The following is a 55,678-nucleotide window of genomic DNA, read 5'->3' as shown; positions in this document are numbered from 1 at the left end:
GTGCGCGTGCGCAGATTGACCGCCAGCGGCTTGTCGCAGTTCAGGATCGAGCCCTTCGGCGCATCGATGGAGAAGGCGCGATAGCAGCCGGCATTGCCGCGGACATTGGGCGTCAGCATGCATTTCAGCGGATAGGTCGCATGCGCCATCGTATAGTTCAGCGTGCAGTTCAGCCCGCCTTGCGGCAATTGCGCCGGCGCGCCGGCGAAGTCGAGATGGATCGCGTCGCCCTTGACGGTCAGCGCCAGCGGATAGGTCATTGGCGTGCCGAGCGGATTGTTCGAGACGGTTCCGTGGTAGATTCCATCCGGCAGCGCGGCGATGGCCTCGCGCATCGCCTTCTCGGAACGGTCCTGCACCACCGAGGCGAGCGCGCGCAGATCCTGCATGCCATAGTCGCTCAGGAAGGACGCCAGGCGTTCGGCGCCGATCGCATTGGCGGCGACGAAGGAATGCAGATCGCCCAGAACCTGTTCGGAATTGCGGACGTTCTCGCCGAGCAGGCGGATCAGCGTTTCGTTGACGCGGCCGGCTTCGTAGAGCTTCATCGGCGGGATCTGGAAGCCTTCCTCGTAGATCTCGCGCGCCCTGAGGCTGTCCTTGGTGCCGCCGATATCGGAGACATGGCCGACGGTGCCCATCAGGCCGACGACGCGATCGCCGAGAAAGACCGGGGTCACGACGGCGATGTCGAAGAGATGGCCGGCGCAAAGCCAGGGATCATTGGTGATCAGCACGTCGCCAGGCTTCAGCGCATTGGCGGGATAGCGCTCGAGCAGCGCCTTGACCGCGCGCGGCAGGGTCAGATTGAACACCGGCATCGCGCGCGGCGAATGCGCCAGCGTCTCGCCCTCGGGATCGAGCAGTTCGCAGGCGAAATCCTGCGCTTCCGAGATCACCAGCGAGAAGGCCGTGCGGCAGACGGTCAGCCACATCTCCTCGACGACATTGACGAGGCGGCTCCACATGATCTCCAGCGAGATCGGATCGGCCTCGATCCGGCGCACAGCCTCGGCCAGCGGCATGTCGGCGCTGATCGTGGTTTCGGCGGCGCTGGCCTGCCGGACGCTGATCAGCAGGTTGAGAACCGCGTCGATGGTGACAGTATCGCCCGGGGGCACGATGGTGGTGGCCTCGCGTTCCTCGATGATCGCGGGCCCGCTGATCGTATCGCCGGCGCGCAGGGCGTAGCGATCATAGACGGTCGCCTCGCTCCAGCCGCTCTCGAACCAGGCCTGACGAGCGCCCTTCACCTTGGCGCCGGCGTCGCCGCCGCCGACCGCCCCGGACAGCGAAAGAACCGGCGCCGGGCCGGCGCAACGGACGCGGAAATTGATCGCCTCGAGGCGCGCACCCTCGTAGACTGAGGTGTAGCGCGCGGAATAGGCGGCGGAGAATGCGGCGCGGACCGCGTCCAGGCTCGAAGCGTCGATCGCGCCGGCCGGCAGGGGCACGGCGATATCGTGCATCTGGCCGACGAGGCGCATATCGGCCGAACGCTCGACAATGATGTCGGCGAGCTTCACGCCGGCCTCGATCAGATGCTTGCGGCCCTGTATCTCCAGCGCGTTGAGCACATTGTTGACGGCCTCGGCGTCAAAACCTTCGGAGAACTCGACCGGCAGCGATTGCACCATGTCGAAGGAGAGCGGCGCGGCGAGGAAGCCTAAAGCCGAAGCCGCGCCGGAGGCCGGGGGAATGATGACCTGCCGGACGCCGAGCACCCGCGCGACATCGGCGGCATGGGCCGGGCCGGCGCCGCCAAAGCCGACCATCGCGTAGCGCCGCGGATCCTTGCCCTTCTCGACGAGATGGACGCGCGCCGCCGCGCCCATGCTCTCGACCACCACCTTATGGATGCCCCAGGCCGCTTCCTCCACGGACAGGCCGAGCGGCTCGGCGACCGAAGCCACAGCCTTGCGCGCGGCCTCAAGATCGAGCGTCATGCGGCCGCCAAGGAAGAAGCCCGGATCGTAATAGCCGAGCACGAGACAGGCGTCGGTGACGGTCGGTTTGGTTCCGCCCATGCCGTAGCAGGCCGGGCCCGGATCGGAGCCCGCCGAATGCGGCCCGACCTTCAGCAGCCCGACCTCATCGATCGCCGCGATCGAGCCGCCGCCGGCGCCAATCTCGATCATGTCGATGACGGGCGCCTTGATCGGCAGGCCGGAGCCCTTGGCGAGGCGATTGACGCGTCCCGCTTCGAGCATCGGCGCGATTTCGGCGCGGCCGTTTTCGATCATGCAGGCCTTGGCGGTGGTGCCGCCCATGTCGAAGGAGATGACATCCTTGTGGCCCGCGAGCGCGCCGAACAAAGCCGTCGCGAGACCGCCGCCGGCGGGCCCGCTTTCGAGCAGGCGGATCGGGAACGTGCGGGCGGTCTCGGGAGAGACGAGGCCGCCGGCCGAATGCATCAGGCGAAGCGCTCCGGTGAAGGAACGCGCGGCAAGCTCGCGCTCCAGTCGCTCGAGATAGCGACGCATCAACGGCTGGACATAGGCGTTCGCCGCGGTGGTGACGAAACGCTGATATTCCCAGATCTCGGCGACGACTTCGCTCGACTGCGAGACGGTGAGTTCGGGACAGGTCTCGCGGACGATCCGGCCCGCTTCCTGCTCATGGGCCGGGTTGCGATAGCTGTTCAGGAAGCAGATTGCGACCGCTTCGCAGCCCGCGGCGGCGAGTTCGCGGGCGGCGGCGCGCACCGCTGCGGCATCGAGCGCGGCGACAACCTTGCCGTCGCGGTCGATGCGCTCGGCGACTTCGAGGCGGAGCTCGCGCGAAACCAACGGCTCGGGGAAAGTCAGGAACAGGTCATAGATGTCGTAGCGCTGTTCGGTTCCCATTTCGAGGATATCGCGAAAACCGCGCGTGGTGATCAGGCCGAGCTTTGCGCCCTTGCGCTCGATCACGGCGTTGGTCACCAGCGTCGTGCCATGCACGATGTCGTCGATGTCGGCGAGCCCGATGCCCGCCATCGCGGTCAATTCGCCAAGGCCGATCAAGGCGGCCTCGGACGGATCGTGCGGGGTGGTCAGGCGCTTGTGCAGCCGGACCGACCGCTCCTGGCCGTCATAGAGGATGAAATCGGTGAAGGTTCCGCCGATATCCAAGCCGATGCGCCAGCGATTGCTCATGGAGCTGTCTCCGCGATTGAGGGTCGTATGGGGATGAAAAGCGGGTCTCGGGTCAGCGCCGCAATTTCGGCGGCGCCTTCGCTCAAGGAACGGATGATGGCGAGGCGCTCCTGCGGCGAGGCCATTGCCGCCGGGAAGGAGATGCAAAGCGCGACTTCGTCGCCGGTCGCCGGATCGCCGACCGCGACCGAAATGGCGCGCACCCCCCGGACCGCCTCGTCGTGGGATTCGGCGTAGCCCTCGCGGCGAACGCGCGCGAGCCGCGCCAGCAGTTCGTCGAGGTTCTGAGGCGCTGTGCCCGACGGAGGCACGAGGCCGTCCGGATAGAGCTGGCGAACCTCGTCGTCGGAGAGCCGCGCCAGAAGGGCCCGGCCGGTGCTGGAGGCGAAGGCGGAAATGCGGTCGCCGATCGCGGTGACGACCCTTAGCGCATGCCGCCCGGGATGGGCGGTCACGCCGATAATGTCGGCGCCGCGCCGCACGCTGATATAACCGGTGTGCCCAACCTCGTCCGATATGCGGCCGACGATGGCGTCGGCGCGGTCGATCAGCGAGGCGGCGAAACGATAGATCTGGCCGACCTGATTGAGCAACAGGGAGGGGCGATAGCGCTTGCTGGCGCCAACGGTTTCGAGCAGCCCCTCGTCGCGCATCGCCCGCAGCAGGCGGGAAGCGTTGCTCTTGGGCATTCCGAGCAAAGAAACGAGATCGGTCACGGTCACATCGTGACGCGTGCTGGAGAAGCAACGGAGCACATCGACGGCCGCCGACAGGATGGACATCCGAGTGAGTCCAATTTGTTCCATAAAATGGAACTTAGGTTCCATTAAGAGGAATATGACTGGGGGCAATAGGGGAGTCAATGGGAATCACGCAGATAGCGGACCGCGCCCGCACTTTGCGCGTGGGACGCCGTTCATCCATCGCCGTAACGCCTATTCGCTCAGGAGCTTCGCCCGGTCGCAGCGCAAGCGATGGCCTCGATTCGCCTTTCGAGAGCGTCGAAGAACGGACCGCTCCAGGCAAGATGCTTGTCGTAACGCGCGACCTGGCAATCGGCGAAGGAGATCGTCATGCCCACGAGGTCGGCCAGACGAGTTTCGATGTCGCGGCGATAGGAATCCTCGAGGCTGAGGCGATCGATATCGATGACGAGATCGCAATGCGCCTCGCCGCGCTTCCTCGCCAGCAACCGCATGAAATAGAAGATGACGTAAAGCTGGACGAGACCTGTCTGTTCCCCGAGACCTCCCTCAGGCAAGCCGCGCAAGCCGAGCGAATCCGGCAACGATGCGAGCGCCGCATGCAGCGGTGCGAAGGCGGGCTCCTCCTTATTGTGCTCGAGGATGAGCGAACCGCGCTCGAGAAAATAGACGTTGCCGCGCGCGGCCTGCCCAAGCATCGACAGAAATTGCCGCCGCGGCTCGCGGCGAATGAAGACATGCACGCCCGGCGCCTGAGCGCGGAACCATTCCACCCTCATATCGGTGCGCACGAAACCGTAAACCGGCCGCCGGCCGCGGCGCGCGGCATGTCCGGCGAGGCCGTTCAGATAGGTCTCAAGCTCCGGCAGATGAGCGTCGCAACCGGCGCAGTAACGCCCGAGGGCGAGATGAGCGGGAAAATCCCGCACGCCGCCGCCCGGATCGATCAGGGGACGAAACTCTTCGAGATAAGGCGCATCGAGCGGCGGATGATGGGCGAACGACCAGGGACGAAAACCATCGATCATCTCAGCGGTGGCGTGGGCCAAATGTTCGTTGAGCGGCTCGAAATAGCAGCAAGCGTTAGGCCGCTCGCGAAACTTGCTCCAGACATAGGTGCTGCCCGCGCGCCAGCTCGAATGAAGAAAGACAGCGTCGCGCGCCGGCGGCGACGCGGGATCACGGCTCCTCATCGCTGGCCGCCGGCGTCATCTGACCCGAAAGGCGCGTTCGGCGCTTCATGCGCCGCCTAACGCGCCGGTCTCGCCGTTAGGCCAACGCATCAAGGCGAGCCGGCGGGCCTCGCCCTCGGCATTGTGCAAGAAGGTCAGCAGCGTGTAGCGGCGCCCTTTGATGACTGGCGTCGCCTCGTGCAGCAATGAAGCGGAGAAAATGACTCCGGCGCCCCGCTCCGGCTTGTAGCGGTGCGCGTTATATTCTGGGAACAGCAGATAGCCCCCCTCGTACTCCTCCGAATTTAGATTCAAAGAGAGAGCGAATTGCCGGAATGCGACGCTGGGCGAGGAATTGTCGCGGTGGCGGCGGAAGTAGCCGCCCGTATCGTCGTAGCGTGCGATGATGATGCGATCGATATGGGATATGTCGCACTGAAACGCCTTTTTCATTTCCGGCAGGCAGATCAGCGATAAGGCCTCGAGCACGCGCTCGCCAAGCGGATTGTCGGGAGGCAGAATGTAATCCTCTCGCTTCTTCTTGCTCTCATCGATCTTGTGAATCGCATGGCCGCGCTTATCGATGCTGGCCATGCCGCCGGTCGTGTGGACGCTGCCCTCAAAATGGTCGATGAGCGCGCGACAAAAGTCGGGGCTGAAAATATTGGGGATCAGCAGGACCGGCGCTGGCATGAAGACATCGCGCGGCGCCTCGGCCGGCGCCGCTGCGACGCAGGCCAGAGCCGCCTCGGCGATGGCTTTTTCTCCGTCGCCGTCGATCGCTGCGAGCACGCGCACGTTCCGGTCTGTGACGACAACCGATGGCGCCTGGCTATCGAAGCCCCAGGCGTGGAATATTTCCGGCGGGCAGTAGACAGCTTGCAAGCTCTGCGGCGGATTGGCCATATAATCCTGCGCATAAGGACCCTGCGCGTCTATGAGCAGCAGGACATCGGCGCCGCAGCGGGCGAACTCCGCGGCATGAAGTCCAAAGGCGCCGGCGAGGGAAGCGGTCGCGGACGGCGGCAATCGCCCGGCCAGGATCAAAGCCGCTGGCCTGCCGGCCTGGGCTTCGAAGGAATAGAAGACCTGGTCGCCCGTCATCCCATAACTGAAGGGAGCGCGGTTTCCGCCTCGGATTCGCAAGCGCGGAGGCGCGACGGTCGTCATGATTCCAAAGTCCCCAGCGGCTGCCAGAATCAATTCCGGCACCGAGTTTAAATCGCGTGTTGGGGAGGATGAGTTTTATAATATTAAGAGATGTTTCGACTCCGCCTCATTGTCGCAGGAGCGAACCACATCCTCGCGGGTCAGACATTCTACGCGCGGCTCTGGCGCAAAGCGTTTAGAATAGGACGCTATCGGCGGAACCGGTCGACGAGGCGAGCGACGCGAAAAGAGGCTCCAAGAAATCCTCGTAGCGACGCCACCGTCCCACGGAACTCTTATAGAGAGGTCGGCGCACCTGAACGAGGCTGGCTGTGCGCACGCTTCGCTCGCTCAGGTGAAAATCAAGGCAGCGGGCGTCCCAATCGAGACCGCAATGGCCGATGATGCGGCGGCTCTGCCCCTCGACATCGGCGACGACATCCTCGTATCGCACGTCGATCATCACTCGTTGAGGCAACACGCCGCGCCAAAAACTCATCAACGCCTCATAGGCGCGATAATAGCGACCGAGTTCCGCGAGATCATAGGCATAGGGCAGACTTTCCTCAAACAGCGCCGAGAAGCAGGAGAAACAGGTGTCGATGGGGTCGCGTCGGACATGAATGATGCGCGCATTGGGCAGCGCAAGAGCGATCAGACCGGCGAAGCGGAAGTTCTCGGTCATCTTGTTGACAATGCGGCGCGATGAGGGCGCGGCTGCCAAGATACGCCTCAGGTAATTCGCCCCGAGGCTTTGAAATTGTTCGCCCGACATTTGGGAAACCACCTCAGGACTATGGAGCGCCCAGGCCGCGGAGCCGCCGAGCTCCCGCACAGCCATGTCGAAATCCTTAATCTCCCCGGCCCCGTGGACATCGCTATGGCTCGCCAAGATCTGCTCGACCAGAGTGGTGCCGGAACGCGGCATGCCAACGACAAATATAGGAACCGGCGAAGGATTGCCGCGGGCCTCGTTGCGGCTCATCAACTCACTGGTATAAGCGACCTGCGTGCGTTCCAGTTGGCCCAGAACGTCCCTCTCGTTGTAACCGGACTGCTTGCGCTTCAAGGCGTTGCCGCACGATAAGTGGTGAAAAGAACGTTCGCGATTCCCGATGTCGTCGAACGCCTTGCCCAAGGCGAAATGCACATAGACCCGATCGTCCACGCCCAGCGACGTATCTTCGCGAACGAGTTCCTCCATGGCCTGAATGCGTGAGTCGCCCGGTTCAAAGCGTTTTGCCAGCGCCAAGTGGTGGTAGGATCGCGCCCTCGTCGGGGCAAGCCTCATCGCGGTCTCGATATGGACCTTCGCCTCCTCAACGCGACCGAGCTGGAGCAATGCGATTCCCTTGTTGTCGAAGGCCAACGCATAATCCTGCTTGAGCGCGATCGCCTTGTCATAACTTGTGAGTGCCTCCTCTTCGCGATTGAGGAGGCTGAGCGCAGCGCCGCGATTGTTGTGGGCATCAACATGATCGGGCTGGAGGGCGATCGCCTTGTCGCAGCTCTCCAGCGCGTCCGCGGGGCGGTTCAATCTGATGAGCGCCGTTGCGCGGCTCGTGAGCGTCTCGACGCAATCTGGCTTGAGGGCGAGCACTTTGTCGTAGCTCGCCAACGCGTCAACCGGACGATTGATATCCAAGAACGTATTGGCCAGATTACTCAGCGCCCTCGTATTATTTGGCTGCAGATCCAGCGCGCGGTTCAGATACTCCAGCGCTCGTTCGTGATGCTTGATCTCTCTGAGTGCGTTGCCACAATTGCTCCAGGCTTCGGCGCTTTGGGGCGTCAGGACGAGCGCCCTTTCGTAACTCGCCACCGCTTCATTCGGACGACCGAGCTTTATAAGCGCATTGCCTCGATTGTTAAGCGCGCCAGCGGAACCGGGGGCAATGGCGAGCGCTCTGTCGTAACTCTCAAGCGCTTCTTCGGCCCGGTTGAGTTCGATGAGCGCGTTGCCGCGATTGTTGAGCGCATCAGCGTAGTCCGGCCTGATGGCGAGCGCCCTGTCCAAGCTCGCCAGCGCCTCCGCCGGCCGTTTCAGGTCGCGCAATGCGCCGCCGCGATTGTTGAGGGCCTCCACGAGATATGGCTCGACGGCAAGCGCCCGGTCATAGCTCGCGAGCGCATCGCCGGGGCGGTTGAGAGCCATAAGCGCATTGCCCCTGTTGCTGTGAGCCGCCGCATAATGCGACTTGAGCGCAATTGCCTTGTCGTAACACGCCACAGCCTGCTCAAAGCGCGCCATGGCTGCATGAACAATTCCAAAATCCGACCAAGCTTCGGCATGCGTGGAGTTCACCCGCAGAGCGGCGCTCAGAGAGAGCAAGGCCTCGTCATTCCGGCCCTGTTGAAATTGAAGAACGCCGCGAAGATGCAGCGCTTGAAAATTGCCGGGCTGCGTTGCGAGAATTGCCTTGTAGAGACGCTCGGCCTGATCAAGTTGACCAAGCTGATGTTGTCGAACGGCCCGCTGCAACAGCGAATGCGGCTTCGGCGCTTGGCTAGGGATGGGCGGTTGCTGTTTCATGGCCACAATTCAGGTAAATCCGTTCAGAATCCAATTTCGCGATGAAAGCGGACCGACCCGACGCCGTACTCACGCGTGGGAGGCGCAACCCATCACCGCCTGATCACTGCGATCGAGCATTCAAGTCAGCCAGCATTTGAACAATGACGTGCGAAGGCGTGAGCTGACTTTCCAGAATTCCGACATAGCCATCCGATGCTGCGACAACGATGGATTGATTAAAGACATGGACGACAACGCCGGGCGCATGGGCATGTTTTTCCGTCCAGCCCACCGCCCGTTTGACGGTGACCCATGTCTTGCCAATGCTCGCCAAACTGCCGATGGCGCCGAAGGCTCGAATATGCCGCATGATGCTTTCGACCGGCTTTTTGAAATCGATGATGTGTTCCGCCAACGCGTGTTTCTTCCAATAGCTCCCTTCCTCTTGCGGCTTGGCCAAATCCCAAAGCTCGGCAAATTGACCGGCTACTCTGGTCGCCAACCGTTTTGCGGCCATCTGAATTTTCAGATCGAGGCTTTCGTGGCATTCGTCGGGACGCAGGGGAAACTGTTCGGCGGCGAGAATTTCCCCGCGATCGATGTCCGGAGTCAGGCGGTGACAGGTAACGCCCCAGAAGCCCCGGTTCTCCAGGATTGCACGCACGGAAGGGTAAGGGCCGCGTCCGTCCGGCAGCGGAGAAGAATGAAAATTGACGGCATATCTAAGAAATGGGCGCCAGTCGCAAATCTTCCGATCGTAACTCGCCACAATCAACGCTTCGCATCCCTGTTCGCCCAGTTCCTCAAGATCGCGCGCGGTCATCGGCGAGAGTTGTATCGCCGCGGCGTGCCGTTCCGCATAGCCGATCACAGCCTGCTGGTTCGCCAGATCGGATTTCGCCTGGACCGTAAATAATTTAAGCGGTTTCCAACCCGCGCTAACAAAAGAGTCGAATACGCCGAGATAGCGGTCGACGGCGGTGATGGCGAATTGCATGATCCTCACTGATGTCCGCGGTCGAATGGAGCGCGTTTCGACATGCCGCCGGCGCCCCGAAGCGAAATGGCGATGGCGTTGGTCCGCAGTGGAATAGCTTTGCTCGCAGAGCGGCATGAGCGGCGTCCGAAGGCGCCGACGGCGGAAGCGGTCGCGGACGGCGGCGACCGCCCGATCAGGATCAAGGCTGTTGGCCTGCCAGCATGGGCTTCGAAGGAATGGGCCGTCTGGTCGGCCGTCATCCCATAGCTGAAGGGAGCGCGATTTCCGCTTCGGATTCGCAAGCGCGAAGGCGCGACTGTCGTCATGATCCCAAAGTCCCCACCGCTGCCAGAATCAGTTCGCGCCGAGTCTAAATCGGGTGTTGGAGAGGACGAGTCTTATAATATTAAGAGATATTTCTCCTCACGGCTTCACCCCCTTGAGCAACGCTTCGACCGCCGGCAGGATGTTGGCGACGATCTTCTCGACGCCCTCGCGCGTCGGATGCAGCCCGTCCTTCTGATTGAGTCTGGGGTCGGCGGCGACGCCTTCGAGGAAGAAGGGATAGAGCGCGACGCCAAATTGTTTGGCGAGATCAGGATAAATCGCATCGAAGCGGTTCTGATAATCAGCCCCCAAATTAGGCGCGGCGCGCATGCCGGTCAGCAGAACCGCGATATGGGCGGCCTTCGCCCGCGTCAATATCGCCGACAGCGAGGCCTTGGCGGCGGCCGGGTCGAGGCCACGCAACATATCGTTGGCGCCAAGCTCGACGATCAGCGCATCCGTCCCCTCGGGCACGCCCCAATCGTAGCGCGCCAGGCCATCGGCCGCGGTGTCGCCCGATACGCCAGCATTGGCGACTTCGACGTCATACCCCCTGGCGCGCAGCGCCTTCCCCAGCACTTCAGGAAACCCCTGCCCCGGCGGCAGGCCAAGGCCCGCCGTCAAGCTGTCGCCGAGCGCGACGACATGCAGCATGCGCGCCTGCGCGGGGGCGACGGCGAAAGCCAGCGCCAGAGCCGCCAACTGGACGCAGGCCAAACAATGCCCATATGAAGGAACCCGCTTCATCATCCGGAAAAACCCCGCAATGGCTGAGACCGCGATAGAACTTCGCGATTTGGACTTAAGTTTGGGCCGCGGCGCGGCGCGCGTCCATATCCTGCGCAAGATAAGCCTTGATATCGCACAGGGCGAGGCGGTCGGACTGGTCGGCCCCTCGGGCTCGGGCAAATCGACGCTGCTGATGACGATGGCGGGCCTTGAGCGCGCCGACAGCGGCTCGATCAAGATCGACGGCGTCTCGCTGGACGGTTTGAGCGAGGATGCGCTGGCGCGGTTTCGCGGCGCGAAGATCGGCATCGTCTTTCAGGCGTTCCATCTGATCCCGACCATGACCGCGCTTGAAAATGTCGCGGCGCCGCTGGAACTGGCCGGGATCGGCGACGCTTTCGCGCGCGCCGCCGCGGAGCTTGCCGCGGTCGGCCTTGCCGAACGGATGGCGCATTATCCCGCCCAGCTTTCGGGCGGCGAACAGCAACGCGTCGCTTTGGCGCGCGCGCTGGCGCCGCGCCCCTCACTGCTGATCGCCGACGAGCCGACCGGCAATCTCGACGAAACGACGGGGCGCGCGATTATCGAATTGCTGTTCGATCTCAGAGCGCAACGCGGCGCGACGCTCGTGCTCGTCACGCATGATCTGGCTTTGGCGGCGCGCTGCGACCGGACGATCCGTCTGCGCTCGGGAAGCATCGAGGCGCAAGCTTTGGCGGCCGCGTGAACGATATCGACCCGACGCCCAAGGCGAGCTTTGGATTTTTGCCGCCGATCTTGCGCCTCGCCTTACGCGATCTGCGCGGCGGCCTTGCCGGCCTGCGCATCTTCCTCGCCTGCATTGCGCTGGGCGTCGCGACGATCGTCGGCGTCAATTCGCTGGCGCGCAGCCTCGACGATGGCCTGTCGCGCGACGGGCGCGCGATCCTTGGCGGCGATGCGAGTTTTTCGCTGATCCATCGCGAATTGTCGGCCGACGAGCGCGGCTTCCTGAGTGCGCGCGGCGCGCTTTCGACCGTCGGCGACATGCGCGCGATGGCGCGCGCCGACGATGGTTCGGCCGCGCTGATCGAGATCAAATCCGTCGAGGCTTCATGGCCCGATGTCGGGCAGGCGGAATTCGCGCCCGCCATGAGCCCGCATGACGCCTTCGCTCTGAAAGATGGGGTCTATGGCGCGGCGGTCGAAGAGGCGCTGCTCGACCGGCTCAATCTCAAGGTCGGCGATCGCTTCGCGCTCGGCGATGCACGCGTCGAGATTCGCACCACCATCGTCTCGGAGCCGGACCGGCTCGGCTCCGGCCTCGGCCTCGGGCCGCGCGCGCTCATGTCGGAGGAGGCGCTGCGCGCCACCGGCCTCATCCAGCCGGGATCGCTGGTGCGCTGGACAACGCGCGTGCTGATGGGGGCCAGGGGCGAGCCGCCCAATGGGGCCGCGGTCAAGGCCTTGCTCGCCGATGCGCAAAAGGCGTTTCCGGAGGCAGGCTGGGAGACGCGCGACCGCGCCAATGTCTCGCCGAGCTTCTCCAAGAATCTCGACCGCTTCACCGAATTCCTCGCGCTGATCGGCCTGACGTCGCTGATCGTCGGCGGCGTCGGCGTCGCCAATGCGGCGCAGGGCTTTGTCGAGCGCAAGCGTCCGACGCTGGCGACGCTGAAATCGATCGGCGCGACCGGCGGCGCAGTCGTCCTGCTGGCTTTGGTCGAGTTCATGGGCGTCGCGCTGATCGGCATCGGCATCGGCATGGCGCTCGGCGCGGCTCTGCCCTTCGCGGTCGATGCTCTGTTTGGCGCGATCATCCCGTTTCCGCTGGCGCCGGCGATCGTTCCCGGCGAACTCGCGCTCGGCCTTGTCTATGGCCTGCTCACAGCCTTGGTGTTTTCGATCGCGCCGCTCGGCCGCGCGCATGACCTGCCGGTCTCCGCCTTGTTTCGCGATCTGGTGGAATCGCCGGGCAAATGGCCAAGGCGGCGCTATCTCGTCGCGACCGCGCTCGCCGCATTGGCGCTGGCGGCGCTCGCGGTGTTTGAAAGCGCCGAGCAACGCATCGCGATCATTGTCGTCATCGCGACGATCATCGGCTTTATCGCGCTGCGTCTTGTCGCGATGGGCGTGATGACCTTAGCGCGCCATGCGCCCAAAGCGCGTGGCGTCGAATGGCGCATGGCGCTCGCCGCCATTCACCGGCCCGGCGCGACGACACCCTCTGTCGTGCTGTCGCTCGGCCTTGGCCTCGCGGTGCTCGTCACGCTGACGCTGATCGACAGCAATCTGCGCGGCCAACTCCGCCAGAACCTGCCCGGCGAAACGCCGAGCTTTTATTTTCTCGATGTGCGCGGCGCCGAGATCGACGGCTTCCGCCAGTTTCTGACCGCCAAGGCGCCTGACGCCAAGATCGTCGAAGCGCCGATGATGCGTGGACGTTTTGTGCGAATCGGCCAGACGCTCGCCGAGGACGTCAAGGCGAAGGAGAATGTCGCCTGGGTGCTGGAAGGCGATCGCGGCGTCACTTATGCCGAGAGCCCGCCGGAGGGCTCCGTCATCACAGCGGGCCAATGGTGGCCGAAGGATTATGCCGGGCCGCCGCTCGTCTCGATGGAGGCGGAGATCGCCGATGGGCTCGGCCTGAAGATCGGCGATCCCGTCACCGTCAATGTGCTCGGGCGCAACATCACGGCGACCATCGCCAATCTGCGCAAGGTGAACTGGCGCAGCTTTGCGATCAATTTCGTGCTGGTCTATTCGCCCAACACATTCAACGGCGCGCCGCATACGTTCCTTGTCACCGCCGCTTTTCCCAAGGACATTGGGACGCCGGCCGAAGTCGCGCTGCTGAAAGCGACGGCGCATGATTTCCCCTCGATCGCCGCCCTGCGCGTGCGCGATGCGCTGCAGGCGATCGAGGCTTTGGTCGCCAAGCTCGCGGTGGCGATCCGGTCGGCCTCGGGCGTCGCACTCTCAACTTCCGTTCTGGTGCTCGCCGGCGCGCTCGCCGCGAATCGTCGCACCCGCATCTACGATTCCGTCGTGCTCAAGATATTGGGTGCAACGCGGACGCGGCTGCTGGCGGCGTTCCTGATCGAATATGTCTTACTGGGCGCCGCCACCGCCGCCTTCGGCCTCGCCGCCGGCGCCGGCGCAGCTTATGTCATCGTCACGCGCGTCATGCAGCTCGACTTCACCTTCTCCTGGCCCGCGGCGCTCGGGGCGGCGCTGGCGGCGCTTCTGTTGACCGTGGCGCTGGGAATGATCGGCGCGTGGCGGATATTGGGACAAAAGCCGGCGGCGTTTTTAAGGGAGCTGTGAGGGTCTCTTATCCACCGCCGGTCAGCGGCTCGCGGTGGTCATCTCCTCAATGACGACATTGTTGAAATTTTCTACAAATTTCGCGGTCGTCATCGTGAAGAACCCTTTTTCGTCGCGGGCCGCGCCATCGCCATCGGGCATCTTCTCCTGCCCGCCGCGATCATAGGGGTTGTGCAGCGTGAACATATCCGTCGCGCCATCATAGGCGACGACGGCGTAGGCATGGGCGACCTTGCCTGTCGTAACCGCCATATGGGCGTCGAGCGCGGCCGATACCTCGGTCCGGATTTGATTGAACAATTTGTTGTCGGCCGGATGCCCGGTCTTGATCGGGAACAGGATATTCCTGGTGTTGTGGCCCGTCAGAAGCGTCATGATCTCGGACGTGCTGCCGCCATGGAGCGCCGCCGCGTCGAGCGGCTCGTCGGTGACAGCCTTGGGATTGATCTTGCGGATTTCTCCATAAGCCTTCTCCAGCACATTGAACCAGAGTCCATCCGAGGAATCGGTATAAGCGGCGATCTCGGCGTCCGTCGGCGCCGGAATTTTCTCCGCCGCATGGCCCGGAAACGTCACCGTAAAGCTTCCGTCCTTGTTTTCACGGATCATCTTGACGATAATCTGTGGCCTCTCCTTCGCGATCGCGCCAACCGCCGAATTGAAATAGCAATCGGAATCCTTTTGCTGCCGAATGGCGTCGAGATGCGGCTCCTTGTCGGCGAACAATTCGCGACGCTCGGCGGCCACCTTGCGTCGGCCTTCGGCGAAAGTGGCGATGTAGCTCCGGTCCGGCTTCTGGCCGTCAAGAAGCGTCTTCTCGATCGCGTCGAAATCCGTGAGGGCGTAGGATCGCGGCTCGGGCTCGGCCTTGCTGGGCTTGGCGCCCCACATCAGCGCCGCCAGGGCCGCCGCGGCGTCGCCCTTGATAGCGGGATTCTGCATGTCGGCTTCGATCTCGGCCAAGGTGAGCCGCCCTTTATGGCTCGTATCCCAGGCCGCGAAATTGCTCCTGACGGTGGCGAGAAACGCCTGAGCGTTGTCGGACAGGCCGCCCGACGCCCGCGCCGAGGCGACACAACCGAAAGCAATGAAGGCGGCGCCCGACAGGGAAATCAGACCTCGCATCCACATGGTCAATTCCTTCCGTTAAACCGAGGGATGACCGGAGATTACGGGATGATTGCGAGAGGGGCGCCGGCGCGGCTTACGTCATCGTCACCCGCGTCACGCCACTCGACTTCGCCGTCTCCTGTTCGGCGGCGGTCGGCGTCGCGCTCGCAGCAATGCTACTGACCGTGGCGCTCAGGATGATCGGCGCCTGGCGGATATTGGGGCAGAAGCCGGCAGCGTTCTTGCTGGAGCTGTGAGGGGTGTCAGACCGCTGGATGGCCGCCGCGCCTATGCAGCGCGTTCAAGCGTCTTGATGGCTGACACGTCAACTTCCTTCAAAGCGCGCCAAAGATCATGTTCGGTTTGCATCCGCAGCCAAATCTCGGGACCGTCACCGAACAGCTTGCCGAGCCGAACGGCAATCGAAGGCGATACGCCTTGCTTCAGAGAAACAATGTCGTAAAGCGTCTGGCGCGAAATACCGAGGAGACGAGCGATCTCAGTCTTGGTCTTGCCCGTCGCAGGGATCGTGATTTCGGCCAGCATCTCGCCGGGATGAGCGGGCTCGATCGATGAATGGCGCCGGTTCTTAGCCATGATAGTCCTCCAAATCGACTTCTGTCGCATCTTCGCCGTCCCATGAGAACGTGATGCGCCAGTTTCTTGAAACGGTCACCGCATATCGGCCCGCAAGATCGCCCGCCAGTGCGTGAAACCCGAGCCCCGGCGAATTCATGGCCGCTGGGAGCGGAGCTACGTCAAGCCTGGACAAAATGATACGAACTTTCGAACGCCAGTCTGGACGAATGCCGGCGTCGTCTCCCTTAGTCCAGTAGCGCTTGAGCGGCTTGCTTCGAAAGCTCGCGATCATAAGCGTATGTAAGGCATCGCCTTACATACGTCAATAACTAATTCACCAACTCCCGGTCGACGCTTTTGGCGATGTCGCCCGCCCGCAACGCGGCGCGCGGAGCCCTAGAGACCAGCCGCGTGAAATCCCCATTCAAACAACCGGCGCGCTTCATTGGCTCGGTCCTGTTCCGAGCGCGTTCCGTTGAGGACCAGGATCAGCCTGTGGCCGTTCTGGACGGCGGATCCGACCAGGCCGAAGCCGCTGCTCGCCAGATGGCCCGTTTTCACGCCGTCCGCCCCGATGTTCATGCCCAGAAGCGGGTTCCGGTTATGTTGCCGGATGCCGTTCCAGGTGAACTCGGCCTCTCCGCAGTAGCGATAATATTGAGGGTAGGTCCGGATGACGTACGAGGCGAGGCGGGCCATGTCGCGCGCGGTGACCTTCTGTCTGGGACTGCCGTCGCCCCAGGCGTTGGCGAAATGCGACCGGGTCATCCCCAGTTCGCCAGCGCGCCTGTTCATCAACGTGGCGAACGCTTCTTCCCCGCCGGCGACGCGCTCGGCCAAAGCGATCGCCGCATCGTTACCCGACGTGATGAGAAGGCCGCGCAGCAGATCCTCGATCCGGACGCTGGAGTTCGCCTGGGCGAACATGCTGGAGCCGCCGGACTCGGCGTCGCCCTCGCGCGCCGCCCTCGGCGAGATCGTCACGGCGTCGTCGAGCTTGAGCCTGCCTTCCGCGAGTTCGCGGAAGACGATCTCGGCCGTAAGGATTTTCGTCGTCGAGGCCGGCGACATCGGCGCGTCGGCGTTCTTCGCCAACAACACGGCGCCTGTACTGTCGTCGATCAGAAACGCATAGGGCGCCTTTGTCTGGAGCGCCTTTGTCTGCAGCGCCGCGGCCCACCCGGCCTCCGGGGCGGCCCATAGAAGCAGCGACGCAAACGCGAACAGGACGATGTTGCGAGGGGTCATGGCGCACCCATCATGGATAGATATCCTTCCTCGCGAAGAACTCGCGGCGAATATACTAAATCGCGATCTTCCATTTCGTCGAGGGCGACGGCGCCCGGGAAAGCTCATATCATTCACAGATGCGGTAATTAGGCGTGGCGCCGTGCACGGCGGCGTCAAAATGCAGATGTTCTTCATGAGCCGGGTCTGACCCGGGGCCGAGGACCGTGGTGAAATAGCCGCAGGCCGTCATCCGCAAAGCGTGGACGAGGTCGGCCGCCAGGGGAATCTGGGAATCTTGCCGCTTCACGAGGATGCGGCGATTGTCCGCCAGGACGAACGAGGCGATGTCGATCGCATTCCCCTTGGCGTGCTCGCTTGGGACGGCGCCTGGCTTATCGTACCGCGCCCGACAGGAGAAAGCCTGTCCGGCCTCGATCTCCGTCAATTTCTGGCCGGTATAAGCGAGGGTGAGCGGCGCGCCGACGTCGCGCACCCAGTTGCTGAACAGCCGTCCGAAACTGCACAGCATGGCGGGTTTGCCGGCAATGCTCACGTTCCCGAAAGGCGTCGCGACGGCGGCGAGTTTGATCGCGCCGGAGAGCTGGCAGCCCTCTTCCCAGACTTCCCTCACTGGCTCGAAGACAATCCCTTTGGACGTCAGGTCGGCGACGCACGCGTCGTAGTCGGACGCGCTCATGCTGCTGACCGAAACGAGCCCCTTGGCGTCCTTGGCGGTCGCAGCGGGCTCCTTGTGAGCCGGTACAGCGTCACTCGCCGCGGAGGCAGTCGAGGGCGAAATCAAGAGCGCAACCGTCGCGCTCAGTTCCAGCAAGAGCGCCAGTCGCTTCATGGGAACTCCGTGATGCAAAAGGTTCTCTCGATAGGATCACGCCGTCGAAGCCGCCTTCCGCCCCAGCGCCGCCTGCGCCGCCGCGAGGCGCGCGATCGGCACGCGGAAGGGCGAGCAAGAGACGTAGTCGAGCCCGACGCTTTCGCAAAAGGCGATGCTCGCAGGATCGCCGCCGTGCTCGCCGCAGATGCCAAGCTTGATGTCGGGGCGGGTCGCCCTGCCCCGCTCGGCGGCGATCTTCACCAATTCCCCGACGCCTTCCTGGTCGAGCGTCACGAAGGGATCGGCGGGTAGAACGCCGCGCGTCGTATAAGTCCCGAGGAACGAGGCGGCGTCGTCGCGCGAAACGCCGAGCGTCGTCTGCGTGAGGTCGTTGGTGCCGAACGAAAAGAATTCAGCGCTCTTGGCGATATCGCCGGCCCGCAAAGCGGCGCGCGGCAGTTCAATCATCGTGCCAATCTCATAAGGCACCACGACGCCCGTTTCCTTGGCGACGGCTTCGGCCATCGCCACGATATTGGCCTTGACGACGTCGAGTTCGGCCTTGGTCATCACCAGGGGAACCATGATCTCGGCCTTGATCGGCTGGCCGGTTTTGGCGCCCGCCTCAACCGCGCCCTCGAAGATCGCACGCGCCTGCATTTCGGCGATTTCGGGATAGCGGATCGCGATGCGCACGCCGCGAAAGCCGAGCATCGGATTGACCTCATGCAGATCGGCGGCGCGTGCGCGCAGCTTTTGCGGCGCGACCCCCATCGCCTTGGCGACCTCAGCGATCTCGGCCTCAGTATGGGGCAGGAATTCGTGCAGCGGCGGGTCGAGCAGGCGGATCGTCACCGGCAGGCCGTTCATGATCTCGAACAATTCTGCGAAGTCGCGCCGCTGGATCGGCAGCAGTTTGGCGAGCGCGGCGCGCCGTCCCGCTTCCGTTTCGGCGAGGATCATTTCACGCACCGCGACGATGCGTTCGCCCTCAAAGAACATATGCTCGGTGCGGCAAAGCCCGATGCCCTCGGCGCCGAAACTGCGCGCGACGCGCGCATCCTGCGGCGTCTCCGCATTGGCGCGCACTTTCATGCGCCGCGCCTGATCCGCCCAGCCCATCAAAGTGGCGAATTCGCCGGTCAGTTCCGGCTTCACCATTGCGATCGCGCCCTGCAGAACCTGGCCGTTGCCGCCATCGATGGTGAGGATGTCGCCTTTTTTCAGCGTGACGCCGCCCGCGACCATCGTCTGCGCGGCATAGTCGACGCGGATCGTTCCCGCGCCCGAAACGCAAGGCTTGCCCATGCCGCGCGCCACGACAGCCGCATGCGAGGTCATGCCGCCGCGCGTCGTCACGATGCCTTCGGCGGCATGCATGCCATGGATGTCCTCGGGCGAAGTCTCGATGCGCACGAGGATCACCTTGCGGCCGATATTCCTGAGCTGCTCGGCCTCGTCGGCGGAGAACACGATCTCGCCCGACGCCGCGCCGGGCGAGGCGGGCAGACCGATCGCCAAGGGATTGCGGATTGCCTTGGGATCGATCATCGGATGCAGCAACTGATCGAGCGAGGCGGGCTCGATGCGCGCGACGGCGTCTTCTTGAGAGATCAAGCCCTCGTTGGCCATTTCGACGGCGACGCGCAGCGAGGCCCTCGCGGTGCGTTTGCCTCCACGCGTCTGCAGCATCCACAGCTTGCCGCGCTCGATGGTGAATTCGAGATCCTGCATGTCGCGGTAATGTTTTTCGAGCAGATGGGTCGTCGCGACGAAGCGCGCGAAGGCTTCGGGCATCAAGGTTTCCAAAGAAGGCGCGTCGGAGCCGGCAGCCTTGCGCGCCGCCTCGGTGATGTTCTGCGGCGTGCGAATGCCGGCCACTACATCCTCGCCCTGGGCGTTGACGAGGAATTCGCCGTAGAGCTCGTTGGCGCCGGTCGAGGGATTGCGCGTGAAGGCGACGCCCGTCGCCGAGGTCTCGCCCATATTGCCAAACACCATCGCCTGGACGCTGACCGCGGTGCCCCAGCTCTCGGGAATGTCGTTCAGGCGCCGATAGGTGATGGCGCGCTGGTTCATCCAGGAGGAAAAGACCGCGCCGATCGCGCCCCAGAGCTGCTGACGCGGATCCTGGGGAAACGGCTTGCCGCTCGCCTCCTGCACTTTGGCCTTGTACGCGGCGATGATCGCGCGCCAGTCTTCGGCGCTCAGATCCGTGTCGAGGATATAGCCCTTATCCTCCTTCATCGCCTCGAGGATGTCCTCGAAATGATGGTGATCGATATCGAGCACGACATTGGAATACATCTGGATGAAGCGCCGATAGCTATCATAGGCGAAACGCTCGTCGCCCGACGTCTTGGCTAACGTCACCACAGAGGCGTCGTTGAGGCCGAGGTTCAGCACCGTATCCATCATGCCGGGCATCGAGGCCCTGGCGCCCGAACGCACGGAAACCAGCAGCGGATTGGCGGCGTCGCCAAAGACGCGTTCGGCAAGCATTCCGACGGCTTTAAGCGCCGCCTCGACCTGCGCCTGCAATTCCCCGGGATATTGCTTGGAATGAGCGTAGAAATGCGTACAGACTTCGGTGCTGATGGTGAAGCCGGGGGGAACCGGCAGGCCAAGATTGGCCATTTCGGCGAGATTGGCGCCCTTGCCGCCGAGCAGGTCGCGCATCCGCCCCGTCCCTTCGGCTTTTTCGCCGCCGAAAGAATAGACCCATTTCGTCATTGTCGATTCCCTGGTCCGTTCCTGAACAGAATGAAGGCCGCCGCGGCGCCGGTCAGCGCCGGGCGCGCAGCCCGAGGCCGAAGCGCACCCAGCCCGCGCCGTTGAATAACAGATCAACGCCGAGCAAGGTTCCGAGCACCCAGATGGAATCGGCCGGCCAATGAATGACGATGATCAGGCCGAGCAGGACCGTCACGGCGCCGGCAAGGAAGACCATCGCGCGCGGATGATCGGCGGGAAGCTGCGATGCGAGGTAGCCGCGCACCACGCCCGCCGCGATCAGGCCAGCGCCCAGCATCAAAGTCAGCACGGTCGAGGCGAAAATCGGGTTGAAGATGCAGATCAGGCCGACGAGGAGATAAAGCACGCCGCCGAGGACCCACAGGAAAAATTGGCCCCAGCCTCGCGAATGTGTGCCGATGCCGATTTCGGCCGCGCCGGCGATCAGGAAAACCACGCCATTGATGGTGACGGTGGCGATCGTCGCCGCCAGCGCGAAAACCGTCGCGGCGACGCCGAGCAGGATCAGCAGCACGCCGAAGGCGACGATGGCGCCCCATTTATTCTGCAACCGGTGCATGGCGCCGCCAAGGCTATGAACCTCTCGCCCCGGAACTGGTGAATCCGTCATTCCGTTCTCCCTTTCCTTGATCGTTCGCCCTGATCGCCTGGCCCGCGCGCGCCTAGAATTCAGCGCACGCGCATCAGGTCGCCGAGCGCCCGCGCCGTATATTCCACCATCGGGACGATCCGCGCATAATTGAGACGGGTCGGCCCGATGACGCCGAGCACACCTGCGATTTTCTGCTCGCCGTCGCGCAAAGGCGCGGCGATCATCGACGAGCCCGAAAGCGAAAAAAGCTTGTTCTCCGAACCGATGAAGATTTTGACGCCGTCGCCGATTTCCGCCCGGTGGAGCAGATCGATGACGTCGGTTTTCGTCTCGAGATCGGCGAAAAGCAACCGGATGCGATCGAGATCGTCGTTGGCGCGCAAATCGTCGAGCAGATTGGCCTGACCGCGCACGATCAATTGCTGGCGCGATTCCTCGACGCCCGCCCAGGACGCCAGCCCGGCATCGACAAGGCGCGCCGCCAGGCCGTCCAGCTCGTTCTGCGCCGCCCGGCGCGCGGCCTCGATGTCGGCGCGCGCTTCGGCGAGGGTGCGGCCGCGCACCCGCGCGTTCAGATAATTGGCCGCCTCGACCAAAGCGGAAGCGGGCATGCCGGCGGGCGTGTCGATGATGCGGTTTTCGACCGAGCCGTCCTCGGAGACCAGCACCGCCAGCGCCTTTGCCGGCTCAAGGCGGACGAATTCGATATGTTTCAGCCGGACATTGTCCTTGCTGGTCAGAACGACGCCCGCCCCGCGCGTCAGATTCGACAGAAGGCTCATCGTCCCGGTCAGGGCGCCTTCAAAGCCGCGCCCTTCGGCGGCGGCCTTGACGCCATTGTCGATGCGCGCGCGGTCGGCGCGGGTCAGGTCGCCAAATTCGAGCAGCGCGTCGACGAAGAAGCGCAGGCCAAGTTCTGTCGGCATCCTGCCCGCGCTGGTGTGCGGGGCGTAAATGAGCCCGAGCTCCTCGAGATCCTGCATCACATTGCGGACGGAGGCCGGCGACAGCGAGATCGGCAGCAGGCGCGAGAGGTTGCGCGAACCGACGGGCTCGCCATTGACGAGATAGGAATCGACGATGCGCCGGAAAATGTCGCGCGAGCGCGAATCCAGGTTCGCCAGGGCGCGCGGCTCGGCCATTTTGTCGGGGGGTCCGCTCATGGGTGCCACCATGCCGAGAAGGCGGCGCCAGTGCAAGCGGGGGCGGGCAGGCCAGCGGTCCTCATTCCGGCCCCTCTTACGTCATGGCCGGGCTTGTCCCCGGTTGTCATGTTGAGGTTTTCCAAGACGTTGGCGCTATTCCCTCCCCCCTTGTGGGGGAGGGTTAGGGAGGGGGGTCGCGCCGCCCTCGAAAGCGTCGCCTTCCAAGCGCGGCCTCAGTTCAATCAGCTTCAATCGAATGGTTTCCAACACGCCGTCGATATTGTGGAAAATCTCGTCATTCATAAATCGCAGAACGCCATAGCCTTGCGAGTTCAACGCGACGGAGCGCATCCCGTCGCGCACGCGTTCGGCATCGGTCGAATGTGTAGCGCCGTCGACTTCGACGACCAGTCGCGCCTCGTGGCAGGCGAAGTCCACGACGAAGCCCTTGAGGATGACCTGGCGCCGAAACCTGAAGCCGCCGATCTGTTCGCGTCTGACGCCATTCCAAAGGCGGCGTTCGGCGTCGGTCGCGTTTGTCCTTAGTTTGCGCGCAATCGGCTTTAACCGGTTAGGCATGCGCGCCCCCCCCTCCCTAACCCTCCCCCACAAGGGGGGAGGGAATTCCTGCGCTTTAATCCTATCGCGCAAATCCGTGTCCGCTGAGGGGTCATTCGTCTCAATCGCCCGCTTGAAAAGCCGCCCCAGCCCGGCCATAGCTGTCGCAGCAACCGCCGCATCAAGGACGCAAGCCATGAGTTCCGACGCCACCGGGTTCCAGTGGGAAGACCCGTTCCATCTTGAATCGCAATTGACCGAGGACGAGCGGTCCATTCGCGATACGGCGCAGGCCTATGCGCAGGAAAAGCTCCTGCCCCGCATTGTCGATGCTTACGAAAAAGAGAAAGTCGAACCGGAGATTTTCCGGGAAATGGGCGCGCTGGGGCTGCTGGGCGTGACGCTGCCGGAGAAATATGGCTGCGCGAACGCCAATTATGTCGCCTACGGGCTGGTCGCGCGCGAGGTCGAACGGGTCGATTCGGGCTATCGCTCGATGATGAGCGTGCAATCCTCGCTCGTCATGTATCCGATCTCCGCCTATGGCGACGAGGCGCAGCGCGAGAAATATCTGCCGAAACTGGCGAGCGGCGAATGGATCGGCTGTTTCGGCCTGACCGAGGCCGAGTCCGGCTCCGATCCCGGCTCGATGAAGACCAAGGCCGAGCCGGTCGATGGCGGCTACCGGCTGACCGGATCAAAACTCTGGATCTCCAACGCGCCGATCGCCGACGTCTTTGTGATCTGGGCGAAATCCTCAGGTCATGGCGGGCAGATTCGCGGCTTCATCCTGGAGAAGGGCATGAAGGGCCTTTCGGCCCCCAAGATCGACGGCAAGCTTTCGCTGCGCGCCTCGATCACCGGCGAAGTCGTGATGGACGGCGTCGAAATCCCCGCCAGCCATCTGCTGCCCAATGTCAGCGGGCTGAAGGGCCCGTTCGGCTGCCTCAACCGGGCGCGCTACGGCATTTCCTGGGGCGCGATGGGCGCGGCGGAGGATTGCTGGCGCCGGTCGCGCGAATATGCGCTGGGGCGCAAGCAATTCGGACGGCCGCTCGCCGCGACCCAGCTCGTGCAAAAGAAACTCGCCGACATGCAGACGGAAATCGCGCTCGGCCTGCAGGCGTCCTTACGCGTCGGCCGCCTGATGGACGAGGGCCAATGGGCGCCGGAGATGATCTCGCTCGTCAAGCGCAACAATTGCGGCAAGGCGCTCGACATCGCCCGCGCCGCGCGCGACATCCATGGCGCCAACGGCATTTCGGGCGGTTATCACGTGATGCGCCACGCGCAGAATCTGGAGACCGTCAACACCTATGAAGGGGCGCATGACGTGCATGCGCTGATCCTCGGACGCGCGCAGACGGGGCTGCAGGCGTTTTTTTGAGGGGAGCGGGCTTGTCTGGACGATAGCGGCGCGCCGAATCTATTCGGCGTCCATCCCCTCAAACCAATTCGAGCCGCAGCCGGCGCCCGACGATCCGCGCCGCGCGCATGAGGGTTTCAAGCGTGGCGCTGCCGTTCTCGGGATCGAGCAACCGATCGACCTGAGCGCGGCTGGTCTGCATCATCTCAGCCATCCGAGCTTTGCTGATATTCTGCTTTTTCATTTCCTCGCCGATCTGCGCCGCAATCACAGACTTGGCGGCGGCCGCCGTAACCTCCTCGCGAATGCCGGCTTCATCGAGCCAGCTTTCGAAGGTCGAACCGATATGCGGATTCGTCTTCGTCATGATGTCGCCTCTTTCAATCGCTGCCGGGCAAGCGTCAGGTTGTCCGCCGGCGTTTCTCTCGTCTTCTTGATGAACGCGTGCAGCGCGATCAGCATGCCGTCATCGAAGCCAAAAAGAACGCGCGCCTCGCGCTTGCTCGGCAATGATGATCGCACTTCCCAGAGACCGCGGCTCAAGGGCCGACACACCGGCAGTCCGATCGGCCAACCAAATTGCACTTTGGCGATGTCGCGCCCGATCGTCCGCTGATCGTCACGGGGCAGTTCGTTCAACCACTCCCGTACCGGTTCACGCCCCGCGGTGGATCTCCAGAAAACGAGAGGGATAGGCGTTAGCTTATCCGTCATGACCTAATGTATCAAAAATGATACGCCCGTGCAAGGCGTCTCAACCCAAATCCTTATGAAACGCTCAACAGTGATGAGGACGCAGATGAACGCCGCGATTACGGGCGCATTTGTCCCGACATAGTGCGGGTCTGGCGCTTACTCGCGCGCGCCTGACGGGCCGTCCTTCGTCTTTGTCTCCGTCGCCCGACCGCCCTTCAGTCCCTGAAAATCCGCAGAAGCGCGGCGAGGATTCCCAAGCCTTCCACCGTCCGTCCGCCCCATAGGAGGATCGGCAGGATGAGGAGCCAGGGGGCGGCGATCGTGGCGAGGCCGACCAGGAACGCCGCGCCCATCGTATAGCCTTGATGGCGCACGAGGAAGAACATGATCAGAAACAGGAACGGACTGGCCCATGCCACGCGGCGGGCGCCGGCCCGGATTTCCTCCGGACTCATCCGCCGGTCAGGATCGATGGCCATCATCCCTCGCTTTCGCCTGTCGGCGCGACAGGCCGCCTTAAGGATCGTTATTCGGGTCGACGCACATCTTGAAGGTCTTGCCGGTCCAGGCCAACGCCTCATCGATGCCCGCTTCGTCGCGCAGCAGGATGACGTCGCCCTTGGTCCCCTTGCCGAGGCACGGATAGGTTTTGAGCTCGGCCGAGCCGCGTTTGGCGGAGTGGGGCGGCGGCGAGGTCTTGTCCCAGCCCCCGATATCCGCCCAGCTTGGAGCGTCGAAGAAGCCCTGCGCGCCCTGTTCAAAATCGACGGCGAGGAACTTTTGGCCATTGTTCAAGACGATGGCGAGGCCATGGCCGGACGATTGCGCGCTCAGCGCCTCGCTATGATAGATGCTGATCACATGCACGTCGCTCGCGACGGATTTGCCGTCGCCGGCCGGCGCAATCTTCACGAAATAGACGGCGTCGGCTTTGCCGTCGCCATCATAATCGCCGCGCATCAGCGGCGATTTGACGCCCGCCACGGCCTCGACGCGCGCGCCGAACAGTTCGGAGACGTTTGCCGACTGCGCCGCGCATGGCGTTGTCGTCGCGACGAAAAAGCAAGGGACGAGGAACGCCGAGAAAACGCTCCCGACCCTGAGACGCATTGCCCTGTTCGCCATCCCCCGCCCCTCCGTGAGGCAGCGTTGCGCGCTGCGTGAAGGAAAGAAGTGTGCGTCCGATTGATGGGCTTTTCAACTGGCGTTGGGCGCGATGCGATCAACGCCCAGCGTGCATAGCCTTTTACGGAATTGATGACGGCGTCAATTTCAGCGTCGTGAATGTTTCGCCGTAAGCCCTGCCTAGATTGCTTCGCTCCGCTCGCAATTAATGACGGCGCGAGATTATCTGCCGCCGGACGCTGCGTCTCGCGATCGTCCGCCGGGACGCGCGCTCTCGTCGGACAGGCGCGACCGTCATTGCGAGCGGAGCGAAGCAATCCAGAGGTCGTGACGGTTGCTAACCGGGACTCCGCTCTTCGACCGCCCAGAACAATTAGGCAAAGGGCACGATCGCTGGATTGCTTCGCTCCGCTCGCAATGACGATCACCGGTTCCACAGTAAATCATCCCGCTCTGTCGTTTCGATCTTGTCGATGATGCGCGTCGCCGTCGCCTCTGAGGCCTCAACGGCAATGGCGAACCGATTTCGGCGAGGTCGGCTTCCGCCGCTTCGGTCAGACGGAGGGCGAGCGGGCGGCTAATAGTTTCCTCCCTCGCGCGACGATGCGAGCCGTATCGAAGTCCTTCACGCGGCCGGCCGCCACATCGGCGAGTCCCGCATCAATATCGGCCTTCAGCGCCGCCAATTCTTCGATCTGAAGCGCGCGCTTGGTTTTCCAGTCGCGCAGCGCGGCGCGAACGACTTCGCTGGTGGACGCGTAATCGCCCGCCTCGACGGCGCTCTTCACCAATGCCGCCATTTCCGCCGGCATCGTTATGGTCATCCGTTCGATCCTGCTCATGGCGTGCCTCCTTCTAAGCTAGCGAGCATACTTTATCATACTTTATAGGCGGACACCAATGCGGGATTAAAAGCAGACGAGTGCGTTTGGGCGATGCGCGAAAAGCCGGAAAATTCCGCGTGCCGTCGACGGCGTCGCGAATGAGAGCTTGATGATTTGCGGCAGAAACGATCGACCGTCATTGCGAGCGGAGCGAAGCAATCCAGAGGTCGTGACAATTGCTAGCCGGGACTCGCTCTTCGACCGCGAAGAACCATTGGGCAAAGGGCACGACCTCTGGATTGCTTCGCTCCGCTCGCAATGACGATGGGAGTTGCATCACAAGCCCTGGCGCCGATCCCGTTCCCGTATTTCGCGTGTTCCGACGATAGCGCATTCAATCTCCCGCGCCCGCCGATTCATCCGCGCGGCGCGCGCGCCGAAAGCGCGGTACGTTAATTGAAGGCGCCGTAACGGGAAACGGTCGGGTGTGACCCATCGTTTCGCATGGCGGAGCGTGTTTCACCCTTGAGAGCTTGTCAATGATGGTCCTTCTGGCCACCGCCGAAGGCGGCGCGCCATAGGGCGTCGAGAGACGCCCGTCGATAGCGACGGGCTTTACGCCGCCATGCGCAAACGGGTGTTCTAAAGCGCCATTCTCGTTCGTACGTTGGGTAGTAATCCGTTATCCACACTCTCCTACTTTGCGCGTCTCAAAGTACCCACTCTTGCAATTCTGAGTACGAGGTATTAATTGCGCTGCATTCAACCGGAGTATCAATGAATGGCTAAAGTAGCGCAGAAGGCAGTCAAGAAGGCTGTGAAGAAAGTGTCGCGTCCCGTCGTCAAACCGTGGACAAAGGACGATTTCCGCACGCTCAAGGCGCATTCGAAGGCCCGCACGCCTGTCGTTAAAGTATCTAAAGTGATGAAGCGGACCGTAGGCGCGCTGCGCCGCAAGGCCGGCATTCTCGGCATCGGCCTCGGCGAACGCCGCTAAGTTCTCGGCCGCCCGAGCGGCCCTCACGCCTCTCCCCTATCGATTGGTCACCAGCGCGCTCCCGTTATCGGGGGTGCGTTGACGTGTACGCTCGATGGGGGATAGGGGAGCGCTTAGTCTCGGGAAGCCGAGCCGGTCTCGGCCTTTTCGCCATCCGACGCCTTTTCGCCGAGATATTTTTCCGAATCGGGTAGCCGCGCCGCGCGCGGATTGGCCGGCATCAGCTTGCAGGCGAACGGGAGGAGGCTGGCGGGATCACGGGCAAAATCTCGGTCGTCCTCTTTCATATCTGTGGCGCCTCCGTTAGTGAGGCAATAGCCGTCATTGCGAGCGGAGCCCGGACGAATGCTGCGCATTCGCCTTGAGAAACAATCCAGATGTCGTGACGCTTGCTAACCGAGACTCCGCACCCCGATCGCTGCGAACAATTGGGCAAAGGGCACGATCTCTGGATTGCTTCGCTCCGCTCGCAATGACGGCGTGGGGCTTTGTCGCATGCCCTAGCGCCGATCCGGTTCCCGTATTTCGCGTGTTCCGATGACAGCGCATTCAATCTCCCGCGCCCGGCGATTCATCCGCGCGGCGCGCGCGCCGAAAGCGTGGTGCGTTAACTGAAGGCGCCGTGACGGGAAACGGTCGGGTGTGACCCATCGTTTCGCATGGCAGAGCGTGTTTCACCCTTGAGGACCTGTCAATGATGGCCCTTCGGGCCACCGCCGAAGGCGGCGCGCTTTGCGCGTCATTGACAGGTCCTCAAGGGTGAAAAAAAATGCCTCCATGCGAACAATGGCTCAATATCGATACCGGTATGGAACCGCCGCGCGATTTGATCCGTTGGTTATTACGCGACGGTGGATTTAGCCCCTGGCAATGCTTTGGGCTGCTCCAAAAATGGAGCCTGTCAATTAAATGCGCAGTCACCGTGAGCCTAGTTGTCAAAGCCAGCCGCTTGCCGTTCCTCGCCCGACAGAAGATCTGCGTAAGGACTGCGCTCATTGGGATATGTAAATTGTCCAGCTTGTAGTTCACGCACTGGCGCGATTAATGGGAGGGTCACCATCTCGGCCCGCCAATGTCCCGGCCGCCGGTCGCGCCGATCCACCATCTCGCCGTTCATGCGTTTGTCGTCGATCGGAACGCCCGTGGCAGCGTCGAACTTGCGCATGTTAACCTGCGGCTCCAGGGTGTCTCCCGCGCGTTCTCGATCGGCGGCGTCGCGCCCGCCATAGCCGCGGCTGCGAACGCCGCCATGATTGGCGCCGGCGTTCCATTCGCGAAAGGTAAAGCGGCAGTCGCCGCTGTCGCTCAACGTGTATCGCAACGGCCGGTCGGGGCCACGCGCGTAAATCACCTCGTCGGTCGCCCTTGCGACGCGAAAATCGGGGTAGGTTGGAAACAGGCGCTCGCGAACCTCTTTTTTCTCAAGATGATCAAAAAGACCTAGTTCATCGGCGATTCGCAGAATCGGCCCCGTCCGATACCTAAGGCCACTGCGATCCCGCTTGGTCGACAAGTTAGCCTTGCCCTGCATGATATGCGGCTTGACCACCTCGCGATCCAACCTCTCGAAGAACGTCGCCAAAAGGGGATCGTCCATATCCCGCCGCACGCGGATCAGACTCGTCGGCGCGCCGCGACGGTAGGCTCCCACCACGAGACTGTGGGGACTTGTAACGTAGATATAGCCACCGCCCGAGCGGATGTAGTCATCGACCAACAACGCGTTCTCGTCGGACATGATGACCGTGGATCGTTTGCCGTAGCCGCACGCGCGCCCGAGCAAGCCCTGCAACAGCGCGTTCAAGTTCGCCGCCTTGTTCGAAAACTCAAGAAACCACTCGACCTCGCGCGGAAAGGCGTCACCCATGCGTGCCCGATTCGTGACGGCGATCAAGAATGGTAGTTCTGGATGTTTCCGCTGCCGGATAGCGCGCTTTACGCTTTGCCCACGGTGGTCGGAGCCAAAGTATTCTATGACTTCGATCGCGGCGCTCGGCAGGCGCAGATTCTCGATGAGACGATGAGAGCGAATATTGTTGTTGAACAGTCGAATGCAGATGCCCATCCCCCGCGTGGAATCGCTTTGAGCCATATGCAAAATGGCCGCCCTGAGCGTCTCTTCGACATCTTGGCGATACTGCTCCTGCGTGCCCGCGTAGCCGATTTTTTCGGCAAACCGGCTGAACACCGTCCTGTCGGAATCATACGCCGCTAGAGACACATTCGCTAAAAAAGGGAGCCCAATCTCCTGGCCGAAATCCGCGAACCGCAACGTCCGCGGCGGCGTGACGTTGACGTCGGCGTCAATGACTCTTCCGCCGAAATAGTTATAGCCAACGTAGGACGATGTGAGGAATTGGCGCACCGTCCAGACCGCTTCCACGTCGTGTAGCTCAAAAGGCGTCGCCGACAACCCGATAAAGACTCGATCGGGGGCATCGGCGCCGAGGGCCTCCTTGATCTGGTCGAATATCTGCAACAAGACGCAGGGACGGCGCTCGAAACCGTCCTCGACTTTCACCAGCCTGTCGCTCGCGCCGAACTGCGGTTCATCGATAATGAGAAGGGGCGAGAAGCCCGCAGAATTCGCGCGTCGACAAATTTCAACGACCCGCCGAATGCTTTCGCCGCGCACGCGGCGTTGGATAAAATCATCCAGCCGTGGGCCGACAAGAGTATCCGGCAGCGCGTTTTTAAGAACATGCTCGCGATACGTATTGACCGTGGGCGCGTATGCGAAGACAGGATCAACCCGAAATCCCTTGATGTAATCGATCAACGTGCATTGGTGTTGATCGTCCACCTTTACGGCGAGCTCGCCATAAAAATCCAGGAAACGGGCGATTTCGATCTTGGTTTGGTCTTCTTGGCTCGTGTGGCTGGTGATCAGGTAGATCGGATATAGGGATCGACCGGTTAGCTGATGCACGATTGGGCCGGCAAATTGCAGGGCGAGCGAAGTTGTCGTTTTGCCGGACTGCATGGCGCCGAGCACCAACCCATTGTTTTGCGGAGCGGTTAAAAGCTCGCCGACGCACGCCAGCGCGGTCATCAACTGCGAATTGTGAAGAACGCCAGAATCATCGACGCGGTCGCAAAAGCGCATCACCCGCGCGATGCCAGCGCCTTGTTTGATCGTCCCGATGGCCCCACTTGCGGACAACCGTACGCCGAGACCCAGCTCCTGGGCGTAATCGTTGAACGCGCGTTCGATATCCCTGAGATGGTCTTCGTACTGTTTAACCCGCGCCGGGATATCGACATCGGCGGTATGGTTGGGATGGGGAGTATGGAGCAACGGCAACCTCAAAATTAACAACTTTGGACGCCATAACACGCAATAATTGCGCACAAAATAATTCACCTCTACGACAAAGTCAATTTTTGCGCGTTAGGAATGAATCATGTTGACGCGTGGCGCATCATGATTCATCGTCACGCTGCAAATGAGAAGCGACCTTGCCCGCCCGAAAAGCCACGCCCAACATCGCCGACCGGCTGACAGTCACCCTTGACGCGACGGACCGCGCCGAGCTCGCAAAACTGTCGGCGGCAACCGACCGCAGTCTGGCGTGGATCGTTCGAGAGGCAGTGCGGCAATATCTCGCCCGCGCGCGCGACGCGGCGGGCGCGCGGGCGAGCTGATGGATACGCTCACGCCGTTGGAGCGCAGCGCGCAGATGCGCCGGGTTAAATCTAGCGACACGAAACCCGAGCGAGAGCTTCGGCGAATCGTGTGGGGGCTCGGGTATCACTACCGGAAGAACCGTCGGGACGTGACGGGAAATCCAGATATTGCCTTCGTCGGGCGTAAGCGGGCGATTTTTTTGCACGGATGCTTTTGGCATCGCCACGATTGCGCGTCGGGGCGACGGTTACCGAAATCTCGACTGGATTTTTGGAAAACTAAATTCGAGCGCAATGTGCTGCGCGACGAGGCTGTTGCCATCGGGCTACGCCAAGTGGGGTGGCGCGCCTTGGTCGTTTGGGAATGCGAACTTTGTGACCGCTCAGGAGTGGCGCAAAGAATCAGGAAGTTTCTCGATGCGTAGCGTGGAGTTGTTCGCTGGTTGTGGGGGGCTGGCGCTTGGTATCGCGCGCGCCGGATTTGCGCACGACATCATTGTGGAACGCGACAGCGATTCCGTAACGACGCTGCGCGAGAACAAGATGCGCCAGATCGCGCATGTGCGGGATTGGCCGATCGCTCAATGCGACACGCGGGAACTGGATTTCCGTAAATTAGGAAACATCGACCTTCTCTCGGGCGGACCGCCTTGCCAACCTTTCTCAATTGGTGGACTGCATTTGGGTCCTCGGGATCCCCGGAACATGTGGCCCGAGGCCATCCGCGCCGTCCGCGAGATTCGCCCGAAAGCCTTCATCCTAGAAAACGTCCGAGGACTGTTTCGTCCCGCCTTCGCGGGTTATCTCGCATACATCACGCTTCAACTTACCTATCCTGATGCCAAGCTTCGAGACGGTGAGTCTTGGAAAAGTCATTTGACGCGGCTGCGTCAGCATGCGGAGAGCCGCGCCGGCCAGGATGCGGCATATCGAGTAATCTCACGCGCAATTAACGCCGCGGATTATGGCGCGCCTCAAAAGCGGCACCGGGCCATTTTCATTGGCATGGCTACGCAATATGGGGACGATTGGTCCTTTCCCGCCGCGACGCATTCGCAGGAGGCGCTTGCGTGGTCGAAACATGTGGCGCGCGACTATTGGAAGCGTCACCACGTGCGACGCATGTCAGGCCCCGCGTCGGTTTCCGAAGGGCAAGCGTTAAAGCGCGTCGTGGCCCGAAATAAGAAGCCGGACGAGCATCCGTGGCTTACGGTGCGCGATGCCATTTCTGATCTACCAACACCGACGAAGACGGAAAAGGTCGCCGGTCATTGGCAACACCCAGGCGCCCGAGCGTATGACAATCATACTGGAAGTCACCATGACGAACCGGCGAAGGCATTGAAGGCCGGCGACCATGGCGTGCCGGGAGGCGAAAACATGCTGGCCGACAGGCAGAATCGCGTGAGGTATTTCACAATTCGTGAGATGGCTCGTCTGCAGCAATTCCCGGATGATTTCATTATTTCCGGAAGTTGGAAGGCCGCTACGCGCCAGTTGGGCAACGCTTTGCCGACATCGGTCGGACAGCACATCGGCGGAGCGGTGATGAAGTTAGTCCAAAGCAAGCGGTCGGGTTAGAGTCTCAAATGTTAGCGAGGCGAAGTTCGCACCCGCTTCAAGCCGTGTCATGCAAGACACTCATCTTGCCGGGATGGATGGCCTTGCGCCGTGGCTGCCCGGTTCAGCGCCCGAACCGATGCCAGCGCGGTTCTATCTCTTCATAGCGCACAAACCTCTTGGTCGGGCTTGTCGGGGCCATCCACGCCGCGCCGTCGCAAACAACTTACAAGGTTAGCGCACACGGCCCGGCGTAGATGGCCGGGACAAGCCCGGCCATGACGGTTAGATAGTCGCGAATTAAATGACTCCGCATCCCGCCCCTCACTCGTCAGGTTACCAGTTGAATATCGCCGCGCGACCTGCGAAACACCAGTTTTGCCCGCCATGGACAGCGCTGGCGGGAGCGGGGAGACCGAGGCTTATGCATGACACGAACGCCCGCACCGGCGGCCAGATACTTGTCGACCAGCTTGCCGCCCAGGGCGTCGAGCATGTGTTTTGCGTGCCGGGCGAATCCTATCTCGCCGTGCTCGATGCGCTGCATGATTCCTCGCTGGAGGTGACCGTCTGCCGGCAGGAGGCGGGGGCGGCGATGATGGCGATCGCGGCGGGCCGGCTGACCGGGCGGCCGGGCGTCTGTTTTGTGACGCGCGGCCCCGGCGCGACCAATGCCGCGCACGGCGTGCATATCGCCGAGCACGATTCGACGCCGATGATCCTGTTCATCGGCCAGGTGGAGCGCGGCATGCTCGGGCGCGGCGCGTTTCAGGAAATGGATTATCGCGCCTTTTTCGGCTCGACCGCCAAATGGGTCACCGAGATCGAGGACGCCGCGCGCATTCCTGAAATCGTGCAGCGCGCGTTCCATGTCGCGATGCAGGGCCGGCCGGGGCCTGTCGTCATCGCTTTGCCCGAAGACGTGCTGACGGATATGGCCGGCGCCGTCGACGCGGCGCGCGTCGAGCCGGCGCCGATCTGGCCCGGCCCGACGCAAATGGCCGAATTGCAGAAAATGCTGTGGGCGGCCGAGCGGCCGATCGTCATTCTGGGCGGCGGCGGCTGGAGCGAGCGCGCCTGCGCCGCGCTGCAACGCTTCGCCGAGCGTTTCGATCTGCCGATGGCGACCTCGTTCCGCCGCGCGACCTTGTTCGACGGCGCGCATCAGAATTACGCCGGGGAAATCGGCATCGGCCCGAATCCGAAATTGAAGGCGCGCATCGACGAGGCCGATCTTGTCGTGCTGCTCGGCGGGCGCATGTCGGAAATGTCGTCGCAGAGCTACACGTTGTTCGCCATTCCGACGCCGCGCCAGAAGCTCGTGCATGTGCATGCCGATGCGCAGGAGATCGGGCGCATCTATCATCCGAGCCTTGGCATTGTCGCGACGCCGCCCGCCTTCTGCGCGGCGCTGGAAGGTTTGCAGCCGCCCAATGCGATCGCCTGGAGCGCGCGCACCAAGGAAGCGCGCGCCGATTATGTCGCCTGGACCGAAAAGGCGCCGACGATTCCCGGCCGCGTGCAGCTTGGCGAGATCATGGTCTGGCTGCGCAGCTACGCGCCCGACGCGATCATCACCAATGGCGCGGGCAATTATGCGACATGGCCGGGCCGCTTCTGGCGCTATCGGCGTTTTGATTCGCAGATCGCGCCGACATCGGGCTCGATGGGCTTTGGCGTGCCGACCGCGGTGGCGGCCAAGAGGCTGCTGCCGGAGCGGATGGTGATCGCTTTTGCGGGCGACGGCTGCTTCCTGATGAACGGGCAGGAATTCGCCACCGCCGTGCAGTACGATCTGCCGATCATCGTTATCGTCATCGACAATGCGATGTATGGCACGATCCGCATGCATCAGGAGCGCGACTATCCCGGCCGCGTCAGCGCGACTGAATTGCAGAACCCGGATTTCGCCGCCTATGCGCGCGCCTTTGGCGGCCATGGCGAAAGGGTCGAGGAGACCGCCGATTTCGCGCCCGCTTTCGAGCGGGCGGTCGCGTCGGGCAGGCCGGCGATCCTGCATGTCAAGATCGATCCCGAAGCGATCACGCCGATGACGACCCTGTCGGCGATCCGGGCGAAGGCGCTGGCGCAGCAAAAGGCGTAAAAAGCCGGCGGATTGAAATAAGGCAGAAGGTCAACAGCGCTGACCTTTTATCCTTGAATTTTCATGTTGCAGTGCACAAGTGTCCTCGGCGGGGTTTCGACCAGACGAGGATCGACCGATGGGAATTATGGAACAGGCCCGCACCCTTGTGGGCGCCAAAGCTTCGGCGCCCGTCTGGCCGCCCAAGCGCCTTTCGCTCGCTTTGCAGGGCGGCGGCTCGTTTGGGGCCTTCACCTGGGGCGTTCTCGACCGGCTGCTTGAGCGCGGCATCGCCTTCGACGCGATCAGCGGCGCCAGCGCCGGCGCGGTCAACGCCGTGCTGCTCGCCTCCGGCCTACTGGAAGGTCGCGATGAAGCGAGAGCGAGGCTCGCCAGTTTCTGGCGGCGGATGAGCGATTCGGCGAGCTTTCTGCCAGCGACATCGCTGGCGACGGCGATGATGGGCGCGGGGTTCAGCGCGCTGACGCGGGCGTTTTCGCCCTATCAGTTCAATCCGTTCGATCTCAATCCGTTGCGCGAGGCGCTCACGGCGGAGGTCGATTTCGAACGCCTGCGCGCGCAATCGCCGGTCAAATTGCTGGTCGCCGCGACGCGCGTGCGCGATGGGCAATTGCGGATTTTTCGCAACCCAGAATTATGCGTCGAGAGCGTGCTCGCCTCCGCCTGCCTGCCGCTCATCCATCACACGATCGAAGTCGAGGGCGAGCCCTATTGGGACGGCGGCTATGTCGCCAATCCGCCGCTGATTCCGCTGGTGCAGGCCTCCGACGCCGCCAATCTTCTCATCGTGCAGGTGACGCCCGCCAAATCGGAACGGCTGCCGACCAATCCCAGCGAAATTGTGAAAAGGCTCGACCAGATCCATTTCAATGCGACGCTGAACGCCGAACTCGAAGCGCTAAAGGTCGGCCTGATGCTGCGCGCGACGCCCAAACTGCGCCGCCTCCATATCGGCCGCATCGCCGCCCAGGACGAATTCGAAGGGCTGGCCGACGAAAACGCGACGAATCTCGGCTGGGATTTTCTGGAGCGCCTGCGCGACAGCGGGCGCAACGCGACGGACGTCTGGATCGCGCAGACGGGAGCGTGACGGCGGGCGCCGACAGGATTGAGGGCACTGCGCTGAGAAGGCCAAAGCTCCGCCGTCATAGACGGGGGATGGACGCTCTCATATTCGAGCCTATCGAGAAAAGCTCGGCCATGACGCCGTGAATTCGCAAATTTATGTGATTGAAGAGGCGTATTTCCGCAATCATGGCATTATGCCAAACATTCCGTTCGAGAGACCTTAGCGAAAGGCCCTTCCATGATTTATGAACTTCGCATCTATCGTTGCGTGCCGGGCCGGTTGCCCGCCCTGTTGAACCGGTTTCAGTCGGCGACGCTGCGCATCTGGGGCAAGCACGGCATCCGCCAGGCCGGATTCTGGACGACGATGATCGGCGAATCCAATAACGATCTGACCTATCTCATCGCATGGGATTCGCTCGCCGAACGCGAGCAGAAATGGACCGCATTCCTGAGCGACCCCGAATGGATCGCCGCTCGCAACGACAGCGAAAAAGACGGCCCCATCGTCGCCAACGTCACGAACTCGATCCTGCAGCCGACCGCGTTTTCCAGTGTCCGCTGATCGCGTAGTCTGCGCTCTCGATCGATGAGGGGTAGCCTGCGGCAGATGTTCGCCGGCCGCTCGCCGACATAATTGCCGTATCTGTCATAGACCAATTGATAGCTCCAGCAATTGTCGACGTGGTAATAACCAAATCAGGCCGTGCCGGGCTGACCCATGCCCGGCGCCAGACCCCAGGCGAAACCGCCGCTCGGAACATGCGGGACAGGATCGGCGGCAAAGGCGGGCGCCCAAGCCGCGATATACAACGCCGAGAGGCAAACCAATCGTTCGTGAAGCATCGCGACATCTCAAATGGGTGACGACACTCAAAGGAACGTCAACCGCCCAACCGCACTTAAAATTAACGTCGGCCTAGTTTTTCGTCGCCCAATGCCCTGAGATGGTTGTTCGCTCAGAATTTGAACGCAGCGCCCGGCGAAAGTCCATGGCCGTCGCCCAGGGAGATCGGGCTGTCGGAGGCGGGCCCATTGTCAAAACCCATGGAACGCTCAAAGAACTTTTTCCGACCCTCAGCGAGGCGAGCGGCTTTCTCTGCTTCTTCCGAAGTCGGTTGCGCGATCGAGAGCGCGGCGCCGCCGCTCCTGTGAACGCTTTTCTTGGTGTGCGTTTTCGCAGATCCGGCGACGGGCTGATCGGCAAAGACTGGCGTCTGAATATTTTGCGCGAAACCGGCGGAGCCAGCGACGCAAAAGGAAATGGCGGCCAGGAAACCCATGCAAAGTCGAACCACGCAATTGTCCCTTTGTCTGAAGCCGGTACTAAAGAGAGGGAGTTTGGCGTTTTCGCGACCAACCGCTCCGGCCGCCTCGACAAGTTGAAGCCGCTCGGTCGCCTGATGCGCCACGTTCGACGCGCGCAAAACAGCTTCCTCGTTCGAACACGACGATTGCTCAATGGGAATAGCGCACCCGCAACCCGACGATCATAAGCTCGCCAAGATGCGCGATGCGATCATCATCCATTTCCTGCCCAGCCTCTTCCCGCCGGAAACAGCCCTTCGCCAGTCCTCGCCAAGCGGGTCGGGGGGCAACTGCTGCGCCAGCACGCGCTTGAGGCTCTTTACGTCATGGAGGCGCTTCTCCAGAATATGTTCGGCCCGCTCCAGGGTCGCGGCGACCTCCTCGGGTGTCTTGTAATCCTCGGGGCCGATCTGCGGCGTGCGTCTGACCTGATAACCGGTCCAGGCGACGAACTTATCGGCGAAATATTCAAGCGGATAAACGTCGTCGTACGCGGTCTGGTAGGCGTTAAGGCGACCCATCAGCCATTGCATCTTGTGCCTTCGTTCGCACGGCAGCCAGCTATCGTCGACATGCGCATTGAGACGTGTTGGCGGCGGCAGAACTTGGGCGTCGCCGACCACCAGTTTCGCCAGCATCTGCCGGGCGCCCAGATCGTTAAGGCGCTCCGTTTCCAGGATGACGCGCGCATTGAACAAGCCGCTATGTTCGTGAATGAGAGAATGCGTCTTGTCGAAATACCAGGAAATTTTGTCCGCCAATGGCAGAGGGCGCCACGCGTCTTCCGCGACCTCTCCGAAATGGAAAGCGGTCATGCGCTTTGCATGAGCCCCCGGATCGTCCGAATAATGGCCATAGGCCGCGGGAAACAGTTCGCAGTTCCTCATCAGACTTTTTATCGCCGCGGCGCGATCGACGCGGCGAAGATGAACGAGCTTGAGCTGCGGATCGCACCGTTGCGCAAAGATCGGCAGAATGGGCGCGTAGCCATTGCCGACAATGATGTCATGCGGACACTCGTCGATGAGCTTGCATATTTCCACCCGCCAGTGGGGATCGCCTGTTTCCGTCCAGGATGCAAACGCATGAGAGAACTCTCGACTGCAATATTCGTGCCCCACGGAACTTTGCGGAAGACGCCTCTCCAACAAATAACTGATCATGTGAGTGAGTGAATTGGTGCCATCACGACCGGCGCTGACGCAAATGAGACGCAAACGATTTCGCTTCAAAGGAATTGGCGTGGTCAAAATCAAACTCTCATCGACGCGGCCGCCGCCAAGCCGCCGCGCCCTTGATATTGGCGCGACGCGCCAAGGAGCCGAAGCTCGAACGGGGACAGCCGCGCTTCATGAATCCGCCTCTACGCACATTGTCTGATTTGCGTCAGGGCGTCAGCGTTTCAAATGTGTTTTTTTATTTCTGACTGTCGTCGGTGCTGCGAGCAATTGCGCAGACGGGCCGATGCCGGCAGTAACAAAGACGTGATCGCAACGCGATAATTTACAGGCGACGTGAGCGCTGTTGCGGCGCGGCGACCGGATCTAGCTTGTGGACCCGCCAGTCAATGCGACATGCTTTCTCACGACGTCCTCGACATGCCCGGCTTATTCGCGGCGCAAATGTTTCACGCGCGACGCGACGTCCTCGAAACGAGGACGCCGCAGCACGGTTTCGATTTCAGTGCCGTTGTCGACCCGCAAGACATGCAGGTCCTGATAATATTGCGGCGTATTGAAGCGGGCGAGATCAAAATCTCCGGAGCGCTCGACGAGGAAGCCTTGGAGTAATCGCCAGCGCGGGCGGTCGGCAGGACGTCGCCGAACGACGGCGGGATCGCGGTTTTCATGCGGCTGCGGGGATCGAATAGCCCCAACAGAAAATCCACATACCGGCGTTGACCGCGACGTTCCTGGCGCCATCTGGAACCGAGCTGATCTAGGCGCGTGATGGCGAATTCGAGATGGCCATAGACGACCGAAATGAAAGCGAGCTTCCCGAGTTGCTTGGTCGACGACGGCGTATCGGGTCGCCGGAGGAACAAAGCGTCCGCCCACATCTGGCATCCGGCGCCGCGCAGGCCGAGAGAGGTTTTCGGGCCGTCGAGTTCGACCATCCGTTCGAATCTGACGAATGAAAACCAGCGTCGTCGAGCAGATCGAGAATGTCGATAAATCGCTTCTGGCCTCAATACATTTCGACGAACTCGACTTCGACAATGAGGCCGCAAACGCTTTTCAGCGCATTGGCCACGCCCGTCAGGATCGCATGTTCTGAACCTTGCGTGTCGAGAGACAGGAAATCCGAAGATGGTGCGCCACTGTCGGCCAGAATGTCGTCCAGGGCGGTCGTCTGAACCGTCCTTCTGTCGACGACCGTCGTCCCTTCCTGCCAATCGCGATCGACGCCGGAAATATTTTTGCATCGGTTCCGCATGGCGGCGCTTGGCTCCAGAATGGAGTTTATCCCCAGATTAAGCGTCAGGTTGAGCGTTGCCTCGCCCGGGCCGTCGTTCAGGCAGGCCGCGACGATCAGAAGTTCAGACTTCGTTTCTCGCCGCGCTTCCTGCATGGTTTGGATCGCGTCCTCGTCCGCTTCGTAGAGGACCCGGACAAGGTCGCTTTCGAACAATTCCAGCTTCGAAAACGAATCGTCTCCCCATCGACCGCCGACATGATGAACGCTTATCTTCGACATTGTGATCGGAGCCTTTTCGGTAGTCGGGAGAGTGATGAAATCATGCGCCAAGCCCTCAACAGCCGCCACCTCGGCCGCGCTACGAAAGTCAGGCGGGCATCGTTCGCCGACAAGATGGCTTCGGCGCTTGCTCGGGGGTTGCGACTTTCGGGGTCGATCGATCACGCCTCCCTCTTGCCAGCCGCATCGGGCCGGCCGAACATGGCGTTCGATCCCACGCGCGCTGATGAACGCCATGCGCCAAAATCGCCGGATACAAAACGGATGACGCTACGATGAGCGACGCGGCGAGCCCGCCATTGACCCGGCGCAATCTCCTCACGCTGATCGGGGCGAGCGCCGGCGGAACGGCGATGTATCAGGCGATGACGAGCCTTGGGTTCGCGGCCGAATCGCCCTATCGGGGCCCGATCAAGCTGGAAGGCGATCCGAAAGGCGCCTCGGTCGTCATCCTGGGCGCGGGCCTTGCGGGAATGACGGCGGCGTTCGAACTCGGTCGCGCCGGATACAAGGTGCGGATTCTCGAATACAACAATCGCGCCGGCGGCCGGAACTGGTCGCTTCGGGGCGGCGACGCGTATACCGAACTTGGCGGAGCGACCCAGCACTGCACGTTCGACGACGGGCTCTATCTCAATCCGGGGCCGTGGCGCATTCCTTACCACCATTACGCGCTGCTGGATTATTGCCGCAGGTTCGGCGTGACGCTCGAGCCCTTCATCCAGCTCAATCACAATGCGTTTCTTCATTCCTCAAAAGCGTTCGGCGGCCGGCCGCAACGCATCCGCGAGATCAAGGCCGATTTCGAAGGCGCCATCGCCGAACTCCTCGCCAAGGCGACCCGGCAGGGCGCGCTCGACGACGCCGTGTCGAAAGACGATCAGGCGATCCTCATCGAGGCGCTTCGCGCCCACGGCGGCCTCGACAAGGATTTTCGTTATGTGGCGAGCGACGAATCCGCTGAATTCCGCGGCTACGCCAAAGATCCAGGCGGCGGACTCGGCGCGGCGCCCGTCAACGGCGAGCCGATCGGCATGCACGATATCCTGACCTCGCGTCTGTGGCAGGGCTTGCAGAATTTCCTGAGCTACGATTTTCAGACGACGATGTTCCAGCCGGTTGGCGGCATGGGCCGGATCGGCGAGGCGTTCGCCCGCCAATTGCCCAATGCAATCCGCTACGGCGCCAAGGTGACGGGCATCCGGCAGGATGAGCGCGGCGTCACAGTCGCGTTTGAGGATCTCGCCCGTGACGGAACGATTGAGGAGGCCAGGGCGGACTGGTGCGTTTGCGCGCTGCCGCTCACGATCCTGAGCCAGCTTCCCGTTGAGGTTTCCGCCCCGATGAAAGCCGCGATCGACGCGGTTCCCTACTCTTCCTCGGTCAAGTTCGGCTTGCAATTCCGGCGTCGTTTCTGGGAAGAGGACGAGCACATTTTTGGCGGAATCTCGTATACGGACTTGCCCATCCGTCATATCTCCTATCCGAGCGCTGGCTATAATTCCGGCGGCAAGGGCGTGCTGCTTGGCGGCTATATCTGGAATGGGCCGAACGCCTATGAGTTTACGGCGATGTCGCCGGCCGAGCGCATCGCGCGCGCCCTCGATGACGGCGCCCAAATTCATCCGCAATATCGATCCGAGTTCGAGACGGGAATCTCCGTCGCCTGGCACCGGGCGCCATTCACTCTGGGATGCGCGGGCGAATGGACGGAGGAAACGCGCCGCGACCATTATGACAATCTTTGCCAGATCGACGGCCGGATCGTGCTGGCGGGCGAGCACGCCTCCTATATTCCTGCCTGGCAGGAGGGCGCGATCCTGTCGGCGCTCGATGCGATCGCGCGCCTGCATAAGCGCGTTGTGGCGGCCTGATGGGCGCCGTCCGCACGCCAATCGATCGCCGCCGCCTCGTGCTGCTTTGCGCCGCCGTTCTCGCCTGCACAGGCGTCCTGGCTCAGGAGCCTCCCACGAGCGCGCCTTTCATCAGCCGCGGCCGAGGCTTCGACGAACAGGGCGGCGCGGCGCTCTACGCCAATGTCTGCGCCGCCTGCCATCAGCCAGACGGGAGGGGCGCGGTCGGCGCCGCCGCCTATCCAGCGCTTGCCGGAAACAAGAACCTCGCTTCGGCGGACTATCTCACGAGCCTGTTGTTCAACGGATTGCGAGGAATGCCGCCGCTCGGACGCATGATGAGCGATGCGCAGGTCGCGGACGTGATCAATTACGTACGCACCCATTTCGGCACCAGCTATGACGATCCCATCTCCGCCGCCGACGTCAAGGCCGCGAGGCCGTGATAGTAAGTCCAGGTCGTGCGACGCTTTATCAAAGAAAACCCTGCCGAAAGGTAAAAATATCGGGAAGTCAGCACAATCCTTAAATGTTTGTTAAACTTTCTTAACGAATTTGAACATGTTCCTTTTGAACGATTTATCATTGAGGAATAGTTAAATGACCCAAAGGCATGGGGCTGCCGAAGTCACGCATCTCAGACCGTTCGCCAACCTGCAGCGCAGCATAGCAGAGCTCAATCGGGACCGCGCTGAAAGCCCCTCCAGAGAAACGCGCCTCGTAAACGCGCACGATCGACGTCCCGCCGATCACCCCGTCAACGACAGCCTTGATAGACTCGTCGAGACGATCGAGGGTGCGGGAAAAATGATAAGCGATCTTCATGCAAGAATAAGCGCTTATGAAGAGACCATCTATAATTTGAAGACGCAATACGAAGAAACGATCTTCAATTTGAAGACGCAGCTCGCAAGCCTATCCACGCAACGAGAAGCCGCCTATCAGCAAGCCGCGAAAGCCGAGATACAAATTCGCATCGAAGCTGAGCGCGCCGAAACGGCTGAAACGCGCGCAAGGGCGAGCGAAGAACGCGCCAAGGATATGGAGCTTCGTGAAGGAGCAGCGCAAACGCAACTCGACCGCGTCACCAAAGCGGTGAGCAAACTCCTCGCGCCCACGACATTGGCAAGGGCTAGTTGAGCCGGGAGTTCATCGGTTAGAGCTTCTCGGATTATGGCGGCGTAGATTCACGCGCTTTGCGCATTCGCGGATCGGACCAATAAAATTATGGTGATGGGAGCCTGGGTGGCGCCTCATCGCGCGCGGGCGTCAGCGCAACAGCCCAGTCGATCCCCTCTTCCAAGCGATCATTGCCCCAGAAAATCTCGCCATCCGCGGTGACGAGGTTCGGCGCGCCGAAAATGCCGAGGCTTTCGGCGCGCGCGGTTTCGCTGCGCAGCTTATCCTTGACCGGCGCGCCCACCGCACGCTCCAGGATGTCAGCCGCGTTCAAACCCAATCCTTCGAGAATGGCGGCGAGGGTTGCGCGCTCGGCGATCGGCGGGCCGCCGCCGAACTCGGCCGTATACACCGCGCGCGAAAACTCAGGCCGCCTCGTATCGTCAAGCGCGAGCGCAACGCGGGCGGCGAGCAGGCTGTTTTGCGGAAAAGGTTCGGGACGGCGCAAAGGCAGGCCGTGGCGCGCGCAGACGCGCGTGAGGTCGCTCCACATATAGCGCCCCTTGGCGGCGTTGAGATTGAAGGGCGAATCCGCCATGCCGCGCGCCGCGAAGATCGGGCCGAGCAGGAACGGGCGCCAGCTCAACGTCACACCGCGCTCACGCGCGAGCGCTTCGACGCGCATCGCGGCGGGATAGGAATAGGTGCTGGCGAATTCGTACCAGAAATCGACTGCCGGCACGAAGTCGCCCCTCGTTCAGGCCGCCGCGGCCAGCCGCGCGGTGACGAGATTGCGCAGGCTGCCGAGATCCTTGGCGAAGGTGCGAATGCCCTCGGCCAGCTTGTCGGTCGCCATCGCATCTTCGTTCATCATCCAGCGGAACGATTTTTCGTCGAGCGCGGTTGCCGCCGGCGCGCCCTTGGAATCGTCGGGCGACATTTTGCGCGTCAGCGCGCCCTCGTCTTTCGACAATTGTTCGAGAAGTTGCGGCGAGATGGTCAGGCGGTCGCAGCCCGCCAGAGCCTCGATCTCGCCGATATTGCGGAACGAGGCGCCCATCACCACCGTCTTAATGTCATTCGCCTTGTAATAGGCGTAGATGCCGCGCACAGATAGGACGCCGGGATCGGTCTCGCTGGTGTAGGGACCGCCGCCGTTCTTGACATGCCAGTCAAGGATGCGGCCGACGAAGGGCGAAATCAGAAAGGCGTGCGCATTGGCGCAGGCGATCGCCTGGGCGGCCGAAAAGAGCAGCGTCATATTGCAGTCGATGCCCTCTTTTTGCAGGACGGCAGCGGCTTGGACGCCTTCCCAGGTCGTGGCCAGCTTGATAAGGATGCGCTCATGCGAGACGCTGCGGCTCGCGTAATCTGCGATCAGCGCGCGCGCCTTGACGATCATCGCAGCCGTATCGAACGACAAATCCGCATCAACTTCCGTCGACACGCGGCCGGGCACGATCTTGGTCAGTTCCGCGCCGAAATTGACGGCCAGTCGATCGGTGACCGCGCCGGCCGAGGCCGCGTGCTTGCGCCCCCAAGCGATCGCCTCCTCGACCAGATGCGCATAGGCCGGCAATTGCGTCGCCTTGAGAATGAGAGTCGGATTGGTGGTGGCGTCCGTCGGTTTGAAAGCACGGATCGATTCCATATCGCCGGTGTCGGAAACGACCGTGCTCATCGAACGCAACTGTTCGAGCTTGCTTGGCATAACGCATTCTCCCGTTTGGCCGGCGAATTTGCCGCCGATCGCCTCGCGACGCAAGGCCTCTCTTTTCAACGCCTTCAAATAGGCGGCGTTCCGCGCAATTCCGCGCTTCCCCTTAAAAACAGCCTTTGGCCGTCCCGAGAGATGTGAGCGCGCGTGACGCTTCAATGTCCATAAAGGCCCGTCAGCGTCGCCTTGGCTAAAGTGTGGAAATGCAGATTGAAGCCGACGAAGGCGGCCGAAGCGTTTTCGTCCACGTCGAGCTTTTCAACGTCGACCGCGAATATGGTGAAATGATAATGATGGGGCTTGTCGCCCTTGGGCGGGCACGGGCCGCCATAGCCGGGGGCGCCAAAATCGGTGCCGGTTTGCAGCGCGCCCGCGGGCAGTCCACTCCCCTTGGCGTCGCCTGCGCCCTTGACGAGCGCGCTCGCATCGGCGGGAATATTGACCACGACCCAATGCCAGAACCCGCTTCCCGTCGGGGCATCGGGGTCATAGACGCTGATCGCGAAGCTTCTGGTTCCCTCGGGCGCGCCCGACCAGCGCAACGTCGGCGAGACATTCTTGCCCGCGCAACCGAAACCGTTGAAGATTTGTTCTTCAGCGATCGTCGCATTCGGGTTGATATCCGGGCTCGTGAGAGTGAATGCGCTCGCCGCGCCAGGGACAGGATTTTGCATAGTTTGGCTCCTCTCACTTATGCCGATCGCCGCGATGACTTTGTCAGCGTGATTTTTGACATGACCATTTTCAATCGATTGCGATCGATTGTGCAAGGGCGCGAACGACGACAGCAAATCTGGCCCTTTGCGTCGTCATAGCCGGGCCGAGCTCGCGGCCATGACGAGGCGAATTCAATCGCCGAGGCGCGCCATCACAATCACAGCGATGTTTGATTGACGCATGGGCGGCGGCGCCTATGATGCTCCCCCTCAGCGTGTGTTGCGCGAGTATTCGATCATCAAGGGGGGATGCGACCATGACGACGGAGGCACGCGCTCGCACGATCAGAAAGCGGAAATTCAACGCGCGCTCGGGCGCCGAGCTGCAATTCACCGAGCTTGGCTTTGGCGGCGCGCCGCTCGGCAATCTCTACCGTCCCATGACCGAAAAGGAAGCGCGCGCCACGCTCGATACGGCGTGGAACGCCGGCTGCCGCTATTACGACACGGCGCCGCTTTACGGCCTTGGTCTTTCGGAGACGAGGATCAATGGTTTTTTGCGCCCCAAACCACGCGATTCCTATCTGATCTCGACCAAAATCGGCCGCCTGCTGGAATTGTGTGCGCCAAAGGACCGGTCGCGCCAGGGCGCCTTTTTTGAAACGCCATCGCGCCGCGAGCGTTTCGACTATTCCTATGACGGCGTCATGCGCTCACTGGAATTTTCGCTGGAGCGGCTCGGGCTCGATCATATCGACATCGTCTACGCCCATGATGTCGACGTTTTCACCCACGGAACGAAAGCAGCGTCGGACGCGCGCATCAAGGAATTCATGGAGGGCGGCTACAAGGCGTTGATCAAGCTGCGCGACGGCGGCGCGATCAAGGCGATCGGCGCGGGGATCAACGAATGGGAAGTCGCCGAGCATCTGGCGCGTGCTGGCGATTTCGACGTGTTCCTGCTGGCCGGGCGCTACACGCTGCTTGAGCAGGAGGCGCTGCAAAGCTTCCTGCCCTATTGCGTGGAAAAGAACATCGGCGTGGTCGTCGGCGGCCCTTTCAATTCCGGCATTCTGGCCACCGGCCCCAAACCCGGCGCCTTCTACAATTACGCGCCGGCAAGCCGGGAGGTGCTGGAGCGCGTCGCCGGGATTCAGGCGATTTGCAAAAAGCATGAGGTGAAGCTCGCCGAGGCGGCGATCCGCTTCCCCCTGGGCCATCCCGCCGTCGTTTCGGTGATACCAGGCGGGCAGCGGCCCAGCGAGGTCGCGCGCAACGCCGAAATGATTGGCAAGAAGGTTCCGCCCGCTCTGTGGCGCGAGTTGAAGGCGGCCGGCCTGATGCGCGCCGACGCGCCGACGCCGCGATAGAATTCCAGCGCAGGAAAACGACAATTCCAAATCGCATCGCCTGGGGCGATGAGACGATCACCGACCAATCAGGGAAACGCCCATGCTCAAGAACATCGATCCGTTGCTGACGCCGGAACTGCTCTATGCGCTGCGCGCGATGGGCCATGGCGACGAGATCGTGATCGTCGACGGCAATTATCCCGCGGAGTCGGCGGGCCCCCGGGTCATCCGCCTTGACGCGCTGAGCGCGACGCAGGCGCTGGATGTCGTACTCTCCGTCATGCCGCTCGATTCTTTCGTTCCCGACTCCTGCGTGCGCATGGAAGTGGTCGGCAAACCGTCCCGCGAGGAGCCGATTTTCGACGAGTTCCGCGCTGTGATCGCCAAACATGAAGGAGCCGGCTTTAAGCTGCACAAACTCGAGCGTCATAAGTTCTACCAGCGCGCCAGCGAATGTTTCGCCGTGATCGCCACCGGCGAACGACGCTTCTACGGCAATATCATTCTGAAAAAAGGCGTGATCCCGCCGCAATGAACGTGGCCCGCCATCCAGCTTGACGTCACGGCCTTTGCAGGCTCCCGCCCGGGAGCCTCTCTTTTTTGCGCCGACGCGGCGAAGCCGAAGGCCCCTCGATCTCGGACAAATCGCCGTGGCGGCGTCCGGCAGTTCTGCACCCGTTATACCCGGACAACTATAACGTTGACGGGGCATCGGCAAGGGAGCAAACTCACTCGCCGGAGGCCCTTGCTCGCCATGCGCCTGCAAGGATTAAGGAGTCGGCGGATGATCGGCTCCCTCTGATGGAAAAGTTCGGTCGACATCAAGAATAATTGATCGGCACGGCCCCGCCCGACGGAGCCGCCGCGACGAATGCCGCCCGATGACGCCCAAAACACACGACGCCGAACGGCGCGTCACATCAAGGAGGAAGATAATCATGTTCCAGCAAGCCTTGGAGAAAGTCTCCAAACAGGTTCTCATCCGCGACCGCTATGACAATTTCATCGGCGGCAAATGGGTAGCGCCGGTCGAGGGGCGTTATTTCGACAATCCGAGCCCGATCACCGGCAAGAAGCTTTGCGAGGTTCCCCGTTCTTCGGGCGCCGACATCGAACTCGCGCTCGACGCCGCCCATAAGGCCAAGGACGCCTGGGGCAAGACGTCGGTGCAGGAGCGCTCACGCCTCCTTAACAAGATCGCCGACAAGCTGGAGACCAATCTGGAGCTGCTCGCCCTCGTCGAGACGCTCGACAATGGCAAGCCGATCCGGGAATCGACCCATGCCGACATGCCGCTGGTCGTCGACCATTGGCGTTATTTCGCCAGCGCGATCCGCGCCCAGGAAGGCGGCATTTCGGAGATTGACCACGACACCGTCGCCTATCATTTCCATGAGCCGCTCGGCGTCGTCGGCCAGATCATCCCGTGGAACTTCCCGATCCTGATGGCGACATGGAAGCTCGCTCCGGCGCTCGCAGCGGGCAATTGCGTCGTCTTGAAGCCAGCCGAACAGACGCCGCTCGGCATCCTCGTCGTCGCCGAATTGATCGCCGACATTCTGCCGCCTGGCGTGCTCAACATCGTCAACGGTTTTGGCATCGAGGCGGGCAAGCCGCTCGCCCAGAACAAGCGCATCGCCAAGATCGCCTTCACCGGCGAGACGACGACGGGGCGCCTGATCATGCAATATGCCTCCGACAACATCATTCCAGTCACGCTGGAGCTTGGCGGCAAGTCGCCGAACATCTTCTTCGCCGACGTCATGGACGCGGACGACGATTTCTTCGACAAGGCGCTCGAAGGCTTCACCATGTTCGCGCTCAATCAGGGCGAAGTCTGCACCTGCCCGAGCCGGGCGCTGGTGCAAGAATCGATCTACGACAAGTTCATGGAGCGCGCGGTCGCCCGCACCAAGAAGATCAAACAAGGTCATCCGCTCGACGCGGCGACTATGATCGGCGCGCAGGCCTCCAACGACCAGCTCGAGAAAATCCTGTCCTATCTCGACATCGGCAAGCAGGAAGGCGCCAAGGCGCTGACCGGCGGCAAGCGCGCCCATCTCGATGGCGAACTCGCCGAAGGCTATTATGTCGAGCCGACGATTTTCGAAGGCCACAACAAGATGCGCGTCTTCCAGGAGGAGATTTTCGGACCGGTCGTTTCGGTCGCGAAATTCAAAGACGAGGACGACGCGCTCGCCATCGCCAATGATACGCTCTACGGCCTTGGCGCGGGCGTGTGGACGCGCAACGGCAACCGCGCCTACCGCTTCGGGCGCGCGATCCAGGCGGGGCGCGTCTGGACGAACTGCTACCACGCCTATCCCGCGCATGCGGCCTTCGGCGGCTACAAGGCGTCCGGCATCGGGCGCGAGACCCATAAGATGATGCTCGATCATTATCAGCAGACCAAGAATATGCTGGTCAGCTATTCCACCAAGGCGCTCGGATTCTTCTGAGCTTACGGGCGGGCGTGGGCGATCGCCGTAAAGGCGCCCCGCGCCGCGCCCGTCATGGCCGGGCTTGTCCCGGCCACCCACGCCGAGCTGCATGCGCTAACCTCAAAAGTTGCATGCAGCGGCGCCGCGTGGATGGCCGGGACAAGCCCGGCCATGACGATGGAAGACAGTCTGGCCAGACATCCGATAGGTCTTTGCACGCGCTCGTTTTCTTTTTGAGAGGACAAGACATGGTCAACCGCGTGGAGATCACGGACAAGGCCGCCGAAATCGTTGCGCGCCTCAAGAAACAACACGGCGCCTTGATGTTCCACCAGTCGGGCGGCTGCTGCGATGGTTCAGCGCCGATGTGCTATCCTGCCGGCGACTTTCGGGTCGGGCCGCAGGATGTGCTGCTTGGCGAGATCGCCGACTGCAAATTCTATATCGGCGCCGCGCAGTTCGAATATTGGGAGCATACGCAACTCATCATCGACGTTGTGCCCGGGCGCGGTTCCGGATTCTCCGCCGAGGCGCCCGAAGGGGTTCGGTTCCTAACGCGTAGCCGCGTCTTCTCGGACGAAGAAGTCGCCGAACTTGCCGCCGCCGGACCGCCGGCGCGCGCCGCGTGAATCTCTCACACGAGATTCGTTGTCCGCGCCGCGAGCTTGAGTTCCACAGTTTAACGAACCCGTCTCCCGTTCCATTTGATATGGCGGAAATCGCGAGATGCCCGCACCTAAAGATCGGATCGCAAGATAATTCCGTCAGGTAAATAGAACCCGTTGAATCTGTTGCCGGAGAATTGAACGCTTCCGAGCCCGGGCATCTTCAAAAACCCACTGAGGCCCTTCATGGCGGGGTGAGTGTCTGACACCATTTCTGTATCGCTCGCATCGATACCCCCGAATTCCGCTCTGTGCTGCGGAACAATCTGCGCGATGCGGCGATAGAAATCCTGCTTGTCGAGATGTCCCTTAGGAGGCACCAGCCACAATTTCCACGTGTCCGTATCCATATTGTGAACCCACATGGCTATGCGTGGCGGAAAACTGGCCGCATCCATTGCCTTCACGAGGGCTTGGCCGCCGGCTACCAGTGTATTTTGATCCATTGAAGGACTCCTGATTTTGGATCGGCAATCGCCTGAACAAGTAGCGAAGCCGACATGGGGTCTTTCGCTTCATAACGCGAGTCCGGCTCCCATTCCGAAACAAGCGCCCAGTTCGCCGCGAATACCGGGTCCGCGTCTTTTTGATCGTTCAGAAGACCAGCCAACCCGGCGAGCCCCACAAGACCGCCAAATTGATGGTTCAATATTCCTCTGAGGAATGCTTTATCTGGAATTGTCTCCGCCGAAATTTGCGCGGCGATGCACGCCTTCAAACCGAGCTCAACAGCGTAGCCGGCAAGATAATAAGCGTTTGAATATCGCTTTTGCCCCAGAAGAATTTGTGCATCATCGAGCTTCGCCTGCGCATTAGCCCTGAGATCGTCGCGTGTGTGTCCGAGCCCCATATGAACCTCGATGAAAGAATACTATGCGACCCTTCAACCAAAGTAGAGGACCACGCTTGGCGCGGTTGATCGACTTCGATCCGCTGCGGCGAGGCAACTGCAGAGAGGTGCTACGCGCTAGACGCCCCGAGCGACGCGCGGCGGGCGCTGAGGTCGGTGACGGAAGCGGCGCCGCGAAAATTGAGAATCGCCTCGCTGTAGATGCGCTCGGACGCCGCGCGATCGCCTTTTTCAACCGCGCCCGCCAGATCGCCAAGCCAACGCGTCATGGAAGCGCGCTCGACCGGCGCGGTTTGTGCGGCCGTGACGCCATCGACGCCGATGTCGACGACCGGTTCGTTGCCTGAAAACAAAATCTCATTCAACCGTTCGCCGCGCCGCGCCCCGGTGAAGACAATATCGATATCGACGCGCGGCTCATAGCCGGCAAGGCGGATCATCTTTTCCGCCAGGTCGAGAATGCGCGCCGGCTGACCCATTTTGAGCACATAGACCGAAGCGCGCGTCGCGCCGGCGCCAGCCGCCGAGGCGCCATGGGCGGCCGCCGAAATGACAAGGTCGACGGCTTCGCGCACCGTCATGAAATAGCGCACCATTTCGGGATGGGTCACGGTGACCGGGCCGCCGCGCTCGATCTGCGCCTTGAATTTTGGCACGACCGAGCCGACCGAGCCCAGAACATTGCCGAACCTGACGGAAATCAGCCGCGGACCGCCCGCTCTGGTCGCGCGCTCGCCATCGACGAGTTGGGCGTACATTTCCGAAAAGCGCTTGGTCGCGCCCAGCACGGAGACGGGATCGACCGCCTTGTCGGTCGAGATGAGGACGCCGGCGGCCCCAACGGCGGCCGTGGCGTCGACGACATTGACCGAGCCGAAAATATTGGTCTTGACGCCCTCGGCCCAATCCAATTCGAGCTGAGGCAATTGTTTGAGCGCCGCCGCGTGGAAAACGACGTCGGGGCGAAATTGATCGAACAGCGACATCAGGCGCGCCCGGTCGCGAACGTCGGCGACGGCTGCGCGCAGGCTCGTCGGCATATTCAAGGCCGTCAGCTTCTCGCTGATGGCGAATAAAGCGGGCTCGGAATTGTCGACGATGAGCAGGTCGGCGGCGCCAAGCGCGACTACGCGCGCGCAGATTTCCGAGCCGATCGAGCCGCCACCCCCGGTCACGACGACGCGCCGCGCCTTCACGAAAGCGCCAAGCCGGGTGAGATCGGATTCCACGCTCGGGCGAAACAGAAGATCCTCGATTTCGATCGGCGCCAAGGCCGAGGCGCCGTCGAACTCGATCGTCTGCAAACGCGACAGCGCGACGCCGAGGCGCTTGGCGGTGGCGACGACCTGCTCGGAATCGGCGCCCGACGTGAATTCGCTCGGCGCGAATATCAGCCGTGCGATCGGGTTCCCTTCCTCGCTCGCTTCGCTGACAATGCGCTCCAGGGCGTCATAGCCGCCCAGCACCGGGACGCCGCGAATGGAAACGCCGCGGTCGGAAACGCGCGGCGAAAGAACGCCGCGCGCGACGAAGCGGCGGCGCATCCCCTCTTCGATCGCCCGCAAGGCGATCTCGGCCTCCGTGCTGCGCCCGAGCACCAGGATCGAGGGCGCGTGCTCGCGCCGGCCGGTGCGGCCCGACTGTATGTAGCGGAAGTAGCGATAGGCGATGCGCGGACCGCCGAGCATCGCCATTTGCAATATCCAATAGAGAAAACAGGCCTTCTCACCGAAAGCGAAAGCGAAGGGGGAGACCGCGCCGCGCGCCGCGAGGGCGAAGTCCACCGCGAGCAGCGATAGAGCAAGGAGGCTGGCGGCCCGGAAAATGTTGAACAGATCGGGCAGCGACGCGAAGCGCCATTTCGACTCGTAAAGCCGGAAGAAGCGATAGGCGACGCCGGCGTAAATGGTGAACAGCGGGATGACCCAGACCAGAACTTCAAACTGAACCGGCGCATTGGCGGGATAGCGAAGATAGAGCGCCAACACGATCGCCAGCGGCGTCGTGACGAGATCATGCGCCATGACGATCAGGCTCTTGGCGTGACGGAACCAGTTCTGCGACATCATCAAACCAACATCATCAAGGGGCGATCTTCGACCGAGGGAGGCCCGGCGGAATCTGACGGAATAAAGGTTGCGGGAGCCAGACTATAATCGGTTTGCGGCGCCGAAGCGAGGCAGGGGTCCGGTTTGGCGCGCGGCGCCCCTCGCGCACCCTCTCAAAAGAGTCCCGCGACCCGCCCGCCGCTGACCCTAATTTGCTCGGCCGCTGGCGCGCGCGGCAAGCCCGGCATGGTCAGGATGTCGCCGAGCAGAACCACGACGAATCCGGCGCCGGCGCGCAGGCGCAATCCCCGGACTGGCGCGATATGGCCGCTCGGCGCCCCGAGCAGACCGGGATCGGCGGAGAAGGAATAGGGGGTCTTGGCGATGCAGACGGGCAGCGCGCCGTAGCCGGCCTCCTGCAACTGCTGGAACTGCTGGCGGATCGCGGCGTCGGCGGCAATATCGCTGGCGCCGTAGATTTGCGTCGCAATGGTCCTGACCTTGTCCCACAGCGGCATGGAATCGTCATAGAGCGGCCGAAAGCGCGCGGCGCCCCCGTCGGCGAGCGCGACGACCCGCCGCGCCAGATCTTGCGCGCCCTGCCCGCCGCGCGCCCAATGGTCGCAGACGACAGCCTCGACGCCGAACTTCTCCCTGACCGTCGCGCTGATCAGCGCGAGTTCGGCGGGCGTGTCGGTGTCGAAACGATTCACCGCCACGACGACAGGCACGCCGAATTTGCCGACATTGGCGATGTGGCGCTCGAGATTGGGCAGACCGGCCGCCAGCGCAGCGAGATTTTCGACGCCCAGCGCCGATTTGTCGGCGCCGCCGTTGAACTTGAGCGCCCGCACGGTCGCGACGATAACGCAGGCGGCAGGCTCAAGGCCCGCCGCGCGGCATTTGATATCGAAGAATTTCTCGGCCCCGAGATCGGCGCCAAATCCCGCTTCGGTCACGACATAATCGGCGAGCTTGAGCCCGGTCCTTGTCGCGACGAGCGAATTGCAGCCATGCGCGATATTGGCGAAGGGTCCGCCGTGGACGAGCGCCGGATTGCCTTCCAGCGTCTGCACGAGATTGGGCCGCAGCGCGTCTTTCAGCAGCACGGTCATGGCGCCCGAAGCCTTGATGTCGGCGGCGGTCACCGGTCGCCTCGCCTTGTCGTAAGCCACGATCATCTTGCCAAGCCGCGCCTCAAGATCGTCCAGGTCGCGCGCGAGGCAGAACACCGCCATCACTTCGGAGGCGACGGTAATGTCGAAACCGTCCTCGCGTGGAAAGCCATTGGCGACGCCGCCCAGCGATACGACCGTGTTGCGCAAGGCCCGGTCGTTCACATCGAGCGCCCGCCGCCAGACGATGCGGCGCGGATCGATGTCGAGGGAATTGCCCCAATAGATATGGTTGTCGATCATCGCGGCGAGCAGATTGTTGGCGGCGGTGATCGCGTGAAAATCGCCGGTGAAATGCAAGTTGATTTCATCCATCGGCGCGACCTGCGCATGACCGCCGCCCGTCGCGCCGCCCTTGCGGCCAAAGACCGGGCCCAGGGACGGCTCGCGCAGACAAATGATGGCGCGTTTCCCAAGCAGCGCCAGGGCGTCGCCAAGCCCGATCGTCGTCGTCGTCTTGCCCTCCCCCGCCGGGGTCGGATTGATGGCGGTGACGAGAATGAGCTTGCCGTCCGGCTTGTCGCGAAGGCCCTCGATGAAGTCGAATTCCAGCTTGGCGATGGAGCGCCCATAAGGGTGAAGCGCCGCCTCCGGAATATCGAGTTTCGCCGCGACGGCGCGGATCGGCTCCAGCCTGGCGTCCAGCGCGATATCGAGGTCAGACTTCATAAGAAAGAGCTCCAGGCGGGAACGGCGCGTTCAAACTACGCTATCGCCGCGGCGCGGAAAACAAGCGGACTCGCGAGCGTCCACAGCCGATATTCTGGTCATTGCTTCAAGAATCGCGAACGATATGGGGCGCAACTGCACCATTTTTGTGCGTTGCGGGAATCTTAACCCTCTATCTCCTAAGTTCCCTTACGGAAGCTGCAACCGAATGATCGACGTGCCGGAAGTCGAGCCCAAATACAGATTGAACGCCGCCCTGATCGTCTCGGTCTTCATTAGTTTGACGGGGCTTTTCGCAGCGTTAGCCGCCGCGACGGCCGGCGATTCTGCTTCGGCCGCCGCGGTCTTCCCGCCCTGGTGGTCGCCGGCCAGGGCCTTCGAGGCGGCGGGAGCAGCCGGCGAAGTGACCAGAATCGGGGCCTTTTCCTCGGTTCTGATCGTCCATTCGAGGGAGCCGGCTCTCGCTGAGCGATTGCGCAAAGCGGGCGCCCTCTTGATTCTTGACCCGGTCCAGCTCGCTTTGTGCGAGCGGTCCATCGCGCAAGGCGACACGCATGAATAGGCCCGCATTCGATCTCGCGGCTTTACGCCGCCGGGCTCTCAGCCTTTTGCTCGTTCTTTCGTGGCTGCAGGCGGCGCTGATCGCGCTCGCCTGCTGGTTTGTCGATTGCCCATGGCTCATTCCGGTTGGCGCTTCCGTCGCCTTTGCCGCGACAGCGCAGGCGATGGCCCGATTCGACGCCAAGGGGGACCAGAGCCGCCTCGTATCGGGGGTGAGCCTGATGGCCTCGATCTCCATCATGGTCGGCGTCATGAGCGGTCAAAAGATGCAGGTCGATCTGCACATGGTTTATTTCGCGGCTTTGGCGATTCTGGTCGCCTGTTGCGATTGGCGGGTCATCGTCGCAGGGACCGCCGTGGTCGCCCTGCACCATACGGCGCT

Annotated in this window: 55 protein-coding genes and 1 pseudogene (2 of these 56 cut by a window edge); 21 read left to right on the top strand and 35 right to left on the bottom strand. The window is 62.3% G+C overall.

Features of this window, described 5'->3' with window-relative positions; all coding sequences use genetic code 11:
• The 7 genes and pseudogenes from GSQ90_RS26230 to GSQ90_RS26205 form a co-directional block, all read right to left on the bottom strand.
• Positions 1 to 3,137, bottom strand: partial view of a hydantoinase B/oxoprolinase family protein gene (locus GSQ90_RS26230; protein ID WP_158817909.1) — the 5' portion only. The gene continues 712 nt to the left of window position 1, outside the view; only the first 3,137 of its 3,849 coding nucleotides appear in the window; it begins with the start codon at positions 3,135 to 3,137; its stop codon lies beyond the left edge, outside the window.
• On the bottom strand, positions 3,134 to 3,919 hold the full coding sequence (locus GSQ90_RS26225; protein WP_158817908.1) for an IclR family transcriptional regulator: 786 nt from the start codon (positions 3,917 to 3,919) through the stop codon (positions 3,134 to 3,136). Before GSQ90_RS26225 ends, GSQ90_RS26230 begins: the two co-directional genes overlap by 4 nt.
• A gap of 161 nt (positions 3,920 to 4,080) precedes the next feature.
• Positions 4,081 to 5,034, bottom strand: a complete 954-nt coding sequence (locus GSQ90_RS26220) for a hypothetical protein (RefSeq protein WP_158817907.1) — start codon at positions 5,032 to 5,034, stop codon at positions 4,081 to 4,083.
• Between the two features lie 45 nt (positions 5,035 to 5,079).
• The gene (locus tag GSQ90_RS26215; protein WP_158817906.1) at positions 5,080 to 6,117 is read right to left on the bottom strand and encodes a 2OG-Fe(II) oxygenase; all 1,038 of its coding nucleotides are present in this window, start codon (positions 6,115 to 6,117) and stop codon (positions 5,080 to 5,082) included.
• Between the two features lie 241 nt (positions 6,118 to 6,358).
• Positions 6,359 to 7,453, bottom strand: a complete 1,095-nt coding sequence (locus GSQ90_RS32565) for a sulfotransferase (RefSeq protein WP_246731783.1) — start codon at positions 7,451 to 7,453, stop codon at positions 6,359 to 6,361.
• A gap of 144 nt (positions 7,454 to 7,597) precedes the next feature.
• A pseudogene (locus GSQ90_RS32970) lies at positions 7,598 to 8,695 on the bottom strand (tetratricopeptide repeat protein); the annotation flags it as partial.
• Between the two features lie 103 nt (positions 8,696 to 8,798).
• A complete protein-coding gene (locus GSQ90_RS26205) occupies positions 8,799 to 9,500 on the bottom strand; it encodes a formyltransferase family protein (RefSeq protein ID WP_210254985.1) in 702 nt (233 codons plus the stop codon).
• A gap of 216 nt (positions 9,501 to 9,716) precedes the next feature.
• Between GSQ90_RS26205 and GSQ90_RS26200 the strand changes: the two genes are divergently transcribed.
• Positions 9,717 to 9,923 (top strand): hypothetical protein, encoded by a 207-nt coding sequence (locus tag GSQ90_RS26200; RefSeq protein WP_158817903.1) that lies wholly within the window; start codon positions 9,717 to 9,719, stop codon positions 9,921 to 9,923.
• A gap of 156 nt (positions 9,924 to 10,079) precedes the next feature.
• Here the strand turns inward: GSQ90_RS26200 and GSQ90_RS26195 are convergent, their stop codons facing one another.
• On the bottom strand, positions 10,080 to 10,733 hold the full coding sequence (locus tag GSQ90_RS26195) for an arylesterase (protein ID WP_371418447.1): 654 nt from the start codon (positions 10,731 to 10,733) through the stop codon (positions 10,080 to 10,082).
• A gap of 16 nt (positions 10,734 to 10,749) precedes the next feature.
• Here GSQ90_RS26195 and GSQ90_RS26190 point away from each other — a divergent pair, with 16 nt between their 5' ends.
• The gene (locus GSQ90_RS26190; protein ID WP_158817902.1) at positions 10,750 to 11,439 is read left to right on the top strand and encodes an ABC transporter ATP-binding protein; all 690 of its coding nucleotides are present in this window, start codon (positions 10,750 to 10,752) and stop codon (positions 11,437 to 11,439) included.
• Positions 11,436 to 14,018 (top strand): ABC transporter permease, encoded by a 2,583-nt coding sequence (locus GSQ90_RS26185; protein ID WP_158817901.1) that lies wholly within the window; start codon positions 11,436 to 11,438, stop codon positions 14,016 to 14,018. The genes GSQ90_RS26190 and GSQ90_RS26185 overlap by 4 nt, the downstream gene beginning before the upstream one ends.
• A 21-nt stretch (positions 14,019 to 14,039) precedes the next feature.
• On the opposite strand, the gene GSQ90_RS26180 is transcribed toward GSQ90_RS26185, so the two are convergent.
• The 9 genes from GSQ90_RS26180 to GSQ90_RS26140 all read right to left on the bottom strand — a co-directional run bounded on the left by GSQ90_RS26180 (position 14,040) and on the right by GSQ90_RS26140 (position 22,839).
• Positions 14,040 to 15,149: a C2 family cysteine protease gene (locus GSQ90_RS26180; RefSeq protein ID WP_158817900.1), complete on the bottom strand. Its 1,110-nt coding sequence runs from the start codon at positions 15,147 to 15,149 to the stop codon at positions 14,040 to 14,042.
• A 267-nt stretch (positions 15,150 to 15,416) separates the two neighbouring features.
• Positions 15,417 to 15,725: a HigA family addiction module antitoxin gene (locus tag GSQ90_RS26175; protein ID WP_158817899.1), complete on the bottom strand. Its 309-nt coding sequence runs from the start codon at positions 15,723 to 15,725 to the stop codon at positions 15,417 to 15,419.
• A complete protein-coding gene (locus GSQ90_RS32965; protein WP_158817898.1) occupies positions 15,718 to 15,999 on the bottom strand; it encodes a type II toxin-antitoxin system RelE/ParE family toxin in 282 nt (93 codons plus the stop codon). The genes GSQ90_RS26175 and GSQ90_RS32965 overlap by 8 nt, the downstream gene beginning before the upstream one ends.
• A 104-nt stretch (positions 16,000 to 16,103) precedes the next feature.
• Positions 16,104 to 16,955 carry a D-alanyl-D-alanine carboxypeptidase family protein gene (locus GSQ90_RS26165; RefSeq protein WP_158817897.1) on the bottom strand — a complete coding sequence of 284 codons (852 nt, stop codon included), beginning with the start codon at positions 16,953 to 16,955 and terminating at the stop codon, positions 16,104 to 16,106.
• A 109-nt stretch (positions 16,956 to 17,064) separates the two neighbouring features.
• Entirely contained in the window at positions 17,065 to 17,787 is a 723-nt protein-coding gene (locus tag GSQ90_RS26160) for an extensin family protein (RefSeq protein WP_158817896.1), read from the bottom strand.
• A gap of 36 nt (positions 17,788 to 17,823) precedes the next feature.
• The gene (gene ppdK / locus GSQ90_RS26155; protein WP_158817895.1) at positions 17,824 to 20,502 is read right to left on the bottom strand and encodes a pyruvate, phosphate dikinase; all 2,679 of its coding nucleotides are present in this window, start codon (positions 20,500 to 20,502) and stop codon (positions 17,824 to 17,826) included.
• Positions 20,503 to 20,554: 52 nt separating this feature from the next.
• Positions 20,555 to 21,133, bottom strand: coding sequence for an HdeD family acid-resistance protein (locus GSQ90_RS26150; protein ID WP_158817894.1), 579 nt, complete (start codon positions 21,131 to 21,133; stop codon positions 20,555 to 20,557).
• 59 nt (positions 21,134 to 21,192) lie between these two features.
• A complete protein-coding gene (gene hrcA / locus GSQ90_RS26145; RefSeq protein WP_158817893.1) occupies positions 21,193 to 22,278 on the bottom strand; it encodes a heat-inducible transcriptional repressor HrcA in 1,086 nt (361 codons plus the stop codon).
• A gap of 135 nt (positions 22,279 to 22,413) precedes the next feature.
• Positions 22,414 to 22,839 (bottom strand): endonuclease domain-containing protein, encoded by a 426-nt coding sequence (locus GSQ90_RS26140; protein ID WP_158817892.1) that lies wholly within the window; start codon positions 22,837 to 22,839, stop codon positions 22,414 to 22,416.
• 175 nt (positions 22,840 to 23,014) lie between these two features.
• Here GSQ90_RS26140 and GSQ90_RS26135 point away from each other — a divergent pair, with 175 nt between their 5' ends.
• Positions 23,015 to 24,205 (top strand): acyl-CoA dehydrogenase, encoded by a 1,191-nt coding sequence (locus GSQ90_RS26135; protein ID WP_158817891.1) that lies wholly within the window; start codon positions 23,015 to 23,017, stop codon positions 24,203 to 24,205.
• 58 nt (positions 24,206 to 24,263) lie between these two features.
• On the opposite strand, the gene GSQ90_RS26130 is transcribed toward GSQ90_RS26135, so the two are convergent.
• From GSQ90_RS26130 to GSQ90_RS26110, 5 genes are all read right to left on the bottom strand, one after another.
• Entirely contained in the window at positions 24,264 to 24,551 is a 288-nt protein-coding gene (locus GSQ90_RS26130; RefSeq protein ID WP_158817890.1) for an XRE family transcriptional regulator, read from the bottom strand.
• Positions 24,548 to 24,823, bottom strand: a complete 276-nt coding sequence (locus tag GSQ90_RS26125; protein WP_371418446.1) for a type II toxin-antitoxin system RelE/ParE family toxin — start codon at positions 24,821 to 24,823, stop codon at positions 24,548 to 24,550. Before GSQ90_RS26125 ends, GSQ90_RS26130 begins: the two co-directional genes overlap by 4 nt.
• A 272-nt stretch (positions 24,824 to 25,095) precedes the next feature.
• Positions 25,096 to 25,362 carry a hypothetical protein gene (locus tag GSQ90_RS26120; protein ID WP_158817888.1) on the bottom strand — a complete coding sequence of 89 codons (267 nt, stop codon included), beginning with the start codon at positions 25,360 to 25,362 and terminating at the stop codon, positions 25,096 to 25,098.
• A 34-nt stretch (positions 25,363 to 25,396) separates the two neighbouring features.
• Positions 25,397 to 26,005, bottom strand: coding sequence for a hypothetical protein (locus GSQ90_RS26115; RefSeq protein WP_158817887.1), 609 nt, complete (start codon positions 26,003 to 26,005; stop codon positions 25,397 to 25,399).
• Positions 26,006 to 26,559: 554 nt separating this feature from the next.
• A complete protein-coding gene (locus tag GSQ90_RS26110) occupies positions 26,560 to 26,847 on the bottom strand; it encodes a type II toxin-antitoxin system ParD family antitoxin (RefSeq protein ID WP_158817886.1) in 288 nt (95 codons plus the stop codon).
• Between the two features lie 763 nt (positions 26,848 to 27,610).
• On the opposite strand from GSQ90_RS26110, the gene GSQ90_RS26105 reads away from it, so the two are divergent.
• Positions 27,611 to 27,826 carry a hypothetical protein gene (locus GSQ90_RS26105; RefSeq protein WP_158817885.1) on the top strand — a complete coding sequence of 72 codons (216 nt, stop codon included), beginning with the start codon at positions 27,611 to 27,613 and terminating at the stop codon, positions 27,824 to 27,826.
• Between the two features lie 113 nt (positions 27,827 to 27,939).
• On the opposite strand, the gene GSQ90_RS26100 is transcribed toward GSQ90_RS26105, so the two are convergent.
• Entirely contained in the window at positions 27,940 to 28,113 is a 174-nt protein-coding gene (locus GSQ90_RS26100) for a hypothetical protein (RefSeq protein WP_158817884.1), read from the bottom strand.
• A 641-nt stretch (positions 28,114 to 28,754) separates the two neighbouring features.
• Positions 28,755 to 31,124 carry a hypothetical protein gene (locus GSQ90_RS26095; RefSeq protein WP_158817883.1) on the bottom strand — a complete coding sequence of 790 codons (2,370 nt, stop codon included), beginning with the start codon at positions 31,122 to 31,124 and terminating at the stop codon, positions 28,755 to 28,757.
• Between the two features lie 161 nt (positions 31,125 to 31,285).
• Between GSQ90_RS26095 and GSQ90_RS26090 the strand changes: the two genes are divergently transcribed.
• From GSQ90_RS26090 to GSQ90_RS26065, 6 genes are all read left to right on the top strand, one after another.
• Positions 31,286 to 31,471 carry a ribbon-helix-helix protein, CopG family gene (locus tag GSQ90_RS26090; protein WP_158817882.1) on the top strand — a complete coding sequence of 62 codons (186 nt, stop codon included), beginning with the start codon at positions 31,286 to 31,288 and terminating at the stop codon, positions 31,469 to 31,471.
• Positions 31,471 to 31,878, top strand: a complete 408-nt coding sequence (locus GSQ90_RS26085) for a very short patch repair endonuclease (protein WP_158817881.1) — start codon at positions 31,471 to 31,473, stop codon at positions 31,876 to 31,878. The genes GSQ90_RS26090 and GSQ90_RS26085 overlap by 1 nt, the downstream gene beginning before the upstream one ends.
• Entirely contained in the window at positions 31,871 to 33,034 is a 1,164-nt protein-coding gene (locus GSQ90_RS26080) for a DNA cytosine methyltransferase (protein ID WP_158817880.1), read from the top strand. Before GSQ90_RS26085 ends, GSQ90_RS26080 begins: the two co-directional genes overlap by 8 nt.
• Positions 33,035 to 33,437: 403 nt before the next feature.
• A complete protein-coding gene (locus tag GSQ90_RS26075) occupies positions 33,438 to 35,117 on the top strand; it encodes a thiamine pyrophosphate-binding protein (RefSeq protein WP_158817879.1) in 1,680 nt (559 codons plus the stop codon).
• 118 nt (positions 35,118 to 35,235) lie between these two features.
• A complete protein-coding gene (locus GSQ90_RS26070) occupies positions 35,236 to 36,207 on the top strand; it encodes a patatin-like phospholipase family protein (RefSeq protein ID WP_158817878.1) in 972 nt (323 codons plus the stop codon).
• A gap of 216 nt (positions 36,208 to 36,423) precedes the next feature.
• Entirely contained in the window at positions 36,424 to 36,750 is a 327-nt protein-coding gene (locus GSQ90_RS26065) for an NIPSNAP family protein (RefSeq protein WP_158817877.1), read from the top strand.
• Between the two features lie 134 nt (positions 36,751 to 36,884).
• Here GSQ90_RS26065 and GSQ90_RS26060 read toward each other — a convergent pair whose 3' ends face one another.
• The gene (locus tag GSQ90_RS26060) at positions 36,885 to 37,031 is read right to left on the bottom strand and encodes a hypothetical protein (RefSeq protein ID WP_158817876.1); all 147 of its coding nucleotides are present in this window, start codon (positions 37,029 to 37,031) and stop codon (positions 36,885 to 36,887) included.
• A 146-nt stretch (positions 37,032 to 37,177) separates the two neighbouring features.
• Between GSQ90_RS26060 and GSQ90_RS26055 the strand changes: the two genes are divergently transcribed.
• A complete protein-coding gene (locus GSQ90_RS26055; protein WP_158817875.1) occupies positions 37,178 to 37,681 on the top strand; it encodes a hypothetical protein in 504 nt (167 codons plus the stop codon).
• Here GSQ90_RS26055 and GSQ90_RS26050 read toward each other — a convergent pair.
• The 3 genes from GSQ90_RS26050 to GSQ90_RS26040 form a co-directional block, all read right to left on the bottom strand.
• Positions 37,676 to 38,536 (bottom strand): hypothetical protein, encoded by an 861-nt coding sequence (locus tag GSQ90_RS26050; protein ID WP_158817874.1) that lies wholly within the window; start codon positions 38,534 to 38,536, stop codon positions 37,676 to 37,678. The two genes, GSQ90_RS26055 and GSQ90_RS26050, sit on opposite strands and share 6 nt — an antisense overlap.
• Positions 38,537 to 39,100: 564 nt before the next feature.
• On the bottom strand, positions 39,101 to 39,415 hold the full coding sequence (locus tag GSQ90_RS26045) for a hypothetical protein (protein WP_158817873.1): 315 nt from the start codon (positions 39,413 to 39,415) through the stop codon (positions 39,101 to 39,103).
• Positions 39,416 to 39,680: 265 nt separating this feature from the next.
• Complete coding sequence (locus GSQ90_RS26040) at positions 39,681 to 40,190, bottom strand: FkbM family methyltransferase (protein WP_158817872.1); 510 nt, start codon at positions 40,188 to 40,190, stop codon at positions 39,681 to 39,683.
• Positions 40,191 to 40,465: 275 nt separating this feature from the next.
• Here GSQ90_RS26040 and GSQ90_RS26035 point away from each other — a divergent pair, with 275 nt between their 5' ends.
• From GSQ90_RS26035 to GSQ90_RS26025, 3 genes are all read left to right on the top strand, one after another.
• Positions 40,466 to 42,064: a flavin monoamine oxidase family protein gene (locus GSQ90_RS26035; protein ID WP_158817871.1), complete on the top strand. Its 1,599-nt coding sequence runs from the start codon at positions 40,466 to 40,468 to the stop codon at positions 42,062 to 42,064.
• Positions 42,064 to 42,489 (top strand): cytochrome c, encoded by a 426-nt coding sequence (locus GSQ90_RS26030; protein ID WP_158817870.1) that lies wholly within the window; start codon positions 42,064 to 42,066, stop codon positions 42,487 to 42,489. Before GSQ90_RS26035 ends, GSQ90_RS26030 begins: the two co-directional genes overlap by 1 nt.
• Positions 42,490 to 42,643: 154 nt before the next feature.
• Positions 42,644 to 43,183 (top strand): hypothetical protein, encoded by a 540-nt coding sequence (locus GSQ90_RS26025; RefSeq protein ID WP_158817869.1) that lies wholly within the window; start codon positions 42,644 to 42,646, stop codon positions 43,181 to 43,183.
• A gap of 85 nt (positions 43,184 to 43,268) precedes the next feature.
• Here GSQ90_RS26025 and GSQ90_RS26020 read toward each other — a convergent pair whose 3' ends face one another.
• The 3 genes from GSQ90_RS26020 to GSQ90_RS26010 all read right to left on the bottom strand — a co-directional run bounded on the left by GSQ90_RS26020 (position 43,269) and on the right by GSQ90_RS26010 (position 45,553).
• A complete protein-coding gene (locus GSQ90_RS26020; RefSeq protein ID WP_158817868.1) occupies positions 43,269 to 43,904 on the bottom strand; it encodes a 2-hydroxychromene-2-carboxylate isomerase in 636 nt (211 codons plus the stop codon).
• A gap of 15 nt (positions 43,905 to 43,919) precedes the next feature.
• Complete coding sequence (tal, locus tag GSQ90_RS26015; protein ID WP_158817867.1) at positions 43,920 to 44,873, bottom strand: transaldolase; 954 nt, start codon at positions 44,871 to 44,873, stop codon at positions 43,920 to 43,922.
• Positions 44,874 to 45,034: 161 nt separating this feature from the next.
• Positions 45,035 to 45,553: a YbhB/YbcL family Raf kinase inhibitor-like protein gene (locus GSQ90_RS26010; RefSeq protein WP_158817866.1), complete on the bottom strand. Its 519-nt coding sequence runs from the start codon at positions 45,551 to 45,553 to the stop codon at positions 45,035 to 45,037.
• Positions 45,554 to 45,879: 326 nt separating this feature from the next.
• Here GSQ90_RS26010 and GSQ90_RS26005 point away from each other — a divergent pair, with 326 nt between their 5' ends.
• From GSQ90_RS26005 to GSQ90_RS25990, 4 genes are all read left to right on the top strand, one after another.
• Positions 45,880 to 46,905, top strand: coding sequence for an aldo/keto reductase (locus GSQ90_RS26005; RefSeq protein ID WP_371418456.1), 1,026 nt, complete (start codon positions 45,880 to 45,882; stop codon positions 46,903 to 46,905).
• Positions 46,906 to 46,987: 82 nt separating this feature from the next.
• Positions 46,988 to 47,422 (top strand): RbsD/FucU family protein, encoded by a 435-nt coding sequence (locus GSQ90_RS26000; RefSeq protein ID WP_158817864.1) that lies wholly within the window; start codon positions 46,988 to 46,990, stop codon positions 47,420 to 47,422.
• Between the two features lie 403 nt (positions 47,423 to 47,825).
• Complete coding sequence (adh, locus tag GSQ90_RS25995) at positions 47,826 to 49,346, top strand: aldehyde dehydrogenase (protein WP_158817863.1); 1,521 nt, start codon at positions 47,826 to 47,828, stop codon at positions 49,344 to 49,346.
• A 230-nt stretch (positions 49,347 to 49,576) separates the two neighbouring features.
• Entirely contained in the window at positions 49,577 to 49,957 is a 381-nt protein-coding gene (locus GSQ90_RS25990) for a DUF779 domain-containing protein (protein WP_158817862.1), read from the top strand.
• Between the two features lie 107 nt (positions 49,958 to 50,064).
• Here the strand turns inward: GSQ90_RS25990 and GSQ90_RS25985 are convergent, their stop codons facing one another.
• From GSQ90_RS25985 to GSQ90_RS25970, 4 genes are all read right to left on the bottom strand, one after another.
• Positions 50,065 to 50,439 carry a hypothetical protein gene (locus tag GSQ90_RS25985; RefSeq protein WP_158817861.1) on the bottom strand — a complete coding sequence of 125 codons (375 nt, stop codon included), beginning with the start codon at positions 50,437 to 50,439 and terminating at the stop codon, positions 50,065 to 50,067.
• Positions 50,418 to 50,843, bottom strand: coding sequence for a HEPN domain-containing protein (locus GSQ90_RS25980; RefSeq protein WP_158817860.1), 426 nt, complete (start codon positions 50,841 to 50,843; stop codon positions 50,418 to 50,420). Before GSQ90_RS25980 ends, GSQ90_RS25985 begins: the two co-directional genes overlap by 22 nt.
• Positions 50,844 to 50,953: 110 nt before the next feature.
• Positions 50,954 to 52,912, bottom strand: coding sequence for an SDR family NAD(P)-dependent oxidoreductase (locus GSQ90_RS25975; RefSeq protein ID WP_158817859.1), 1,959 nt, complete (start codon positions 52,910 to 52,912; stop codon positions 50,954 to 50,956).
• A gap of 152 nt (positions 52,913 to 53,064) precedes the next feature.
• Positions 53,065 to 54,735, bottom strand: coding sequence for a formate--tetrahydrofolate ligase (locus tag GSQ90_RS25970; RefSeq protein ID WP_158817858.1), 1,671 nt, complete (start codon positions 54,733 to 54,735; stop codon positions 53,065 to 53,067).
• A gap of 208 nt (positions 54,736 to 54,943) precedes the next feature.
• Here GSQ90_RS25970 and GSQ90_RS25965 point away from each other — a divergent pair, with 208 nt between their 5' ends.
• Both GSQ90_RS25965 and GSQ90_RS25960 read left to right on the top strand, forming a co-directional pair.
• Entirely contained in the window at positions 54,944 to 55,297 is a 354-nt protein-coding gene (locus GSQ90_RS25965; protein ID WP_158817857.1) for a hypothetical protein, read from the top strand.
• Positions 55,290 to 55,678, top strand: the 5' portion of a protein-coding gene (locus GSQ90_RS25960; protein ID WP_158817856.1) for a methyl-accepting chemotaxis protein. 1,291 nt of this gene lie beyond the right edge of the window; the window shows 389 of its 1,680 coding nt (coding positions 1-389); it begins with the start codon at positions 55,290 to 55,292; its stop codon lies off the right edge, out of view. Before GSQ90_RS25965 ends, GSQ90_RS25960 begins: the two co-directional genes overlap by 8 nt.

The organism is Methylocapsa sp. S129 (genome assembly GCF_009765995.1).
Classification (GTDB): domain Bacteria; phylum Pseudomonadota; class Alphaproteobacteria; order Rhizobiales; family Beijerinckiaceae; genus Roseiarcus.
The sequence above is the reverse complement of the archived record's forward strand: the minus strand, read 5'-3'. Positions and strand labels throughout refer to the sequence as shown.

Excerpts from the sequence above, each read along its gene's own strand:
- GSQ90_RS26140 (WP_158817892.1), bottom strand. The coding sequence starts at position 22,839 with ATGCCTAACCGGTTAAAGCCGATTGCGCGCAAACTAAGGACAAACGCG.
- GSQ90_RS25985 (WP_158817861.1), bottom strand. The coding sequence starts at position 50,439 with ATGGATCAAAATACACTGGTAGCCGGCGGCCAAGCCCTCGTGAAGGCA.
- GSQ90_RS32965 (WP_158817898.1), bottom strand. The coding sequence starts at position 15,999 with ATGATCGCGAGCTTTCGAAGCAAGCCGCTCAAGCGCTACTGGACTAAG.
- GSQ90_RS26115 (WP_158817887.1), bottom strand. The coding sequence starts at position 26,005 with ATGGCGAACAGGGCAATGCGTCTCAGGGTCGGGAGCGTTTTCTCGGCG.
- GSQ90_RS26105 (WP_158817885.1), top strand. The coding sequence starts at position 27,611 with ATGGCTAAAGTAGCGCAGAAGGCAGTCAAGAAGGCTGTGAAGAAAGTG.
- GSQ90_RS26085 (WP_158817881.1), top strand. The coding sequence starts at position 31,471 with ATGGATACGCTCACGCCGTTGGAGCGCAGCGCGCAGATGCGCCGGGTT.
- GSQ90_RS26000 (WP_158817864.1), top strand. The coding sequence starts at position 46,988 with ATGCTCAAGAACATCGATCCGTTGCTGACGCCGGAACTGCTCTATGCG.
- GSQ90_RS26205 (WP_210254985.1), bottom strand. The coding sequence starts at position 9,500 with ATGACCGCGCGCGATCTTGAGGAACTGGGCGAACAGGGATGCGAAGCG.
- GSQ90_RS26065 (WP_158817877.1), top strand. The coding sequence starts at position 36,424 with ATGATTTATGAACTTCGCATCTATCGTTGCGTGCCGGGCCGGTTGCCC.
- GSQ90_RS25980 (WP_158817860.1), bottom strand. The coding sequence starts at position 50,843 with ATGGGGCTCGGACACACACGCGACGATCTCAGGGCTAATGCGCAGGCG.
- GSQ90_RS26060 (WP_158817876.1), bottom strand. The coding sequence starts at position 37,031 with ATGCTTCACGAACGATTGGTTTGCCTCTCGGCGTTGTATATCGCGGCT.
- GSQ90_RS26080 (WP_158817880.1), top strand. The coding sequence starts at position 31,871 with ATGCGTAGCGTGGAGTTGTTCGCTGGTTGTGGGGGGCTGGCGCTTGGT.
- GSQ90_RS26220 (WP_158817907.1), bottom strand. The coding sequence starts at position 5,034 with ATGAGGAGCCGTGATCCCGCGTCGCCGCCGGCGCGCGACGCTGTCTTT.
- GSQ90_RS26075 (WP_158817879.1), top strand. The coding sequence starts at position 33,438 with ATGCATGACACGAACGCCCGCACCGGCGGCCAGATACTTGTCGACCAG.
- GSQ90_RS26025 (WP_158817869.1), top strand. The coding sequence starts at position 42,644 with ATGACCCAAAGGCATGGGGCTGCCGAAGTCACGCATCTCAGACCGTTC.
- GSQ90_RS26225 (WP_158817908.1), bottom strand. The coding sequence starts at position 3,919 with ATGTCCATCCTGTCGGCGGCCGTCGATGTGCTCCGTTGCTTCTCCAGC.
- GSQ90_RS25965 (WP_158817857.1), top strand. The coding sequence starts at position 54,944 with ATGATCGACGTGCCGGAAGTCGAGCCCAAATACAGATTGAACGCCGCC.
- GSQ90_RS26195 (WP_371418447.1), bottom strand. The coding sequence starts at position 10,733 with ATGATGAAGCGGGTTCCTTCATATGGGCATTGTTTGGCCTGCGTCCAG.
- GSQ90_RS26190 (WP_158817902.1), top strand. The coding sequence starts at position 10,750 with ATGGCTGAGACCGCGATAGAACTTCGCGATTTGGACTTAAGTTTGGGC.
- adh (WP_158817863.1), top strand. The coding sequence starts at position 47,826 with ATGTTCCAGCAAGCCTTGGAGAAAGTCTCCAAACAGGTTCTCATCCGC.
- GSQ90_RS26070 (WP_158817878.1), top strand. The coding sequence starts at position 35,236 with ATGGGAATTATGGAACAGGCCCGCACCCTTGTGGGCGCCAAAGCTTCG.
- GSQ90_RS25975 (WP_158817859.1), bottom strand. The coding sequence starts at position 52,912 with ATGATGTCGCAGAACTGGTTCCGTCACGCCAAGAGCCTGATCGTCATG.
- GSQ90_RS26010 (WP_158817866.1), bottom strand. The coding sequence starts at position 45,553 with ATGCAAAATCCTGTCCCTGGCGCGGCGAGCGCATTCACTCTCACGAGC.
- tal (WP_158817867.1), bottom strand. The coding sequence starts at position 44,873 with ATGCCAAGCAAGCTCGAACAGTTGCGTTCGATGAGCACGGTCGTTTCC.
- GSQ90_RS32565 (WP_246731783.1), bottom strand. The coding sequence starts at position 7,453 with ATGAGGCTTGCCCCGACGAGGGCGCGATCCTACCACCACTTGGCGCTG.
- GSQ90_RS26040 (WP_158817872.1), bottom strand. The coding sequence starts at position 40,190 with ATGTCGAAGATAAGCGTTCATCATGTCGGCGGTCGATGGGGAGACGAT.
- GSQ90_RS26130 (WP_158817890.1), bottom strand. The coding sequence starts at position 24,551 with ATGACGAAGACGAATCCGCATATCGGTTCGACCTTCGAAAGCTGGCTC.
- GSQ90_RS26055 (WP_158817875.1), top strand. The coding sequence starts at position 37,178 with ATGGCCGTCGCCCAGGGAGATCGGGCTGTCGGAGGCGGGCCCATTGTC.
- GSQ90_RS26160 (WP_158817896.1), bottom strand. The coding sequence starts at position 17,787 with ATGAAGCGACTGGCGCTCTTGCTGGAACTGAGCGCGACGGTTGCGCTC.
- hrcA (WP_158817893.1), bottom strand. The coding sequence starts at position 22,278 with ATGAGCGGACCCCCCGACAAAATGGCCGAGCCGCGCGCCCTGGCGAAC.
- GSQ90_RS26035 (WP_158817871.1), top strand. The coding sequence starts at position 40,466 with ATGAGCGACGCGGCGAGCCCGCCATTGACCCGGCGCAATCTCCTCACG.
- GSQ90_RS26030 (WP_158817870.1), top strand. The coding sequence starts at position 42,064 with ATGGGCGCCGTCCGCACGCCAATCGATCGCCGCCGCCTCGTGCTGCTT.
- GSQ90_RS26135 (WP_158817891.1), top strand. The coding sequence starts at position 23,015 with ATGAGTTCCGACGCCACCGGGTTCCAGTGGGAAGACCCGTTCCATCTT.
- GSQ90_RS26110 (WP_158817886.1), bottom strand. The coding sequence starts at position 26,847 with ATGAGCAGGATCGAACGGATGACCATAACGATGCCGGCGGAAATGGCG.
- ppdK (WP_158817895.1), bottom strand. The coding sequence starts at position 20,502 with ATGACGAAATGGGTCTATTCTTTCGGCGGCGAAAAAGCCGAAGGGACG.
- GSQ90_RS26150 (WP_158817894.1), bottom strand. The coding sequence starts at position 21,133 with ATGACGGATTCACCAGTTCCGGGGCGAGAGGTTCATAGCCTTGGCGGC.
- GSQ90_RS26120 (WP_158817888.1), bottom strand. The coding sequence starts at position 25,362 with ATGATGGCCATCGATCCTGACCGGCGGATGAGTCCGGAGGAAATCCGG.
- GSQ90_RS26215 (WP_158817906.1), bottom strand. The coding sequence starts at position 6,117 with ATGACGGGCGACCAGGTCTTCTATTCCTTCGAAGCCCAGGCCGGCAGG.
- GSQ90_RS26100 (WP_158817884.1), bottom strand. The coding sequence starts at position 28,113 with ATGAAAGAGGACGACCGAGATTTTGCCCGTGATCCCGCCAGCCTCCTC.
- GSQ90_RS25970 (WP_158817858.1), bottom strand. The coding sequence starts at position 54,735 with ATGAAGTCTGACCTCGATATCGCGCTGGACGCCAGGCTGGAGCCGATC.
- GSQ90_RS25990 (WP_158817862.1), top strand. The coding sequence starts at position 49,577 with ATGGTCAACCGCGTGGAGATCACGGACAAGGCCGCCGAAATCGTTGCG.
- GSQ90_RS26165 (WP_158817897.1), bottom strand. The coding sequence starts at position 16,955 with ATGACCCCTCGCAACATCGTCCTGTTCGCGTTTGCGTCGCTGCTTCTA.
- GSQ90_RS26200 (WP_158817903.1), top strand. The coding sequence starts at position 9,717 with ATGCCGCCGGCGCCCCGAAGCGAAATGGCGATGGCGTTGGTCCGCAGT.
- GSQ90_RS26175 (WP_158817899.1), bottom strand. The coding sequence starts at position 15,725 with ATGGCTAAGAACCGGCGCCATTCATCGATCGAGCCCGCTCATCCCGGC.
- GSQ90_RS26180 (WP_158817900.1), bottom strand. The coding sequence starts at position 15,149 with ATGTGGATGCGAGGTCTGATTTCCCTGTCGGGCGCCGCCTTCATTGCT.
- GSQ90_RS26045 (WP_158817873.1), bottom strand. The coding sequence starts at position 39,415 with ATGGCGCCAGGAACGTCGCGGTCAACGCCGGTATGTGGATTTTCTGTT.